Consider the following 53,788-nt stretch of genomic DNA (forward strand, 5'->3'; position numbering starts at 1 on the left):
ACAAGACGCACACGGCCGAGGGTCGTCGGCGGCAGCGTGATCGCTCCCGGCGCGCCGAGCGGAGCCACTGTGCGCAGCGAGGCGCGCAGATCGGTATAGTGCCACGCCTCGACGCGACGCGTCGGAAGCCCTTTGCGCGTGAAGAACTCCCACGAGGCCTGGCGCAACGACGACGCGCCCTTGCCTTTCATCGCCTCGAAGGCGCCGGCGAAGGCCGTCTCGGCCTCGCTCTTCTTGTCGATCGCCTGCACGGTCATGATCTTATCCTCACGCCGCTTCGCCGACATAATCGCGATAGCCGCTCTTCTCGAGCTCGAGCGCGAGCTCCGGCCCGCCGGTCTTCTGAATCTTGCCCTTGGCCATCACATGCACAGTGTCCGGCTTGATGTAATCGAGCAGGCGCTGATAATGGGTGATGACGAGGAAGCTGCGGTTCGGCGAGCGCAGCGCGTTCACGCCTTCGGAGACGATGCGCAGCGCGTCGATGTCGAGGCCGGAGTCGGTCTCGTCGAGAATGCCGAATTTCGGCTGCAGCAGGCTCATCTGCAGAATGTCCATGCGCTTCTTCTCGCCGCCGGAGAAGCCGACGTTGAGCGCGCGCTTCAGCATGTCCATATTGATGCCGAGCTTGGTGGAAGCCTCGCGGATCAGCTTCATGAAGTCCGGAGTCTGCAGCTCTTCCTCGCCGCGTGAGCGGCGCTGCGCGTTCACGGCGGCCTTGAGGAAGGTCATCGTCGCGACGCCCGGAATCTCGACCGGATATTGGAAGGCGAGGAACACGCCCTTGGCGGCGCGCTCATGCGGCTCGAGGCCCAGAATATTCTCGCCGTCGAGCAGCACCTCGCCCTCGGTGACGTCATAGCCGTCGCGGCCGGAGATGACATAGGAGAGCGTGGATTTGCCGGTGCCGTTCGGCCCCATGATGGCCGCCACTTCGCCGTCCTTCACCGTGAGGTTCAGCCCGTCGAGAATTTTACGCTCGCCGATGGAGACGTGGAGATTCTTGATTTCGATCATGGTGTCGTCCTGTTGGCTGTTCGCTGTCGTGCGAGGGACGTTGCAATTCGGGGGCCGCTCTATTGGGGCCGTTTCGTCGCTCGCCTGCCTCGTAAAGAGGCGCTCAATAAACGCAGAGCGCCTCTTTGCTCATCGATACGTCAACCGACGCTGCCTTCGAGGCTCACTGCGATCAGTTTCTGCGCTTCCACTGCGAATTCCATGGGCAGCTTCTGCAGAACGTCGCGCACGAAACCATTGACGATGAGCGCCGTCGCCTCTTCTTCGGAGAGGCCGCGCTGCATGCAGTAGAACAGCTGGTCCTCGGAGATTTTCGACGTCGTCGCCTCATGCTCGAACACGGCGGAGGCGTTCTTCGACTCGAGGTAGGGCACCGTATGCGCGCCGCATTTGTCGCCGATGAGCAAGCTGTCGCAATTTGTGAAATTGCGCGCGCCTTCCGCCTTGCGATGCGCCGACACCTGTCCACGATAGGTGTTCTGCGAATGGCCTGCGGAGATGCCCTTGGAGATGATGCGGCTCTTGGTGTTCTTGCCGAGATGGATCATCTTCGTGCCGCTGTCGACCTGCTGATAGCCGTTCGACACTGCGATCGAATAGAACTCGCCTTGCGAATTATCGCCGCGCAGAATGCAGGACGGATATTTCCACGTCACCGCGGAGCCCGTCTCCACCTGCGTCCAGGAGATGTGCGAGTTCTTGCCGCGGCAATCGCCGCGCTTCGTCACGAAGTTGTAGATGCCGCCCTTACCCTCGCTGTCGCCGGGATACCAGTTCTGCACCGTCGAATATTTGATCTCGGCGTCGTCGAGAGCGACAAGCTCGACCACGGCGGCGTGCAGCTGGTTCTCGTCGCGCTTGGGCGCCGTGCAGCCTTCGAGATAGCTGACGTAAGAGCCGGCGTCGGCGATGATCAGCGTGCGCTCGAACTGTCCCGTGTTCTTCTCATTGATGCGGAAATAGGTCGACAGCTCCATCGGGCAGCGTACGCCCGGCGGGATGTAGACGAAGGACCCGTCCGAGAAGACGGCGGAATTCAGCGTGGCGTAGAAATTATCCGTCACCGGCACGACAGAACCGAGATATTTGCGGACGAGCTCGGGATGCTCGCGCACCGCTTCCGAGATCGGGCAGAAGATCACGCCGACCTTGGACAGCTCCTCGCGGAAGGTCGTCGCCACCGAGACCGAGTCGAACACCGCGTCCACAGCGACCTTGCGCTGCTCGACGCCGGCCAGCGCTTCCTGCTCGCGCAGCGGAATGCCGAGCTTCTCATAGGTGCGCAGCAGCTCCGGATCGACCTCGTCCAGCGACTTGGGGCCGGGCGTCGATTTCGGCGCGGAATAGTAATAGAGGTCCTGATAGTCGATCGCGGGATAGTCGACGCGAGCCCATTTGGGCTCCTCCATCGTCAGCCAGCGCCGATAGGCCTCGAGCCGCCACTCGGTCAGCCATTCGGGCTCGTTCTTCTTTGCCGAAATGAAGCGGACGATATCCTCGCTGAGACCCTTTGGGGCCTTTTCGGATTCGATATCGGTGGTGAAGCCGTATTTATATGCGTCGACGTCGATCTCTTCGACGCGCGCCACCGTCTCCTGGCGAGCCGCCATGTGTCCTCTCCTCGTCTCGACGGGTTCAAGGCCCGCCGGCCGAAATTAGAGCCGCCGGAGCCGCCCTTCAGGCGGCCGTCCGCCGCGCCCTGATCCTCTTTGCGACCCCTGCAAAAGCGATACCAAACAAATCTACATGCTCCTCGGTCGAACTCCAACCCAAGCTCGCCCTGAGCGCGGCCTTTTCCTCGAGGCCCATTGCGGCGAGCACATGGGACGCTTTCACCTTGCCCGAGGAGCAGGCCGATCCCGACGAGAGAGCCACGCCTTCGACATCGAGCGCCATCAGCAGAGTCTGCGTCTTCTGCCCCGGCGTCAGAAACGCCGAGGTATTGGCGAGCCTTGGGCCTTTCGCGCCGAGAAACATGGCTTCCGGCCAGATTTCTGCGACTTTCGCCTCCAGCCGATCGCGCAGCGCGCCGAGCCTCTCGGCCTCCGCAGCCATGCTTTTTTTTGCGACTGCGAAAGCCGCGGCGAAACCGGCGATGGCGGCCACATTCTCGGTGCCGGCGCGGCGTCCGCTCTCCTGTCCTCCGCCGCGCAAAAGCGCCTCTCTGATATGGAGCCGGTCCTCGGCGAACGCCAGTGCTCCGGCGCCCATAGGGCCTCCGATCTTATGTGAGGAAAAGAACAAAGCATCGACCCGCAGGGCCGCGAATGTGGTCTCCAGTCGGCCGACCGTCTGGGTGGCGTCGCAGATGAGGAGCCCCCCTGCCGCATGGACGAGATCGGCCGCGGCGGCGACCGGCTGTATGGCGCCGGTCTCATTGTTGGCGGCCTGCAGGGCGAGCAGAATTCGTTTACCTTTGTTGCGCTGCAGCGTATCGGCCAGCGCATCGAGCGACAGGCCGCCCTCCGGGTCGAGCCCGATGGTCTCGGCGCGCTCGGCGGGGAAGCGATGGCCGGCGAGAACGGCCGGATGCTCGCCGGCGCCGAGGAGCAGCAGATCGATCTCCGCCGTAGTTTGGTCTCGTTGTAAGAAAGGCGTCAAAATCAGATTGGCGGCCTCGGTCGAGCCGGACGTGAAGACGACATTGCGTGATTTCGTCCCAAGTCCCGCGCCGATTTCACAGCGCGCCGCCTCGATCAGCGCGCGGGCGGCGCGGCCTTCGGCATGGATGGATGAGGGATTGCCGAGCGTCTCCAGCGCCGCGAGCATGGCGTCGCGCGCCTGCGGCCGCAGCGGCGTGGTGGCGTTATGGTCGAGATAGGCGCGGGGAGCGGACATATCGAGAAGCTAATCGTTCCGCGCGCGGAATGGGAGGGCCGGCAGCCGGCCCCAGAGCAATCCCCCGCCGGGCAGACGGCGGGAGAGGGCGACGAGCGCCGTCGTCCCCGCGACGATCGCCGCGGTCGCCGTCGCCGCATCGAGATAGCCGGCGGCGAATTCCGGCAGCAGCGAGGTCGCACGAAACGCCACTGTTTGCGTCAGATAGATTTCCAGCGTCATTCCGCCGAGGGAGACCATTGTCCACGCCGCCGCCGAATGCGCGATCCTGTCGTGTAGAGCGACCGCCGCTCGCAGAAAGGCCAGCGTCGCCGCGACGGAGACCGGCAGCATCAGCGCCAGTTGGCTGGCGACGCCCGGCCGCCAATAGGCGAAGCCATTGTTGTAGATATAAGTGTCCTGCCTCCAGAATAGCCATCCGACCGCAGCCGCCGCCCCGGCGGCGACGGCGATGCGGGGCGGGATGGAGCGGATCGTCACGCCGGCGCGCCCGGCGAGAAAGGCGATGAGATAGAAGGCGGCCGTGTAGCGAATGACCGAGCGTGGAAAATCGGGCAGCGGCGCCAGCAGCAGCGCGGCCGCGATCAGCAGCAGCGCCGCTCGCTCATAGGCGCCGAAGCGCGTCGCGGCGAAGGCTCCGGCGGAGCCGACGACGACAGTCCATAAGAACCAAAAGGAGCCGAGAAAGTCCCTCCACACGTCCGAAAGGACATGAGTCTCGAGACCGACGTAGGCGCGCGCGAGATTCGGCCAAGCCAAAACGCCCGCCCAGACCGCCATTGCGAGGAGCAGAGGCAGCGTGCGGCGAAAGAGGAATTGGCGAAGGCTCGTCGCGGCGTCGATCCGGCTCGCCGCGAGATAGCCGGAGACGGCGATGAAGGCCGGCATATGAAAGAGATAGATGGCCCTGAACAGCCCATCCGCCCAATAGTCTTCCGTTCCCGCATGGACGATCCATTGAATCGAATGGCCGAAAACGACGAGGAGGATCAAAACTCCCTTGATGAAGTCGAGACCGAGATCGCGGCCGCCTTTGGTCGCCGCCTGCGATGTCTCCAGCGGAGCCGTTGCCTCGAGCGGAGCAGGACGCCGGACGATATCGACCAAGAAATCTCGTCCCTTCGCGAAACGTCTGCCGCCGCCGAGCTGAAGATCGGCGGCCGAGAATGCGCCACGACCCTTCAAAACTCTTGCATCTAGCGCCGTCACACATGCTAGAAGGCCCGCTCGGCCGAAAACGAGCCGCGGGTTCGGTGCGCGCCGGACGCGCGGACGCCCGGCAAAGGGCGCTCCGGCTGGAGCATAACGCATTTTCGGCGCTGGCGAAAACCGCCCGCCGAAAAAAGCGCGTTTTTCGCGCGGGGGAGACGAGGAACTTCATGCCCGAGGTCATTTTCACCGGCCCCGCCGGCCGGCTCGAAGGCCGCTTTCATCAATCGGCGCAGCGCGGCGCGCCGATCGCCATCGTGCTGCATCCGCATCCGCAGTTCGGCGGCACGATGAACAATCAGATCGTCTACAACCTCTATTATGCTTTCGCCGAGCGCGGCTTTTCCGTCCTGCGCTTCAATTTTCGCGGCGTCGGCCGCAGCCAGGGCTCTTTCGATCATGGCGCGGGCGAGCTCTCCGACGCGGCCGCGGCGCTCGATTGGGCGCAGGCCGTCAATCCCGAGGCGCGCGCCTGCTGGATCGCCGGCGTCTCATTCGGCTCCTGGATCGGCATGCAATTGCTGATGCGCCGGCCGGAGATCGAGGGCTTCGTCTCGGTCGCGCCGCCGGCCAATCGCTTCGATTTCTCGTTTCTGGCGCCGTGCCCGTCCTCGGGCCTCTTCATTCATGGCGACATCGATCGCGTCGCGCCGCTGAAGGAAGTGACCGGCCTCATCGAGAAGCTGAAGACGCAGAAGGGCATCGTCATCGAGCATGCGGTTGTGCAGGGCGCCAACCACTTCTTCGAGAACCGCATCGAGCCGCTGATCGCTCATGTCGACGCCTATCTCGACAAGCGTCTCGGCAATCCGCCGCGCATCGCCATTCCTGCGCGGGGCGATTGAGCTCGAGCAGAATTCAGGCGCGGGGAGCGCGGCGCCGGGCGCCGCGCTTTTTTTATGCTCAGAATTTGGCGGCGATCGGCGCCGGTTTGAACCAGTCGAAATGATAGTTCAGCCCGGCGCGGGCGATATGGCCGTCGAAGCGCGTCGAGGATTGTGCGCCCGAGATTTGCGAGCCGAGCGCCGATGTGTAGGCGTAGACGGCGCCGGGCGTCGAGGCGGTTCCGAGGTCGTAATAGAGATATTCGACCTTGGCGCTCCATCGCGGCGCGAACAGCCATTCGAGGCCGCCGCCGACCGCATAGCCGATTCGAAGATCGGAATAGGAGTCGGATGCGACGATCGTCGGCGCGCCGAGATAGCTCGCGGAGAGATTGGTCTGGCCATAGGCGAGACCGCCCGTCGCATAGGCGAGAAGTGTCGGCGTGATGAGATAGCCGAGCCGCCCGCGCGCCGTGCCGATATAATCGATCCCGCGCGAGAGCGTGGTGTAGGCGGAGGCGCCGGTGAGCGTGGCGGCGGAGCCACTCGAGGCGAGGCCCTGAATATCGGCCTCCACGCCCCAGAGGAATTTGTCCGAGACCTGGGAATTATAGCCGATCTGGCCGCCGCCGATGAAGCCGGAGACATTGGCGTTGATCGAGGCGGGAAAATTGCCGATGAGCGCGCTGGCGCCGAGGCCGGCGGCGTCTGTATCCCAATAGGTTTGGGCGACAGTGTCGCTATTGGACCATGTATAGCCGGCGTTGAGACCGGCGTAGAGGCCGGTCCAGATCGGTGGCGGCGCGACCGGCGGGATGAAGGCGGGCGCGGATTTGGTGGAGGGAAGGTCGGCGGCCAGCGCCGGACCAAGAGTGCAGGCGAGCGCGAGCGCGCTCGCCACGACGATGGATTTCGTCATGGGGACAGGACCTCGGTTTCGATAGCGCTCCCGCCGTCCCCACGATCCGCTGAGACGGGGCCGGGGCGGGCCGGATGGCGGGGGCGGTCTCGAAAACGCGAGCCGCAAACCGGCGGGAGCGAGCTGAGGCTCTGCTCTATGCGGTCCGATCTCAAGTTAATTTTTCGCAATATTTGGGGCGAGGCGGGAATCTACTTGTTAACAAAATTTAATATTACAAATTTTTGGTAATGTGCTCAGAGCCTTCGCTCGACTCGCGCAGGCCCGGTTCCGAGTCAGGCGCTTTTCGCCAGCGCCGGCAAAATTCGAGTCGCGATCGCGGTCTCGTCTATGGGGCCGAGGATCGAGACATCGATCTTGGGGCCGGGCGCGACGACGAAGCTCGCCGGAACCCCGCGCGCGCCCAGCGCCCGCTGCAGAAAGGCGCGCTGGTCCTGCCCGACGGCGACGAAAGGATTGCCATGCTCGGCCAGAAAGCTGCGGGCATGGGCCGGATCGTCCTTCACATCGGCGCCGTAGATGGCGACGCCCTTTTGCGCCAGCGCCATCAAGAGGTGATGCTCGGCGCGGCAGCTGGGGCAATAGGAGGCCCAGAGATAGAGGAGCGAGCGCTTGCCTGCGAGATCGCCGGCGCCGAAGCCCGGCATGGGACGTCCGTCCGCGAAGGTCAGCCCCGGCGTCGGCGGCAGATCGAAGGCCTCGATCGACATTGTGTTGAAGAAGCGGGCGGAGAGGTCCTTGCGCTTCCAGACCTGCTCGACGACCGCCGCTCCGACGCCGGCCGAGACCGCCCCGAGCGCGCCGAGCAGAAGATTGCGCCGGCTCGGCCAAGCGTGGGCGTCCTCGTCACGCTGAATCGTCTCGGTCACGCTTCCTCCTTCTCGCGTCGCGCATTTGAAGACGAAACCCTCAATGCGGAATGAAAGAGGCGGCGAAAGCTAGAGCGATCTCTTCGCTCAGCCGATGGCGCGGCGGCCGCGCTGCGCGGCGGTGATCTCGCCGCCCTTGGTCGGCGCGCTCACCCCGGTGGTTCCGGGGAAGGTCAGCGGCAGGCCTTTCAGCACACGCACAGCGAGAAAGGCGAAAGCCTGCGCCTCTATGGCGTCGCCCATCCAGCCGACCTCCGCCGCCGTGGCGACCGGGCAGGGGAGGCGGTCGGCGAGCGCGCGCATCAGCGTCGGATTATGCGCGCCGCCGCCGCAGACGATCGCGCGGCGCGGCGCCGAGGGCGTCTGCGAAAAGGCGAGGGCGAGGGAGGCCGCGGTGAAGGCGGTGAGCGTCGCGGCCGCGTCCTCCAGCGAAAGCTCATCTGTCGCACGAAATGAAAAATCATTTCGGTCTAAAGACTTCGGCGGCAGTTTCTGAAAATATGGATGACTCAGCATGGATTGCAGAATCGCCTCGTCGACGCGGCCCTCGGCGGCGGTCGCGCCGTCGCGGTCGACCGGCGAGCCGGTGCGGGCGAGCATCAGATCGTCGATCAGCGCATTGCCGGGACCTGTGTCGAAGGCGAGGGGCTCGGCGTCGCCATCGACGAAAGTGACATTACCGACGCCGCCTATATTGATGACGGCGACCGGCCCCTCGATCCCGCTGGATGCAACCAGAGCGCGATGATAGGCCGGCACGAGCGGCGCGCCCTCGCCGCCGGCGGCGACATCGGCGCCGCGAAAATCATAGGCGACATCGACGCCGAGCCGCTCGGCCAGCGCCGGCGCGTCGCCGATCTGGACGGTGAGCCGGCTCTGTGGCCGATGCAGCACGGTCTGCCCGTGAAACCCCAAAATGTCGACGCTCGCCGGATCGAGCCTCTCGGCGCGCAAAAAGGCTTCGACCGCCTGAGCGTGGCGCTCGGTGATGAGGCGCTCGGCCGCCCCGACCGCCCCGGGCCGAGCGGCGCGGTCCGCGAGGCGCGTCGCCTCGGCGAGGGCCGAGCGAAGCAGCTCGCGATCTGCATCCGAATAAGGGAAGAAGCCGGTCGGGCCGAAGGCGAGCCGTGCTTCGCCGTCGGTATCGAGCAGCGCGACGTCCACGCCGTCCATGGAAGTGCCGGACATGAGGCCGATGGCGCGAAAGAGGGTCATGTTGCGTCTCCTGCCTGCGCATATTCGGGCGACTCGTGCGCCGAGCCGGATTTTCTTGCCAGAGCGATGCAAATCGCTCAAGTGTGGCGCGTCTTTCTCACCTTGGGCGGCGCCCGCCATGAAACAACGCCTGCATCACGCCGCGCCGTCGACTCTCCGTCGCTTCCTTGCGAGCGAGGCGGCGGGCGGCGTCGTGCTGATGGCGAGCGCTGCAGTGGCGCTCGCGCTCGCCAACTCGCCTTTTGCCGAATCCTATCACAGCCTGCTGGAGACTCCGATCTCCGGCCATTCGCTGCTGCATTGGATCAATGACGGGCTGATGGCGGTGTTTTTCCTGCTGGTCGGCCTCGAGATCAAGCGCGAGCTGCTCGACGGCCATTTGCGCCATTGGTCCGCCCGCGTGCTGCCCGGCGTGGGGGCGCTCGGAGGCATGGCCGCGCCGGCGCTGATCTACGCCTATTTCAACGCCGACTCCCCGGCGGCGCGCGGCTGGGCGATTCCTTCGGCGACCGACATCGCCTTCGCGCTCGGCGTGCTGGCGCTGCTGGGGGACCGCGTGCCCGGCGCGTTGAAAGTCTTTCTCACTGCGCTCGCCATTCTCGACGATCTCGGCGCCATCGTCATCATAGCGGTGTTCTACGCCGGCGATCCGTCGGCTCCTGCCATGCTGGGCGCGGGCGTGACCTTGTTCCTGCTGCTCGGCCTCAATCTCTTCGAGGTCACGATTCTCGCGCCTTATCTCCTGCTCGGCGTGGCGCTCTGGCATTTCGTGCAGCTCAGCGGCGTCCATGCGACGCTCGCCGGCGTGCTGCTGGCGGCCATGATTCCGCTGCGCCTCTCCGGGCCGGACCCGGAGGAGCATACGCCGCTGCACCGGCTCGAGAATGCGCTCGGGCCGTTCGTCGCCTTTATCGTGCTGCCGCTGTTCGGCTTCGCCAATGCGGGGGTGGCGCTCGGCGGCGGCGATCTCGGGGCGGCCGGCGCGCCCATTCTTCTGGGCGTCGCGCTCGGCCTTTTTCTCGGCAAGCAGCTCGGAGTCTTCGTGGCCGTCGCCCTGGCGCTGGCGACGCGAATCGCCTCGCGGCCGCCCAAGACCGGCTGGGTCCAGCTCTATGGCGTGTCCGTGCTCTGCGGGGTCGGCTTCACCATGAGCCTCTTCATCGGCCAGATCGCCTTCGAGGCGGACGAGGCGGCGATGCGCGCCACCAAGATCGGCGTGTTGGCGGGCTCGGCCGCCTCTATTCTGCTGGGCTCGCTGGTTCTGTGGATCGCGTCGCGTCGGCGCGCCGAGCCGCTCGCGCATCCGCTGGCCGATTCGTGAAAAAGGGTTAAGCTCGGCCTTCGTTTCCTTTTCACGAGGCGCCGTTCTCATGGCCAATTTCAAGCTTCCGCTTTCGGGCGATGTCGCCCAGACCATCAACCCCTGGACCGCCGTTTTCAGCCCTTATGGCGGGCAATTCGGCCTCATCAACATAAATCTCGGGCGCTCGAGCGCGCCGCAGGTGGAAGAGGACGTGCTCGCCGACGTCGGCAGCTATGGCAAGCAGCTCGGCCGCATCGGCGACGCAATGGCCGTGCTGCTCGCGCATTTTCATCCGCAATGCGAGCTCACCGCGCAGGAGCGCGAGGCGATCGACGCGCTGAAGGCGATGCTGGAGGAGATCGATGCGATCAAGCGTCGGCATCATCGGACGGTAACGGCGCCGTGATGCGCGTGCGCCGGCCCAAACGCAACCTTGACAAGCGTTCCGAACCGGGTTGAACTCGAAATTATTGAATTCGAGAGAGTAGGATTTCCTATGGATCAACTTTTCCGAACATCCAACAGCCCCGAGGTCATCGAGCTCTATCGACTGATGCGCGAGCTGCTCGCGTTGCGCGATATGTTCGACGGCGCTTATGAGCGGGCCGTCTTATCCATGCTGCCGGAGACGACGCGCGCGCGTTTCGATCGCCTCGCGCAATCGGTCGACGATCACGCCAGCATCGCGCTGGTGCGGCCGATTCAGGACGATTCCTATGACGCGCTGGAATTGGTGTTCGACGAATATAAGCATGAGGTGGCGGAGAGCCTGCTGGCCGCCGCTCTCGCCGACACGGTCGCCGATCTGCCGGAGAAGCTCGGCGCTCTCGAGAAATCGCTGATGGTCGAGCGTCTCTAGGGCCTATCCGATCCAACGGCATTCTAACGTCGGAGCGATTCCGATCGATCGATACCGTTCGATCGGAAAATGCTCTAGCGGCCGAAAAGAGCGAGGGGAAGGGGGCTGGAGGCCTCGGAGGGGCTTCGCCAAGCTCTATTTTTCAATCACCTAGGGTTCGTAAGCGGGATTTTTTCTCGCCGCGATAGGTCCAGAAATAGGCGCTCGGCTCCCTCACTTTTCCAGCGATGCGAAGGCCCATTCGTGGGCCAATTCGGGGCCATTGGATTAGCGATTCTGCGCGCGAGGCCGCAGCGCAGGATAGTGAGCGCCACAGGGATGGCTCATATCTGTAGCGCGGTCGCAGGCGGCGAGGCGGCGGAGTAGGTCGGGTAGGGCAATGTCGGCGCCGAATCGCTCGACAAGCCCAGCGCGGCCGTAGCGGCCGGCTCGACCGCAGCGCTCGCATGCGATCTCCAGAGGGTCGAGCGGACATGTCCGCAGAGTGAGTGCGCCAGCCATGGCGCAATCTCGTCCAGCGGGCCCAAAAACGCAAAAAGCCCCGCCGGCGGACCGGCGGGGCTCATGCTTTTGTTGACCTGAGCGGCGCTAGACGACGCGGCCGAGGTCTCGCACATCGCCATCGGTCGAGATTGCCGTCGCGCCGCCAGTGAGCCCGGCTCGGCGGCGCGCATCCTCCGCCTCGGCGCGGGTCCGGCTGTCGAGCGCCTGGCGCAAGGCCTTGACCTCGTCCCGCAGGCCATGGACCTCGGCCGTGAGGTCGGCGATGCGCTTTTCATAGCCGTCGATCAACGCCTTGAACCGCTCGTTCAAAATGCCCGCATAGACCGCGTCGGCCTCGGCCTCCGCCTTGGAGGCTTCCGCCGTCGCCTTCGTCGCATCGGCGGCGACCTTGGCCGTTTCCGCCTCGGCCTTTTTGCGTCCCGCCAGCCATCCGAAGATCGCCGCCGGCGTCGCTCCGCTCGCCAGCGGCAATAGCCAATCTTTCGCGCGATCGAGCATCCCGATCATATCCCCCTCGCCTTGCGCCACCGTTCAGCCCTCACTTCGCTTCGCCTGCCAGCCCCAAGTCCCGACGCTCACGCCACTGAACATTCGCCCCATGGCGATCACCGCAGCTCACCAGAGCCACCCGGTCGCGCCCCCAGAGCCGCTCGACCTCGCCGGCGGCGAGCGCGCGTGGCGGCAGCCTGGTCGGACGCTCGCAAGGCTTGTCGAGATCGCCGGGCGCTGTAGCGTGCGCCAGCTCGCGCACCGGCTCGGTCCGGCTGCTATCGGGCGAGTCTTTCGAGGCGCATGACGCTGTCGCGAGTAAGGCAAGGGCTGCGATCGAGAGCGGCGGACGCATCGGCGGCTTCCTTCAGTCGGATTTCGAGATCGAGGTTTTTGCGGGCGAGGGCGTCGGCTTCGGCGCGGCCGACGGCCTCGGCCGCGCCGATCGCCGATTCGCGCCGCGCATGCTCGGCGTCGGCCGCGCGTTGGAGCTCGAGGCGTAGCGCCTCAGCGCGCGCCGAGCAGGCGGCGCGCTCATTGTGGCTGACGACGAGCCAGGTGAGGCCCGCGGCGACGGCCGCCGCGCCGATCGGCGTGCGGACGGCGGCGGAGAGCGCGTCGAGCGCGCCCTTCACCAGCATCGGGAGGAGGGCGAGGATCGGCATTGCGCGCCCTCAGCCGATCAACTTGCGGCGAATGGCGAGCCAGCCGACATAGAGCAGCGGCGCGCCTATGCCGATGGCGAGGCCGATGGCGACAGAGCCGCCGACGACTTCCACGGCCGTTTTGATGATCTCGAGCATGGCGCTCATCTCCCGATATTGAGGCCAGAGGCGGCATCATCGACGCGGGCCGCCTTGACGAGCGATGCACCGCGCCAGGCGCGCCAGACGAAATAGGCGGCGGCGGCAGAGAGGCCGACGACGCCGAGCAGCGGCCAATAATCGCGCAGCGCCTCGAGCGCGGAGACGCCGCTCTGCACGGCCGTCGCCGCCTCTTGCGCCTGGTCGGCGACGTCTTTGATTTGCGACAGTGCGGCCGAGGCGCCGGCGACGGAAACCATCGCGCCGGCGACGCCCTGTTGCGCCTGGTCCGCGCCCTTGATCGTCCGTGATCCGGCGGCGCGCAGCTCGCCCACAGACGGCGGCGTCTCCGTCGGCTCGGCGTCATCCTGTGGCGCCTCGACGCGCGCCTTCGCCGTTTCCAGAGACAGCGCGCGCATCGCCCGCGCATAGGCCGCCTGACGCTCCGCGAGGCCGTTCCTGCCGCCGTTGATGCGCTTCGTCTGTGCGACGACGTCGCCGCTGTCCGCCGCCGGCAGGGCGCCGAGCAAGACGAATAGCGTGCATGCGCATTCGAGCGCATGGTCGGGATGGATCAGCCATGCGCTTGCGACTTCGGGCGAGACGCCGAGCTTCTTTCCCAGCTCGCCGGCATTGTCGTGACCCGTCGACTGCAACAGGCCCTTTCCGCGGTTGAGCCATCCATCATCCGTGCCGGCACGATTGCCCATCCTGCCGCCATAGACCTTGTTCGCAAGCGCTCTCGGATTGTGCGCGAAAGGGGTCGCGCTTTCGACGGTCGGAAAGCGCTTCCGCCAGACCTCATGCAGCCGCTCGGCCGAGTAATTCAGATTTTCCTCGAGCGCCGTGAAATTCGCGGTCTCGACGCAAATATGCGCGAGCAGCGCCGCTTTTCGACGGATCGTCGTGAAGCCCCACGTCGGGAATTGATCGTCCGCATGATCCGCGATCATGCCAATGATTGCGGCGTCGGGCTTCTTCTTCGCGCGCGGGTCTGCGGTCGCGCGAATTACCGCGTTCCAATCGGTCATATTTCACCTTTTGGGGAAGCGCGCATAGGCGCGCGAAAGCGCTCGCGCGGCGCGCGAGCGGAGCGAAGAATTTGGCGATGCGATTTGAAGGATGCTATGGCGATCGTGCTATTCCGCCGGCGCGGCCTCGCATGCGCCGCTCCTCTCGGCACGCGAGCCGCCTGTATCGGCGCGGCTCCGAAAGCAACAGGGCTTGCGCAGATAGCGGCAATACACTCGCGAGGAGCGTTGAGGCGAAGGTCGGCGGACTCTGGCGGTGGTGGCGAGATTTTCGGGCGCAACACTTGTCGCTATCCCAAAAATAGGCGACCCTGTATTTTCCAAACTTCGCAAATCGTCAAGGCTCGCTTGACGGCCGACTCACTCACTCGACATGAGCCATTTTATGGGCACCGCAATCCATATCCCCGCCTATTGCCAAACTTGCCATTCGATTTTCCCTTCGGGCGTCTGCGTAGGAGCCGGCACAAAAATAACAATGAAGGATAACAGAGCTGGGCCATGTCCAAATGGCCATATGGGCATGATAATGGACGGAACATTCGACATCGCCGATGGCGCGATGCGTATTTTAAGTTCTGGCCGAGTCACTCAAGAGGTTTTGGCTCGGCTACGCAAGCTTGCCGAGAATACGAAGTCAGGCATTATAACTCCGGAAAAGGCGCTTATTGAAGCCGTAGATATTCTACCATCAGAGGCCGCCGCAATCGTAAAGAAGCTTGGCGCGAATAACCCGCTGGCCGCTCTTCTGATACTTATTTTTATCCTCACTTCGCTCAGCACGGTCGGGAACAACGTGACCTCCGCCTTTAAGGCGGCTCGTCCAAGCGAGCCAGCTCCCCCGGCCATCGTCAACAATAACATCACCGTCCAGAACCACATTGCATCCGGAGATCGTAGCGGTGATGCTGTTGATAAACCGGTCAGCCGGCAGCAACTCAGACGGCTGGAACAGATGCGCAAGAAGCACGAAAATAGAACTAAACCCAGCAAGACAAAATCCCGCGAAAAACGCAGCCCAATGAGTTAAGCGGATCATCGTTCGTCACTCCTATCTTGATCTGGCTTCGACAGGGACCGTCCTAGCCACTATCTTCCCCGCCGGCTTTTGCTGCGCGATTTTCTTTAGCGCTTAGTTGAAGCGTATGGCCTTTACGTCGTAGGTTGGCGTGCGGGGTCAGTTCGCCCAACGCCGTGGGCAGTCGTCGGGAAGCGGCGTCGTCAGCGTAATGCCCGGAGGCGTTGGAGGCGGCCCCTCGCCATCGGCCGGGAGCCAGCGCAACAGCGCATAGACGCCCGGCTTGGCGGCCAGGACGGGCGCAAGCTCTCCGCCCGGCCCCAGCGTCGTCTCTCCGGTCGGCGCGAGCCAGTCGCGGAAATAGTCGATCGCCCATGTCGCGCCCGTGGCGGAGCGTCCCGTCGTCACCAGCGCACCATCTCGCCACACGCCGAGCAGCTCGAAAGCGGCGATCATCGTGGCCTCGTCGGCTCCCCATGCGAGATAATCTGTCACCATGCGCCTCCCGCGACGATCGCGTTGAGCACGCTCGTCGGCGTGCCGATCCTGTAGACCGCCGCCTTGCGTAGCCAGACGTCGGCAAGCGCGGAAATTCCCGAGCCAGGGTTGTGGAGCGTGCGAGAGATCGCGCCCGTCGCCTCGCTCTGCGTCTCGACGATGATTGGATTGCCGGAGTAGCCGGCGGCGAGAGACAGCGCATCGGCGGCGCGCGTGGCGGCGGCGGATGTGGTGGGGATGTAGGAGGTCGGATAGCCGCCGGCCTCGGCTTGCAGCGCGAATGCGTAGAGGCCGGAGCTGCCGTTTCCGGCGTAGCCCTGCGTGCCAGAGACCGCCGCCGCGCCGACGCTCGCGGACGCCGCCGCGGTCGGGGCCACGATCGCCGAAATTTCGAAAAAGCCTTGCGCCATCGGCGTGATTTTGGGACTCGTCGCATTGCTCGTCGCGGCGATGAGTCCAGTCGCCAAGTCGAAATAGGCGATGCGCGTCAGTGTGCCGTCATAGGCGGACACGTAGGCGATGGTGCGCTCGGCCGCCTTGACGATCGCCTTGAGCGCGCAAGTCCCCGCCGCGAGCACAGAGAGCTGGTAGAATTGATGGTTGCCCGTCGTCGCGTCTTCGATCAGCTTGACCGCCGACCCCGCCACGCCATCCGGGCCAGTGAGGCCGACACCGATCGACGAGTGATCCTTCGTCCAGGCGCCGTTCAGAAACGTCTGCGAATATTTCGCGGAATTCGCGCGGCTCGACTCGACGAGCAGCCCGCGCGCCGCGCCCGTGAGCGGATCGTGGTCGAAACGCGCGGCATTGATCGCGGCGCTCTGCATCACGGCGCTCGCATCGAAATAGCTCCCCGTCGTCGCACGCGTGAGCGTGAGCCATAGGGGAAGCGTCGGCGCCGTGAGAGCGTCCCAAAAAGCGAGGCGCGCGCCCGGAGAAAGAGCGACCGCCGCCGAGGTGAGTGAAAGATCGATCCCGAGCACGATCAGTCCCACCCGATAAGCACGGCCGTTGTCCCGAGCGCGAGCAGGCGCACGCCGCGAAAAGGCAGCACCTGGCCCTGAGACATATTGTAGGAGATATCCGTTCCGGCGGCGTCTCGGATCACCGCGACGCCGCCAACATTGACGTAGACGGCGCGCGGGATCACCGCGAGGTCGGCGTTATCCGATGCGACGAGCTGGAAATGCTTCGTCCCGGGGCTCGAAAGGCCTTTGGCATGTGAGTTGAAATTGTCGATGCTCATGCTCTTCCTCTTGCGTTACATTGGGGACTACCGCCTCACATTGTCGGCCAGCACGACCCATGTCCCATCCGCGAACGTGATTGATCCGCCGGTCGCATTCGTGATGACGATTTTCACGACGGCCGGAGTCTGGCCGGTAATGAAATTCGAGCCGTCGAGCGTGTCACTCGCGGCCGACTTGACATAGGCGGTCGCTGTGCAGCCCTGCAGGTCGTAAGGCGCCATCACCTTCACCGGGTCGCCGATCTGGAAACGGTGGTCCAGGATATTGATGTCCGCCGAGATCGCCGATGCGCCATTGGCGATTGCGCCGGGGTTCCATGCCGCGACGGCGCCGACGTCGCGGCCGCCAGAGGCGTTGTGAAATCCGACCAATACGTCATGCGCCAGGCCGCCGTATTTATTTCCAGACACTTCAAATACGGACCCAGTATACAGATTATTTATCACGCGATCTGGGCAAAGAGACCCATACATTATCTCATTGCCGGAATATTGCGCTTTTGTCGCGTATGGATTTGAAATCACTTCAAACCTATGATGCGTCATATCTCCAGTTCTTGCGTAGCGCTCGTATATTTTGTTTCCTCTCCAATCGAAGAACGCGGTTCCCTCGACCCATCCAGAGAGGCTGATCGTATCGTCATATTTATTCTTGGTGATCTCCGACCCGATGTAATAGGTATAAGCGCTTATATGTATTGCAGCATGCGCGGCCAAAAGCCATGTGTTTTTTGCTGTATATATTTCGTTGTCGTCGATAAACGACGCTTGCACGAACGACGATATTCCGCGCCCCGCGTGACGGATATTGTTTTTCGAGGCCTCCATCGTCCCGATTCCGGCCGTGGCGTTGACGCCGATCGGTGCGAAAATCGTGTTGCGCCTGACGCGAACGTCGAAATTCTGACTTCCGGCCGATAGCGCCACGCCGGCGCCGAACTGGCATAGGTCATTCCAGAGCACTGTATTATCTTCGATCACGCTTCGGACGCCTTGCGCGGCGCCGATCGCGGCCTCGATTCCCATGATGGCCGAGCCGCTGACTTTCACGGTATTCGACTTGATAATATTGGGGAATTGCGCCGTCCAGCCGCCGGAGACGCCAGATATGCCGCAATATTCCGCCTCGATCGTATTCCCGACGACATCATGCCTATAGGCGTCATTGTAGTGCAGTATTTCGATGCCCCAAGATGCGCCATTGATCGTATTACGTGACGCCTCGACATCCGAGCTGCCGGACGCCTGGACGCCATGCGTCCTCAAAAATCTCTGTCCGAGGCTTCCGCCGCCAACGACGCCGAATCGCAAATCGATCTTGTTTCCGACGATCTTCGTCTTGCCCGTCGAGGTCGTCGCCGAAATGCCGCCGAAGCACCGCGTCACTGTATTGCCAGAGGCTTCCACATCCACGCAGCCGACAAATATGGCCGCCGCGGCCGGAATGAGGTCGAATTGGCAGTCCCGAATGATCGGCCGCTTAGAGTTGGAGATGAGGATCGGAGAGCTATCCTCCGTAGGCGTCGCGAGTGAGAACGCCGCGAGGTCGTTCTCTATTTTATAGATAACGATCTTGCTGAGATCATAGACGCAGGAAAGGTCGAGCGCGGTGTTATACCACGACGTGACGCCCACGCGCACCTTCATGCCGCTGGCGCCGCTTATGACCGAGTAATACGACGACGAATCTGCTGGCGCATATTCGCCGATCTCCGCTCCGCCCGCGTCATATGTCGTGAATTGCACGCCATTGCCGCCATCACCACTGTAAAATCCCGCCTTGATATCGATCACATAGCGCTTCGTCGGGTCGAGGGAGATCATGCTCGACACGACGTTTCTGGTCGTCAGCGCATTCCAAAACGCGGCGCCGAGACTGAGCGTGAGCATGGAGCCGACCAGCGAATGGCTAAAATCGGAGCCATCGACGGCGCTCGCGCCATTGTTGTAAGACGGTGATGCAAAATCCCCATGCACCCCTGTTTTAAAGACAGAATATTGGTCGGTTTGGGCTATCCATCCGCCGAATTTGACGCCATCGACGCTGAGATCGTCACAGCTCGCGAATGTGATGCTGCCCGCGGAGGTGAATTGGAGCTTGCCTCCGCCATAGATCCACAGCCTCGCGACGCCCGACACAGCGAGAGGCTCATCGATCGTGACCGTCCCGGCAATCAAAATATCGCCAGACGAGGGCAAGGCGGCTTGAAGCTGCGCCTTGGTCTTGACGACTCTGATCGCCGATGTGGAGCCCGCTACGAGCACAGCCCATGACTCGGCCTCTGCGGCGCTGGCCGCCGCCTCCGCCGCCTTGCTGATCGCCGTGGCCGCCGCCGCCGCGATGCCCGTGGATGCTCCCCAGACGCCGCCGCTCTTCGGTCCCCAGATCGCGAAGGCGCTCGTATCGATGGCGTAATCGCCATCGAGTCCGACGCTATTCGACGGAGCCCCGACGGCGGGCCAGATTTTCGAGCCGCGGAAAAGCGTGAGGTTGAGCAGAGGGGCCGTCACCGGGCCGGTAATCGATATCGCCGCCGCGCCAGGATCATTTACGAGAGCAAAGGACCCGATCGCCAGCGGCGAAACATAGCCGAGCACGAAGCTCGAAATCTGCGACCAGCTGCCGGAACCGGACGCTCCGATTTTTTTATAAACGCCGTTGTTGGCGCTGGTCGCATCCGCGAAGACAACCGCATAGACGCCGGCGGCATGCGCGAGATCGGCGTTCAGCGCCGCGACTGTCTCGCGCGGCAGAAATGCCGTGACCTGGCCCGCGAGCGCCATATCGATCGCAGCGTTGAGGAGGTTCTCATATGCACGGATCTCGGATTTCGATGGCATATTGACCCCACTCGACAGGACGCCATCGATGAGGGAATCGCGGTAGGTCAAATTGGCCAATTGCTGTCGCGTCGACATGCGAGCCTCAGAAGGTCGAGATGGTGATGAAGGAAGAGGGCGAGGGATTGCCCGGATTGCCGGCGGTGGAGACGAGCCAGCACTGGACCTCGAAACGCTGCGGCGTTCCGGTGACGCCGGTTATGGTGGGCGAGGTCGCGGAATAGAGCGAGAGAGACGAGTAGTTCGACCAGATCGTCCAGGAACCATCGCCGAGCGGCGCGCTCGTCGAAACGTCGACGGGCCGCGAGCGAAAGCGCGTGTAGCTCGACGTGTCGCCATTGGTCGGCGCCGAAGAGCCGCCGTCGAAATGCGCGACCGCGAGAATTTCCGCCGTCGTCGAGGTGAGCACGGTCGACGACAAAGCCGGCGCGTCGGGAGTCGGCGGGGCGTAAGGATTGACCAGCGTGATTCCGGGGAGGCTCGGATTGATCGCGTCGCGCGGCGAGATCACATCCGCATACATGTCCGCGGTGACGAGGTGGAAGACGCCCTGGACGCTGGAGCCATTCGCGAGCGTGAGCTGCATGACGCGGAACACCGCGTCTATTCCATAGCGCGCGGAGGTGATGCGCACGACGCGCTCGCCATCGGCCTCGAGCATACGCAGCGGACCCGTCGCCGTCAGCTTCATCGGCGTGTTCTGGCGCTTTTGCGCACGGTAGCCGAGGGCGTAGGCCTGCTCGTCACTCTCGACGCCACGCAGCTCGAGCGGCGCGATGCGCTCGCCGACGCGGGCGATCGACGTCTCATCGCGGATCTGCGGCGTCGTGTTGCGCGTGAAGCCGAGGCGCGGCTCTATGTAAGAGGGGATGATGACATTCGACGCCGCATAGACGCCGCTGAGACGTTCGATCTTGATCGAGGAGAGATGCTCGTCCTTCAGCGTGACGGTCGGCTCTTCCCATTGGCCGATGCGAATCCGCACCTTGCCATATTCATCTTCCCAGATCGCGCCGTCGCAGGCGGCGAGGAGATGCTTCAGGACGTCGCGGCGCTCATCCTGCGACGTCCAGCCGAGATGCGCCGTCGCAAAGGGCCGCACGCCGCCGTCACGCGTCGCAACGAGCCGATCGCAATCATTGGCGGCCTGTATGAAGCTCGGCCAATGAATATCGTCATAGGCGAGGCCGAATGCCTCCGGGAAGGTGAGGTAATCGGCGATCTGCAAAACTGCATTGACCGAATAGGTCCATGTGGGATTGTCGACTGAATAGAGGCCGGAGGAGGGGTCGAGGAAGCTCTGCGCAACGTCGCGCGGATCATAGATCTTGGCGCCGCGAAGGACCTGCGAATGATTTGGCAGATAACGCGGGTAGTGCACCATATGGAAGGTGGGCGTCATCGTCGCCCATTTGGTGTAGACGATCGCCAGGCCGCGGCCGAGATGTGTGTCCGCAGACCATACGCCGCCAAAATAGGTCGTGAGCAGGGTCGAGGCGTGACCCGCCTCTGTGGCGTTGCGAAATTCGAGAAATCCGAAGGGGCCGTTGGCGGTGACGATCGGCGAGGGGCCATGGCCCGGCACGTCGATATAGGCGATATATTGGCCGAACTTCATGCCGCTCGACGGCCAGACGATCGCGCTATCGCCGAAGTCGCGCGTGTTCGGATAATAGCCGAAGGCGCCCAGCGTCGGCTCTGTCGTCGCGCCGGTCGACGTGGTGAGCGTCTCGCTGTCGACGATATAGGCCTCGACGCCATCGATCGGTCGGCAGGCGACGCACATGGCGTAGCCGACATATTGGCCGGCGGATTCGCGGAACAGGAGATAGCCGCCGGATTTGTAGCGGCCGTAGCCATAGAGGCGCGGCGGCGTCTCTTGCCCTTCCTGCTCTTGCGGAATCGGCGCTTGCGGAATGGTGAATTTCTGCGCAGCACGATGCGAGCCGGCGAGCAGAGCCTCGGCGCCGAATGTCGCCGCAGTCGTGCCGATCGTGAGGACCGTCGTTCCCACGATCGCGCCGAGCGTGGTGCCGAGCACAGCCGTCCCGGCGATAGCCTCGCCGAGCAGCAGACCGCCGATCGCGACCGCCATTATCCGAACTCCGCCACGCGCAGCACGTCCGGCGCGCTCCATCCAACCAGCGCGTCGCCGGCAAGGGCCAACGCGCAGCCGTCGCGGCCGATGAGGCCGCAAATCGCGCCGCCGCGAACCTGTGGCGCGCGCAACAGCACGGCGTCGCCTTCCGCCAGGCGCAACGGCCGCACGAGTCGGAAGCCGAGCGCGCGGCCGCAAATGGCGAGCGCGCGCACGACGCCATAACGCTCGAAAATCGCGCGCTGGCGCTCGGGCGCGATATCGCCGGCGACGCGCCCGCTGGCGCGCAGATAGGCGAGCACGGGCTCGCTGCACAGCATGCCGGGCATGGCGTCGTAATCGCGCAGGAAGGAAGCGACGGGGATCATCCCGAGAAGACGATGCTCTGCTTTTGGATGAGTTCCTGGACGCGTTCGCAGACACGATCGCCCGCATATCGGGCCTGCTGATCGGCGTCGGTCAAAAAGGCCCAAGGCGCTCTGTTCTTGCCGGCGAGCAAGGGCTGGCAGACGACGGAAATCGCGACTTGATGACCGCCTTCGGTCGGGCCGGCCTCGAGCGGCATGCGATCCATCACCAGCGTGCGGCGACGCGCGCAGGAAATCAGCACGCGCTCGGTCTCGCGCGCGCCGGCGGGCGCGGCGAAGGTGAGGAAATAGATTTCCGCGCGGCGGCCTTGGACCTCGGTCTCTTGATCCTGCATTTTCGCGATGATCGAGGAATCGAGGCCGGAGAGCGTCAGCGTCAGCTCTTGCGTCGCCGCCTGCGTGCCGATCTCGAGCGAGCCGGACATGGAGCCGAGCGCGCCGACGCCTTTGAAGATCGGGCCGCCGAACGCCGTCGCGTCGAGCGGGCCGATTCCGTTCCAATAGGCGTCGGGGCCGGAGAGATAATTCAGCTTGGCGCCGAGCATTATGGAGACCGTATCGCCGCGGATGGCGGCGGCGATGGCGCCGGTGAAAATGCTGCTCATTTCCGACAGATCATCCCCAATAGGCCTCGATAAATTCCAGCGAGGCGCCGCCGATGCGGCCGAGCGAGAGCGGAAAGCTCTGCCCGCGCGATTTCGGCTGGAGAACCATGCGGCAGAACGGATCGGCGAATTCGACGACGTCCCCGATCGCCGCGGCCTCGCGCAGCCAGCGATCGAGCGCGACCTCGTAGCGCTTTGCGACCGTGTCGCTCGGCCAGACGCCCTCGAGCAGATAGGCGCGATCGCCGAGCGACATCCAATCGCCGGCCTCGGGAACGATGGTCGAGGCGACGTCGATCGTGACGCGCCAGCTCTGCGCCGCGGCGGCGAGGGCGATGGTCGCGTCGCCGGCGCCCTGTGAATAGGAGGAGCCGTCCGAGTATGTGGAGCCGTCCGAATGCGTCGAAAGCGGTCCGAAGAGCGGCAGGCCGGCGCGGGCGCGCGGGCCGCGGCTCCAATCCATGACCGGCATATAGACGGCGCCTCCCTTGTCGAGACGCGAATAGAGCGCGCGAAAGAGATGCACGCGGCCGGACCGCGGCGCGGCTGTCGCCAGCGTCGGACCGCGCGGCGAATCGAAGAGGCGGATATCGTCGAGCCGGAAGGAGAGGGCGCCGGAGGGGGACACATTGCTCTGTGGCGGCCCGACGAAAGGGAGCGGGCCGAGCAGCTGGCCATTGACCGCGGCGCCGCCCCAGCTCTGCGGGAGCAGCTTGCGCGGCCAATGGGGGATGGACGGATCATAGGCCATCGCCAATCCGCCTTTTCACCATGCCTGCAAAGGCGCCAGAGACTGGCGCTCATTATTGACGGCTAGCTCGCTCTGGATCATGTAGCGGACCTCGCCATGGGTGGGGTAGACGCGCTGGATCGTGGTTCCTGGAGCATGATTTTCGAAGACGATCTTCGACCCTTGGCCGCCGATCGCGCCGGCGACATTACGCTGTTGCGCGGCGTTGAGGACGACCTCGCCGGGATGCGCGAGGATCGGGAAGCCGCCGTCCGGCGCGACAGGGCCGCCGCCGGCGTAGCGGGGCAGGTGCGCCATGGTGATGAGGCCGCCATCCGCGAATTTGAAGAGGCCGCCGAGAAGCCCGAGCAGGCCGCCGCCGAAGCCGCCGCCGCTCGACCCTCCCGAGCCGCCGCCGCTGGCGAGCAGCCCGAAGAGCCCGCCGACGCCGCCATTCTGGCCTGCAGTTCCGAACAGGCCGGCGAGCGGGCCTTGGCCCGTGAGCACGGCCTTCAGCGCCATTTTCTCGAGCTCCTTGACGACTTCCTTCAGCACATCGGCGAGCTTTTGATGCTCGACGATGAGGCGCTCGACGGAGGATTCGCCCATGTCCGCGAATTGCTTGCGGGCGGCGTCGGCGGCTTCCTGCGCTTTGCGGGCGTCGTCGACCTTTTTGCGCAGCGTCGCATGCGCCTCGGCGAGGGCGAGCACTTTTGTCCGCTCTTCCTCGGTAAGCGCCGAGCCGCGCTCTTTCGCAGCTTCCTCGGCCTTGGCCAGATCGATGGATTTTTCGCGCTCGACGCTCGACTTGCCGATCGCGTCGGCCTCGCCTTGAAGGGCGGCGTTCTCCTTTTCGAAGGATTGCACCAGGCGCTCGACTTGATCGAGCGATTCCCGTGCGGCCGAGCCTCCCGATGAGCCCGAATGCTCATGCCCGAGCGACGGGGCTTCGAGCTGACGTTGCGACGGGCGCCGGGGCGGCGAAGGCGCGTCGACGGCGAGATATCGCGGCCCAGGCTCGCCCGGCGCATTCTCAGCCGCGAGATTTCTCAGCCCGGCCGTGAGCGGAAATTTCTTCGGATCGCCGAGCGCGTTGAAGGTTTCCTCATTGAACGGCTGGATGACCTTCGCTGTGCCGAGCATGGATTCGATCTTATTGACCCATGCCGCCGCATCGGCGATTTTCTCGACAATCTTCACCCAGATATTCTGGAATCCGATCGCCGCGGCGGCGAGGCCGCGCATCGTCGGCGCCATCTCGTTAGAGAGGCGCTCTTGCGCGATGCGCAGCATCTCATTCGATTCCTTTTGCGCATTGACGATATCTTCGCCCCAGACGTAGCCGGCCTCGCGCGACGTCTGGACATAATGCTCGATATCGGCGCGGCCGCTCTTGATCGCATCGACGATCTTGTATGCACTGTCGCCCCATGCCTGCGCCGCGATATTTCCCGCCTCGATCTCGAGCCGCACGCCTTTCGCTTCCTGCCCCGCGCCGCGCATTGCGTCGGCGGCCTTCAGATAATCCTCGACCAGCACGAGGGCCGCGTGATGTATGTCGTCGGACGTCGTCGCCTCGCGAATAAGGCCATAGGCCGCAGTCGGGCGGTTGAGCCCATTCTGCAATTCATCCGCCGCTCGCATGAGGGGGCCGATTTGCTCGGCTGAAATTTCTTTGCGCGCCACCGTTCCGACATGTTCGAGCGCGGCCGCGGCCTCTTGCGCCGTGAGGCCGAAGCGCGCCGCCTGATCCGTCCATGCCTGAAAGACGGTCGACGAGACACCCGCCTTCATCGAGCCTTCGATGATCTGATTCACGCGGTCGAACTGATCGCCCATGATCTTGAAGGCCTCATGCGCGGTGATGGCGCCCGCGGCGATGAGGCCCAGCTGAATCTTGTAATCGGAGAGCAGCTTCAGCCCGATCGCGAGAACGGGATGATGCAGCGCGAACGCCGTCTTCACGCCTTCGCCGGCGAGATTGGCCGCGAGGCGAAGATGATCCGTGTCGCGGGCGAGGCCGAGCAGCTGCGCCGAGACTGTGCGTGTTCCCTCCGCGCCCGCCGAGATGAGGCTGTTGCGCAATAGCGAGGAATTGACGACGGCGGCTTGACCGATCGCCGTCAAATGGCGCGGCGCCTCCGCCGCGAGGGCGGAGAGCGCGCCGCGCAATGCGCCCGTATCCGCGCCGAAGCGCAGGATGAGCGCGCGGCTCGTATCTGCCATGTCAAAAACCCTCTTCCTCGAGGAGAGCGTCGAACCATTCGCGCTCGCTCGGCGCGTCGACCTGGTCCGCGCCATTGCGCGCGGCGAGGCCGCGCATGGCGGCCCAAAAATCGGGATAGCTCATCTCGCGCGTCTCGCGCGGGGAGAGGCCTAGGACTGCGCCGGCGAGGATATAGGCGGAGAGGTCTCCGGCGCGTCGGGCGCGCTCTCCGCCGTCTCTTTTCCCGGCGCGCGCTTCGCCTCTTCCGTGACGCCTTCAATGAGCGCGCGCATGATGGCGACAGCGAGATCGACGCTCTCCGCCAGAGGCCGCGCGTCGACGAGGCGCGAGACGAGCGCCTCCGCGGCGCCCGGCTGCATCTCGCCGCCGCCAATGAGGCCGAGGCGAATGGTCTCGCGAATGTCCGCGTGGCGGAACTCGAGCAGCGCGAGCCGGCGCCAGATCGCGCCGACGCCGGCGGAGCAAAGGTCCTCCAGCTCGCCAATCTCGCCGATGCGCAGGCAGAAGCGCCGGCGACGGCCACCGAACACCGCATAATGCACGGTGGTCGCGGCGCGGGTCTCGGACGTCTCCACCGTCAAGCCGCCGCGACGAAGGTGGGAATGGCGCCCTGGCCCTTGAGCGTCGCGGAAAAGGCCACCGTGCCGCCGTCGCTGCTGGTGAGGTCCAGCTCTTTCAAGACGACGCCGCCAGTGTAGGTTCCGCCGCCATTCGCGCCCGTGCCGGAGAGGGTCAGCTTCACATTATGCGGCGCGCCGTCGAGCCAGCCTTGCAACACGGCATATCTGACGTAATCCGTGCGGCCAGAAATGGACAGCTCCCAGGCCTGCCCTTTGGCGACGCTGACATTGGCCGGGATATTGTCGGGATTTGTCGCGTCGACCTCCATATGGTCCTCGGTGTCGATCGTGCGCTTGAAGCTCTTCGTCGTCGCGATGCAGAGTAGAGTGAATGCTTCCGTGGGCGTCGCGCCGTCGCCCATGGCGATCTTGAATGCAGTTCCGCGCTGAAGATTGGGAAAGGACATATCTCTCTCCTTTAGCCGGCGACGATCGCCGCTATGTCGACATAGACGAGCTTGGGGCTGATCGGCTCGACGACGTCGCCGCCGAGCAAAGTGTAGAGGGCCTGCGCCTGGACGGCCGGCGCGGCGAGGGCGAAGGTCTCGCCTTCGATCGCCGCCACCATGGCGTTCATCGCTTGCCAGGCCTCTCGGCGACCGAAGGCGGTCGAGGCCACATAGAGCCGCAGGCGGAGCAGCCATCCGGCGCCGCAACCACTCTCGACGCGGCTCGCGGCGATCGGGCCGAGATAGGCGTAGGGGCTCGCGACATCCGACGCATTGCCGCGGCTGTCGCGCGGGACCTCGTCATAGAGTCGCGCGCCGAGAATGGCGGCGACGCCGGAATCGGCCTTCAGCGCCTCGATCAGCGCCGTCTTGAATTCGTCGGCGGGAATTATCATGCGCCGATCTCCCAGCCTTCGGCCGAGGCCTCTTCGTAGGGGAGGGCCTCGGCGACGCTCTCGCGCTTCGCAAGGACCTCATTGGCCGCGGGAAAGAAGAAGGGCTGCGCCGCCGTTCCGCCATGGGTGCGGCGGGAGCGCCGATTGCGGACGATCGCGTTTCCGCGCATGCCGGTTACGCCGGCCTGATCGGAGGCGTAGAAGCCCTCATGCGCGGTGATCGGAGCCGCGACGCTCGCTTCGCCGGAGCGCGTGCCGAATTCCACGAAGCGCGCGTAATCCGCGCCTTCCTTGCCGCTCGCCGTCTCATGAACCGCCGAAGCGCGGAACTCGCAATAGGCGTCGAAAGCCTCGCCGCCTATGCCTGAGAGCAGACGGCCGGAGTCGACGGGGACGAGGCCGCGCGCCGTTTCGATCATTTGCGCGAGCGCTTCGCTGTCGCGGCGATGCTGCTTGACCTCCATCCGCGTGACGATGCGCGCGAGCGAGCCCAGCGCATCGGGCCAGCCGAACAGGCCCGAGCCCGTCTGCGGATCCGCGAAATCGACGGCGCCCGAGCCGAGGGAGAAGGCCGCTTGGCCGACGAGGAGAGAGCCGAGCATTTCAGCCTCCGATCTTGCGAGCGACGACAATCTCTATGAAGCGCCGCGTGCGATCCGGGAGAGAGACGGATTCGACCGCCCATTCGCGCCCTTCGACGCGGATGCGATCGGCGACGTTGATCGTCCGATTTTGGGCGCAGTCATAGATTCTGAGCAGCCCGCGCGACTGGTCTTCGGCGAGCCCGGCCTCGACCGCCTTTGCGCCCGAGGCCTGCTTGAAGGATGCGCGCGTCGCGAAGGCGTCCGAGAAATCGCCGCGTGGCGCGCCGCCGGGGTCTCCCATGATGACGGCGCGACGCAGAATTGTGACCGAATAGCGCATGCGTCCGGCGAGCATCGGGAGCCTTTCAGAAATTCGGCGAGCGGAAGGGCGCGACGAGCGCGGTGACAGCGAGCGGCGTTTCCTGCAATGCGGCGCCGAAGCCGGTCACAGCCTCGCGATTTTGATAGAGATGCGAGATCATGAGCAGCGCGGCATGACGGATCGGCGCCGGGACGTCGGCCGCCGTAGCGCCATAGCCGAGCGTCATGGTGATTTTCCATGCCGCTTCGTCGTCGTCGACGCGCGGCCATGCGACGCCTTTGGCGAGGCGCACGAAGGTCAGCTCCTTCGAAATCTTCCGCTTCACCCATTGCCCGCTCGCCAGCGTCTGATAGACGCCGTCCTGCAGATATTCGACCTTGTCGACGGATTGGAGCGGCGCCCGATCGATGACGAAGCCCGTCGCCGGCGGAAGGCCGCGCAAGCGCGGATCGGAGCGGCCATTGTTCTGCGGCGGAGACGGCGCCGCATATTCCCAGACTTGCGTGAGCAGCGGACGGCCGATGATTCCGCTCTCTAGGTCGAAGTGCTGCGTCGCCACGTCGAGCAGCGCCGTCAGCAATCCGTCGTCGTCGCCGAAGTCGGCCGTGTTCGTTTGCCGCTTGGCCTCGGCGAGCGAGACGATCGGCGTCGTCGACGACGAGACGAGATTATAGACGCCGGTCATATGGCCTCCGATCAACTCGCCGGATCGGTCGACGTCGGCGCGGGCTGCTCGGCCAGCTCGGTGAGCTTGGTCGAGAGCTGCTCGGCCAGCGCTTCCGCCTGGCGCTTGAAGTCGTCGCGCTCATCCTCGGCGGCCTTAAGCCGCATGGACGCCGCGACCTTGTATTTTTCGAACGTCTCGACGACGGCGTCGCGCTGCGTCCGCGCCGCGTCGGCCGCCTTGCGATGGACCTCGGCCTCGGCGATGGCGCCGGCTTTCTCCTTCGCCGCGGAGGCGAGCTTGCCGGCGAGGTCGGCGGCCTGTTTGACGAGCCCCTCGCGCTCGGCGGTCACGGCGTCGAGCGCCTTGGACAGATCGGCGACGCGCGCGGCGGCGATTTCTTGCTCCGGCGCTTCGATCGCGAGGCCCTCTTTGATCCATTCGCGCGCGACGTCGTCGGGCTTGTCGATGATATCGCCGGGCAGGTCCGATTGATGCGCGCCGGCGATCGATGTGAGCAGCTTGATTTTCATCGGTTCTGAGTCCTCGGCTTCGTTTCCGCGAGGGAAGAGACGCCCGGCTGCGCGGCCGGGCGCAGCGCGATCAGGTGGCGGACTGCTGCAAGGTGCGGATCGACTCCCATTGCGACGTCGTCGCATTCTTGGCGTCGATCATGCGGCCGTCGGCGCGCGCCCAGGCCAAGAATCCGACCTGTCCTTTCTTCGCATAGGCGGAGTCGGTGAAGCGCAGGATCAGAACATCCATGACGTCGCGGATCATGTATTTGGAGAAATCGCCGAAGGCGATGGACTTCGAATTGGCCGCGAGGTCGGCCATATGCTGGTTGATGACGATCGGCTTGCCTTCGATCTGATAGCCGGTCGACTCGCCGCCGGCGAAGGCCGCCTCGAGCGAGGGGAGGAAGAGCGGACGATTATTGGCGTCCTTGAGCTTTTTGACGGTTTTCCACGTCTTATCGTTCATCATCCATGCGCAGCTCGCCGAGGAGCGATAGGCCGGATCGACCGAATGATAGAGTTCCATGAAGAAATCATAGGCGAGCGAGGTCGTGTTGCCGGTCGGCGCCGTATAGCCGACCGAGGCTGCTGTGACAGCGCCCTGCGGCTGGCCCGTTCCCGTGCCGGTCGTGAAATAGCGATTCTGTCCGCGGGCGACGCGGGTCGCGAGCGCGCGCAAGACGACGGATTCGACATTGACCGCCGCGTCCTGGAGAATTTCCATAGAGACGGGAATGGTCTTCGACGCGAATTTATAGGCGCCGACCGACACGGAACCGAAGGTGAGATCGTCATCGGAGGCCGTGACGCCCTCGGCGACGAGCTCGCCTTCCGCCGCCGTATCGTCCATCGTGCCCCAGGTGAAGGGCTGGCCGCCGGCCGTGGCCAGAATCCATGCGACGAGGCGCATGCCGCCATAGGCCTTCAGGAATTCGAGCAGCGTCGGCATGATGAGCGTCGGAACAAGCACGCCGCCGGTCGCCGAAGAGCCCTCCGCGACGTTCAGGACGCGATTGCGGTTGCGCGGGTCGGCGGCGGAGACAAGCGCCGCTTCCTCGGCCGTGAGCGCGGCGACGCCCTGCGCCAAGGCTTTGGCGAAGGCGGCGCGCGCCTGCGTGACGCGATGCGCGTTTTCGTCGACGCTCTTGCCGTTCTTGTCGCTCGCGGCGCGGGCGTTGAAATCGGTCGCATCGTCGGCGGAGAGCGTCAAAGAATTCTGAACGCGGCTGATTTGGCCATCGATCAGCTCGATTTCGATCAAGACGGCGTCGGCCTTGGCCTCGATTTCCTTCGTATAGTCCTTGGACTCGACCAGATTCTTATATTCCGTCACCTTGCGGGCGCGCTCTTCGCGCAGATTTTTCAGAGACGACATTGCAGGCTGCTCCTTTGGCGGAGTGTGAGACCCCGTGAAGGGGCGATTTCCCGTGAGGGAAGGCGGGCGAGATCAGGCGGCGCGTTCGAACAGCCGCAGCATGCGCGCGTGACGCTCTTGCGAAGTTTTGAGATAGGCGGCGACGGGATCGGCCTGCGGCGGCGCGAGCAGCGCCTTCGGCGGATGGTCGTAAGCCGAGAGATCGAAGCGGCGCAGATTGCTCGCCGGGGTCGTGCGGGCGGCGACGCGGTCGCAGAATTTCATTTCGACAGCCTGTTCCGCCGAGAGCCAGGTCTCGGCTTTCATCATGGCCGTCAGCTCTTCGACCGAAAGGCTCGCGCGGGTCGCATATTGGCTCGCGATCGAATCGCGGATGGCGTCGAGCATGTCGGCGCAGCTCCGCATTTCGTCCGCGTCGCCCCAGGCCATCGACTCGGGATTGTGGATCATCACGAAGCCGCCGGGCGCGATTTCGATCTCGTCCCCGGCGAGCATGAGCGTCGACGCGGCCGAGGCGGCCATTCCGTCGATATGGGCGATGACGCGCGCCGGATGCTGCTCGAGCGCCGTCTTGATCGCCGTCGCTTCGAAGACGAGGCCGCCGGGGGAATTGATGCGTAGATGAATCGTCTTCGCCGCGAGCCCGCGCACGCCGCGCACGATTTCCTCGGTCGTCGGCTGATCCCAACCGCCGATCACGTCATAGACATAGATCGAGGCTTCATCGCCGTCGCGATCCGGGTCGAAGGCGGGATTGCTATCGTCGTCGCCATCCCAATCGGGATCATAACCTCTGACGATCTTCGGCTTGCGGCCGGGACCGTTCGAGGCCAGCAATTTCAAGAGTCGGCGCATGGGCATGGCGTCACTTCCTCGGCTTTCGCGACGTGCGGGATGAAGATTGCTGCGGCGGCTCGGGCGGCGGCGGCCCTTGCTTCACGCCTTCCTCGAGCGGCGGACCGCCGTTATGGCCGATCTGCGGCGCTTTGCGTTCCCAGGTGACGAGCTTGTCGGCGCTCGGATCTTTCGACGGCCCCATGTTGAGCTTTTGTCGGACCTCATTCGCCGTCATCACGCCGGGGCCGTTATTGCCGCCGAGCGCGATCTGGAAAGCTTCCATGCGCGTCTTCATATCGCCGCGCACGAAGCCTTCGCGGTCGAATTCGGCGACCTTTCCATCGGGAACGAGCTTCTCATTGACCTCGTCTTCGATGGCGCAGAGATGCGGGCCGAGCGTGAAATCGACGAAGGCTTGCGTCTGTTCCTCGAGGCCCTTGCCGAAGGATGTGGCCTTGTCGGTCAGTCCGGCGAGATGCGCCGGCACGCCGAAGATGCGCGTCGCGATATCCTCAACGCTAAAGCGGCGCGTGTCGAGCAATTGCGCGTCCGCGGCATTGATGCGCAGCTCTTTGAACTCGCCGCCACCTGTGAGCACGGCTGGACCCGAGAAGCGATTGTCCGCACCATGCTTGCTCATCCAATGCTTGCGGATTTCGTCGGGCTGATCTTTCGCGACGCTCGAGCCGGCCGGATAGCTGATGTAGCCGTCCGGCGACGAGCTGTTGTCGAAATAGGCCTTTGCGAATTCGTCGGCGGAAATGCCGATCCCGACGCTCATCGCATAGGCCGTGAGCGGCGACATGGCGCGAAAAATCTGCCAGATCGGCGAGCCCGGAATATGCAGCACGTCGTCTTGTGGCGCGACGATCAAACGCCCGTCGTCGAGCGTCATCGTATAGACCTGGACGGGCCGCCCTTCGATGCGGTCGAGACGAATGCCGGTCCGCGACCATGGCACGAAATGCAGCTCATAAGGCTCGGCCGAACGGAAGGATTTGCGCTCTATCCAAGCGATTCCGTTGCCGTTGAGCAGCATGTCGGCGACGACAGAGCGCCAGAACATGGAGGCCGAAAGCCTCGCGTTCGGCCGCTTGTCGAGCATTTTCGCGAGCGGCGATTTGCGCTCGCGGACACGATGGCCATCGTCATGCTCATTGAACAGCGCGAAGGGAAGCATGGACACGCAACCGGCGATCAGCCGGACGCAGCCATAGACAGCGCTATGCGTGAGCGCCTTATCGGCGGAAACATTGTTCGTCTGCGGTCCGAACAGCTTTTCGAAGGCGAGCGGATCGGAGAGCGGATAGGTCGCGGTCGTTCCCGAATTTTCGACGGCGCCGCGTAGGTCGCGCAGCTCTTTTTTGAGCCGCAACATTTCGATTTCGCGGCGTAGGCGTGCGCGCTTGCCCATTCGGAGCCTTCAATAGTCGAGGAAGCCGGAGCCTGCGGCGGGCGCGCCGTTGAGCGCGGCGACATTGGCGGTTATCGCGGCGGCTATGCCGTCGATTTTCTCGCGCGAGGCCGCCTTGTCGGGCGAGAAATTCATGTTGCGATCGAATCGAACGAGCGCGTTTTGCGCCATCCATCGCAAGACGGGATGGCCGCCATGGTCGAGCAGTCCGGCGAAGACGAGGCGCTCGAAATCCTTCGACGCTTCGCCGAGGCTGGGGATTCCTTGGCGGACCTTCAAGAACAGCTCGGCGTCGACGCCTTCGTTTTGAAGATCCGTGTAGAGCTTCGTGGCGTTCCACGGGTCATAGCCGATCCGGCGCACGTCATAGAGCTCGAGGCCCTCGACGATCGCCGCTTGCACATAGGACTGATCGACGTAATCGCCGGGCGTCGCTTCGATGGCGCCCATTTGGAGCCAGCGGTCGTAATTGACGCGGTCGCGTTTCGAGCGGACGTCGATATTGTCCGCCGGAACCCAGAAGCGCGCGACGAGGCGCGCCTTGCCGCCAGGCTCTTCCGGCAGAAACCACCAAATGAGCGCGGTGATATCGGTGGTCGACGATATGTCGAAGCCGCCGACGCAGGCCTTCCCGCGTAGCTCTTTCGAAAAGCGGCGCCAGCCGTCCTTTTCGCCGCAGGCGTCCCATTTCTTGATCGGAAGCCATCGCGAGATCGCCTCGACCCATTGATTGAGATGGTAGCGGCGGAAATGCGACTCGGCGCGGGGATTGCCTTTCGCAATGCGCGCCTCGCCGCGCAGAAAGTCGAGCGTCGGCGAAAGGCCGAGGTTCGGATTGACGCGGCGCCAGACTTCCTCGTCTTGCCAGTCATCATCCTCGCCGGCTGCGAACATGACGACGAGCGTCGACGGCTCGTAAATGCCGGCGCCTTCGTCGGCCTCGGCGGTCGGCGGCGCAATCGGGCCGGCGAGAATTTTTTGACTCTCATCGAATAGTTCCCAGCCCGTGAGCGCGCTCTTCAAGCCCGCTGTCGACGCGAACAGCTCTATCGGCTGCAATCGCGCGCCCATGCCCTGCCGCAGCGTCGTCGCCAGCTCGCGCGAAATCCATTCGTGCATTTCGTCGCCGACCGAGATGGTCGGCGAGCGGCCGTGCTTTCCCTCGACCTTGCCCGGAAGAAGCTGGAAACTCGCGCGACATTCGGGAATCCATAGGGATTTGCGGAAAATGCCGATCGAGGACTTGAGGCTGTCGTTCTGAACGACGATCGCCTTCATCTTGTCGAAGATGATCTTCGCTTGATCCTCGTTTCGCGCGAAGACGAAGCCCTGTCCGCCGACGACGCCCTCTAGCACCCAGAAGAGCAGCGCGAGCGCGGCGAGAAATTCACTCTTGCCGTTCTTGCGCGGAATCCACAGCATGAGACGGCGGAAGAGCCGGACATGCTCGAAACTCTTTTCATGCGTTTGCGGGTCGAGAACTTCGACGGGAACCTTCCAGCCGACGAGCAGGCGGACCGTGATTTCCTGCCAGAAGGCGAGACGGAAGGGAGCGCCGGCGAAGCGATCGTCGGTGAGCCGGAATATTTTCGGCCATAGTTCGACGATCGCATCGGACTTCGCCGCATCGAACCAGGCGCCGGGAACGCGGGCGGCGCGGCGCCATGTGATGCTCGGCCATTCCCAGCCGAGGGCCGACGCCTTGACGATCCAATCCGGCTCGGGCGTGAAGGCGTCGCCGGCGACGCAGGTGAGCGCCGCGGCCGAGGCGTCGCCGGCCGGGAGCGCGATATCCATGCGCGCTTACTGATAGGTGCCGGGCGGCGGCGAATCGAAGCGATTGGCGAGGCCGACGATCCCGTCTTCCGCCTGCGGCGCATCTTTCGACGGCTGCTTGGGGGCGCCGGGCTGATCGAAGAGACCGCCGCCGAGGCCGCCGGCCTGCTTGCCGATGAGGTCGAGGCGGTCGAGCGGCGTGAGGCCGAACCGTTTCGAAAATTCGAGGATGAATTTGACGGCCGTGTCGCGGCGATCGACGGCGGGATTGTTGCGCGGCATGCGATCGCCGGAGACGGTTTTGACGAGCCGAGAGAAGCCGTTTTTGTTTATGTCCGCCTGCGCGGCGACGAAGTCCGCGTAATAGACGCAGAAAATCGCGAAGGAATGGCGGTCGAGCGGCGCGAAGAGGTTCAGCTTCGCGAGGCGGGGCGCGTATTCGCGCCAGATCGTGAGCGCCGGGAGAAGGCGGCCGTCATTGAGCAGCGCCGGCGGCGCGAGCGTGTCATCCGATTCGGCGGGGGCCGCCGCGAGCAGCAACGCGAGCGACTCGGCGTCGGCGATCTGACGATCGGTCTTCGACCGCCGCTTGCCGGGATAGGCCTTTGCCGCTTGCAACTCCGGCGGATCGCGACGACGTCCCATAAGTTCCTCTCGACGCTCCAAAAAAACATTTCCGCGGATTTTGCGGCGATTTGCCGGAGCTTGACCAACCGGTCGCGGGCAGGGGGCTGGGAGGTTTGACCGCCCCCCCACCCTGGGGGCTGTTCGCGATCTGCGGAGGCGGTCGGCGGCGTCAGCCGCGGCGCGTCTCGGCCTCTTCGCGCTGCTTGTCGCGGTTGTGGTGGAACTCGCACAGCGATTGAAAGGGGCCGTTCCAGAACTTGTACGCGTCGCCGCGATGCGGCTCAACGTGGTCGCAGACGCTCGCCGCGGTCACGACGCCATCGGCGAGGCACATGCGGCATATGGGCTCGCTCGCCAATTGCTGCGCACGGATGGCGCGCCATCGTGCGAGCCCATACCATGCGCGCCACGGCGCAGCGTCACGACGTCGGCGCTCATAGTCCGCGTCGCTCACCGGGCGCGCGTCGACGGCGGAAACGGGAAGAGCGCCGCGCCGACCGGCGAGGCGAGGGGCCTTGGCCATTGGCTCTAGCCACCATTCTAAGCCGGATAGATTTGCGCATGCTTCGCACTTGCCCGCTTTGCGGGTCTTGCACGTCTGCCCCTCGGACGCCTTGCGGCATTGCACCAGGGCTCGCGTCTCCGGCTTTCGTGCGCATGGGCGCCGGAGGGCCTAATCGTTCTGGCTGTGTCTCTCGCCGCTATCGGACGCGCCTCACGCGGCGCATTGCTCCAAGCGATCGAGATAGCCGGAGTCGAGAGGTATCTCTATCCAGCGCCCGAATGCGTGAATCTCTATGTGCACCGAGCCGCAAGAGTCAACGCCCATGACGCGCCCGACGCTTCCCATGAACGGCCCAGCGGACACGCGCACGCGCATTCCAGGCGTGAATATGATCCCACGCCGATCCGGCAAAGCTGAAGCGCCGCGCAGGAAATCCATCCATTCCTGCGGCACGATCGCCGGCCTATCGGAGCCGGCGCGCGCGAGAAACCTGTGCACGCCTTCGGTTGTGGATATCGACCAGATCATCGATTCCGAGCCCGCCATTTCGAGGAACAGATAGCGGCCGAAGCGCGGCTTCCATTGCGGCTTGCGCTTGCGCGCTCCCGATTCGCGCACGGTGGACGTCACGCGCACAAGCGGACGCCACACCGCATAGCCCGCCGCCGCGAGCTTGCGCGTCACGTCGAAATCCTTTCCCGCCACGCATTCGAGAACGAACCAATCGCCCATAGCCAGCCTCATCGCCATCCGCCGAATTCTTCCACGCCACGCAACCGCGCTTGCTCACTCGGCCGCTTTCGGCCCCTCTCGCGCCGCCGTGGACGGCGGCCATTCGGTCGGCCGGACATAGGCCTCGCCAGTCGGATAGTTTTTCACCTCGCGCCGCCAATCGACGCCGCGCTCTGCGTCGTATCGCGCCCACGCCGCGTTTTGCTTCGAGCCACGTCGAATGAGCACGCCGCCATATTTCGCCCGCTGCGCCGCATGCAGCGCCTCGAGCTGCGTGCGCATGTCCGATTTCTTCGCGGCCTCGGCGGCCTCATGCTCCAGGAAGCCAGTCCAGTCGCGATCGAGGAGCCAGTTGCCGAGATGCTTGCGCAATTTGCCTTCCGTCTCGGCGAGATATTTCGGCGCGATGCGAATGGCGTTCTCGCGATCCTCGCTGGACAGCCCGAAGAACGCCGTCCGCGCTTTGCCTGGAGACGCGCTCGGCACGAAAGGCCAGATCGCCTTGAGCGCCTCCCAGCGCCGTTCGGCGGCCCTCGCTTCGTCGCGGAGCGAATCCGGCCCCATTTCGCCCCGCGCAGCGGGGGTAGGGGTTCTTACGATTAATTGTCGGTTCATATTGGGGGTAGCAGCAGTGCGACCACCCCCTTGCAGTTTCGGGAGGGGGTGGTCGCAATCTGCTAGGGGGTGGTCGCAATCTGCTAGGGGCTCTATTCCGGGCGTTTGCGCGGTTCCGTCCTCTTCCGCAGCGTCCGCGCGCGCGCGCTCGACGCTCCATCCGAGGCTCTCGGCATAGGCGCGCGTGTCGTCATCCATCAGCAAAATGACCATATCGCTCGAGCGCGAGCCATCGCCGCGCAATCGTGCGATCCGCGCGATCATCGTCGCGTCGGCGAGTTCCGCGAGCCGTCGCCGCACAGAGTCGATCGAGACCTGCATATCTTCGGCGATTTCGGAGAGCGGATACCAGCTGCCGCCCTTCTTGTCCGCGTAATTGGCGAGCATGATGAGCAGATATTTCGCGCCAGCGGATGGCGCGTGGGTTTTCTTCGCCCAGGTGAGCGCTTCGATGCTCATCGCGCTATCCCCTGCGCTCGCAGGATTCGCGCCTCCGCGCGCGCATTGAGCGCGAGCAGATCGAGATGATAGAACAAATCATAGTCTCTCCATTGATCGTGGAGGCTCACTTCGAGCTCCATGCCCGCGCGCTCGAGCGAGCGCAGCCATATCTCTTCGTCGGAGGCCTCTCCTCGCAGCCCCAGCAGCTGCTCCACCTGTTCGCGATAGGTGAGCCCAGCCAAGGCGTCGACGCGCTGTTGCAGGCTCATTGCGTCGCGCTCCCATCGCTCTCGGCGGCGCAGCTCAGCCATGCGGAGAATTCCGCCTCGACGGCGCGCCAGCGCTCGCGCGCCGCCGCGTCGAGATCGAAATTCTTCCGACTGGCGACGTCGCAGCGCTCGCGCAGCGAGATCGCCGCGGCCTCGGCCGTCTCGACGCCCAAAAATTTTTGAAACGCCACTTCCGCGCAGCGCATCGCCGCGCGCCGCGCGAGCGGGTATTCGCAAGGCGTTTTGCTGTTCACGGGCGCTTGCGCCGGCGCATAGCGTGGCGCGGAGGGAGCAGGCTCGCCGATCGCGCCGCGCTCGCGCGCCGCCTTGCGGCAGGCGATGTAGGCGCGCAAATCGGCCTCATTCTCGGAGAACATATGCAACAGCGAGTAGGCGCCGACGAGACATTCGGCGAAATATTCGCGCTCTTTCGGGCGGCTCGGCAGCTTTTCGGCTCCCGTGAAAACCGCATGCGCGCGCTCTACCGCCATCATTCGCTCGGAGATCGAGATTCGCCGCCCGCTCATGACGCCTCATTTCCCCATGCGTCCCAGCCGGGCCGCGGCGGACCGCGGCGGTTCAATTCGATCTTCGGCAAGCTCGGAAAATAGCTCTCGATGATCTCAGCGAACCGGTCCGGCTTGGCGCTATGCGCGCCTTTCATTTCATGCTGCATGGCGTTGTATTTTTGATCGCCATGCGCCGGGCAAGGCACGCAGCCTCGCACGCCGATCAACAGCTCTTCGGCGTCGTCGAGAACCCAATAGCCATTGCCTGCGACGACTTTGTCCCACACGAAGCGAGCTTTGTATTCGAAGCCCCAATGCTCCATCACTGTGAATCCGTGACGCAGAAACGGGCCGGTCACCCACATGAAGATCACGCAATCATCGGCGGCGATGCTCGGCACATCGAGCGCCATGATCGCGTCGAGCGTCATCGTCGGATAATGATTGTCGGCCGCGCGATCGAGGCCCGCCTCGGAATGCGTCTCGAATCTCCAAGCCGGGTCGCAATATATGAGGCCATAGCGCTTCGTCGGCCATGCCGCGATCTTCGCGCCCAGCTCTCTTTCCCGCGCCGCGCGTCGCTGGCGCTTCTCCATTTGCCGCTCGGCGCGCGTCATAGAGCACGCTCGCACGGACTCGCTCACGGCGGCGTCGACAGATGTTTCGAATTGCTCGGGCGGCAGGCGCGCCAGCTCTTGGCAGCGGCTCGAATCGGAGCGGGTGAGATTGAGCGACTCCAAAGAAAATGTCGCAGGCTGCGACATTTTCGGCCGCCCGCGCGTCGCTCTTTCGCCGGCCTCCGCCAGTTCGATGAGCAGCTCGCCGAGCCGCCGCGCAGCGAGCCGCTTATAACGCACGGCCCGCGCCACCAGCTCCTTGTCGCGCGAATGCCGCGCGAACACTTCGAGCGCCGCCGCCTTGTCGCGCTCGCTCTTGGCTTCCGCCGCCGTGGTGATGCGCGCGAGATCGCGAATGATCGCGTCATAGAGGGCGAGATCGGTCATCGCGCCTCGCGCCAGCCGATTAGATTGCGCTTCATCTATCGCCCCGCCGCTGATCGAGCGCGCTGCGGCCAGGCGGCGGCTCGCCGGGCATGACGAGCGCGCGACGTCTCACCAGCGGCGCTGGCGCCGGCGCAGCGCCGACCGCACGCGCTACAGGCGCTGCGACGACGGCGGGCGCGGCCATCGCCACCGCTTCGCCCGCTCCGGGCTTCGCGAAATCCTCCGGCAGAGTGAGGACGAGCCCCCCCTCGGTCACGCGAAAGCGCGCCTCGACTTCGCGCCGCGTCTCATTCGGCCACACATTGACGACGCCGAGCGTGATGACGCGCACACCCTTGATTTCGGCGGCCTCATAAGACCCGCGCGCCGCATCAGCGACGATGCGCAGCAGATTGCAGCCGGCCCCGGCGATCTGCACGCGGAAGCGCGGCTCATGCGCCGAGATCCATTCCGCCGCCTCGCGCCGAAGCACGATGCGCGCACGAACGCGCGGCGGCTCGCTATTCGCCCGCGTGTTTCGCCCGCGCCAAATGGATAGCGTCACGGTCACATCCGGCTTTCGCGCGCCGCCATGGCTCGGCTTCTCGAGGTCGGCCCAATCCTCATCGTCGAAAGGATCGCAAGACATTTCCGCGCCGTCGCTCATTGCAGCTCCCCGTAATGCGCCTTGCACGCGAAGACGATTTTCACGCCCCTATGCAGGCTGCCGAAACCGAGCCCCGTCGACGCGCCGCAGCGAAAGCAGAGATGAGCGCGCGGAGATTTGAGGTCGGAGACGCCGAATTTCTCGACGATCTCCGCGCGCGTCATCGCCGGTGTCGATTTTTCCGCCCGACTGGCAGGCCGCAAAAATCGACTTCGCGCCGGCGCGGCGTCGCCGAAGAGGTCACTCATCGTCGCGGCTCGCGGCTTCGCCGAGCGGCGTGTCCATGAAATCGCCGAGCGCGTTCAGATAGAGGTCGAGAATCTCGGCCTCTTCGTCGCGCTTGTTCTTATCGACGCGGCGGAGCGCGACGATCTTGCGCACGATCTTCGGATCGAAGCCGACCGATTTGACCTCGCCATAAACGTCTTTGATATCGTCGCCGATCGCGGCCTTTTCTTCATTCAGCCGTTCGATCCGCACGATGAAATCGCGCAGTCGCCCGCCATCGACGCTCAGCAGCGCCGACTTCACAGCGACCTCGCATCGATATATTGCGCGGCGACGTCGTCACGCTGCGCGTCGCCGATCGAGCCCGCGCACGCATGTCGCGCCATAGCGTCGTGATAGGCGCGATATTCGTCACGGGAGATCGACCGCACGCCGCCGACGGTCCATATCGCGCCCGCTGTCGGCTGATCGCCGCAGGGCGCCGGCGTCGCACGCGCACGGCAGCCGAGCACGATGCGATCGAGTCGCCGCGATGTCACGCGGAACGGCCATGAAACGGCCCAGGCGCAGCCAGAGCACAGGTCGCGCGAAAGCGACGCGGCCAGAGCCGCGCGCAGCCAGAATTTGCGCATGAGATAATCTCAGCGTTCGAGTGAGCCGAACTCGGATTACCGACTGGACCGGAACTACCGACTGGACGAAGACCCGAACTCTTCCTCGAGCTTACGAACGCTCTCGAGAAAACGCGCACGCCGTTCGGAAATCGCCGCCTCGAGCAGACTCTCGGGCGCGTCGCCGATCACACAGACGAGAAAATCCGCGCCGAACGCGCGGATGAGATGCAGCAAGGCGAGAAAATCTGGCGCGCATTGCAGCTGTAGCCATTTGCGCACGCGGTCGGATTTCACCGCGCCTTCGGTGATCGCCTCGACCGCCTCGGCCGTCTTGCTCGGAAACGCGCGCAGCAAATAGGCGACGAGCCGCTCCAATGCGCCGCGATCCAGCGCGCCGGAAAACTTTCCAGCGTTTGTGGAAAGGTTTCCAAATTTCGACGAATCTTTTCCCACCGAAACCCCCGATGCTGCGTGCATCGAGGGGCTTGGAGCGAGGGAGAATTCGTCGATAAGGCGCATGGCTCGATAGGCCCTAGGCCGCAGCGGCGTTGGCGCGCCGCCCCGGCAATATTGTGAGGCGAGAGACGACAGGCCGGCGCGCGGGGGCGCGCCGGCGAGACACGAAGAACGGAACGACAAACTCGGACAACACAGACGCACGCAAAGCAGACGCAAAAGACCCCGAGGCCGAAGCCTCGGGGGAGTGTGGGAGGAAACGCCCTAGGAGGGCATGGCCGCTTACGGCGGCCAGTCGCGACGCGCGGGAAAGAGCGGGAAACCCGCGCGAAGAGGAGGGCGGGGCGCTTGCGCGCCCCGCCGGTTTCGCCATCATCGGGAGCGCAACCAACCCAGCGAGGACGAAAATCATGTCAGACCCTTTGCAAGCCGCCTTAGACGCTCTGGAATTGAACGAAGACGGCTCAGTAAAGACGCGTCCGGTCCTCGGCTGGACCATAACTCCGGTTGCTGGAATGTCCGTGTTATTGCGCATTCTCTATGCAGAGACGCCAGCGGAACTGAAAACGGGAGGCCAAAACCTTCAGGTGATCTTGACGCCTGCGCAAGCTCTCGATCTCGCGCAGTCACTCGCAAAGCCGGCCATGCATATCCTCTCCGCGAGCGAAGGCCCGGGAAAAGGAAGTTGAGCAGAGATCGGTGGCGGCGACGAAATATGCGGTCGAGCGTCGCCTGCTGTTGAGGAGAGAGAATGGCCTCCCCTTCGGGGGCTCGGCAGGCTTCTGAAGTCAGGGGATAGCCGAAAAGGCTCATCGCGCTTCCCCCTCGCTCTCGCGCTTGACGGACGAGCGCAGGGCGCGGCCGTCGGCGACATGGCCGACGGCCTCGAGCAGGGCGCGCGCATCGACGATCGATAGGCGGAGCGCCAGCTTGTCGCCGCCCTCGACGCGGAAGGCGAGGAGAACGGATTGCAGAGCGCCGCGCTCGACCGCGACCAGCTGGCTACTTAATGGTGCCATTTCCGAGATCATGCGTCGGCCTCGGGCGGAAAAGGGGAGGGGATCGGAGCGACCGATGAAGTCGGACCAACTCGACCAAGCACGCCTAGCGGTGATCCACTCTCCGCTTCCAGCAGCTTGAGCCGCCATGCGGCCGGCACGCCACGGCGACGCCATTTAAAAACGTTCGTCTTCGAAGCGCCCAGCGCGAGGAGCTTCGCTTCGACGTCCTTTGTGAGAGCGTTCTCGACCATGGGTGAATGAATTGGACAAATTGTCCAAAATGTCAAGGCCAATATGTCCAATCAATTCTGTGGACGTTTTGTCCATAATCCCCGCATGACGACGAGCAACGAGGAACTGATCTTCAACGACGCATTCTGCGCGCGGGTGAAGCGGCTGCGCGAGGAAAAAGCGTGGTCGGCCGAGCAAATGGCAATCGCGCTAGGCATCCCGCCAGACCGCTATCGAAAATACGAAGGCCGCTCCCCCATGCCTCAATATTTGATCCCTCGATTCGCTGGCGTGGTGGGGAGAAGCGTCGAATACATATTGACCGGCCGGGAGGAGAAACGGCTTCCGGCGGCTGAGGGGCTGCTTAAAAAAAGAGCTTAAAGCCAAGCGCTAGCTCGCTCGCCACGAGGCAGATTCATGAGCCAAAGTTCATTATTTTTCAGTTTTTTGGCGTCTTTCATTATTCTTCCTAGCGTCGCAATTGCCGCATGCCAAGATATTGCCAACGATGCTGATCGCCTCAAATGCTACGACGCCGCGTTTCGAAATGGCGTCAGCACATTCCCGGACAAGTCAACGATAGCGACGTCTTCAACGGCCGCGAACGATACGGGCGCATGGACGGTCGAAGAGACTACAGACCACCTCTCAAAGCAGCGGAAGGTTATATTCTATCTTCAATCAGACCGAGCGCAGGTATTTAGCGACCCATTTGCGCAATCACACAATGCGCTGTTGATCTTGACGTGTGATTATAAGAAGCCAAATCTCATTTTCGCGTTCACGAAGCTTGTCGCCGGAAGTAGAGGTGTTTCGGCCTCTTATCGAATTGGCGAGCCGCCCGTTAAGTCCTCGAGATGGAAGGCATCACAGGATAACAAGGCTTTTGGACCCTGGGACAGCCCCGAAGCGGCCAAGATGATCGCCGCGATGCTGGGCTCTGAAGACATGGTGGTTCGGTCGGACGCGGAGACTTTCGGCAGCACCGAAGCGACCTATCGACTAGCCGGACTCAAGAACATATCCGCCAAATATCCCGGCGCTTGCGGCCGTCCTTGATCCTCTCAGCCCGGGCAGTTTTTCGCGGCCATTTGTGATTGTAGCGCGAGGTCCCGGCCTTTTACGACGGAGAGTTCGGCCTCTTTATCCGCTCCTGTCATCGATGCGAGCGGCAGCCCGATGAAAATCACGCCGATAGTATCATTCGAGGACGCCCGATCCTGCGCCATGGATAGAGCCGTTAGGGTTTCCATGTTCCGTATGCGCGCCGCGGCAAGCTGCGGGCAGGCCGCGTGCTCGAATTCGGCGGTCGGGACCGGGGACGGCAGAACCTTATCGGCGCCCTTCGCGCATGCAGACAACGCTCCAATCAACAATAAAACTCCACAACGGCGCATCCGAAACCTCTTTGGCGTGTGAACGCGAGCAATCTTTCCAAAAGCTTAAACACGGCCTTTAGCCGAAGCCAACGGGGCGATTCGCAGGAACTGGCCAGATCGGCCAATTCTACGCCAATTGAAATTGGACAATTTGTCCTTGACGAGTTGGACAAATCGTCCAATTATTCCCCATCGCCACGCCCCCGCTCGCGATGGAGCCCCTCATGTCCCGACCGCCCAAATCCAAACCCCAGACAGCCGCGCCCGAAACCGCAGCCGCGTCCGCGCGGCGCGCGACGAAGCGCCGCAAATCCGGCGCATCCTCGCGCAGCCGTCGCGTCGCGAAAACGGCGACGGCTCTCGACACGGCCGAGCGATCGCACGCCGAGACCATCCTGGAAGCGCAGGCCGCTCGCATCGCGGCGCTGGAGGCCTCGCTCGCCGAGGCGATGCGCGAAAATGCCGATCTCGCCCGCCGTCTCGCTCGCGCATATGCGGAGACCTGCAACGCCGAGCAGGAGGCGGAGCTTTTGCGTGCGGTCGTCGTCGAGACGGCAATCTCCGCCCACGCCAATGGCAGCGACCTCCGCGCCGCCGCCAAATCCCGCAACATCGCCAACAGCCTCGAGCGCGCCCACACCTTGCATTCCGGCGGCGCCATGGCCGTGACCGATGGAGTGCTGCGATGAGAGGCGAGAGAACAGCGTATTCGGAAATGTTCGACGCGTTGCATAATGCGCTGCGCCCCGAGCTGCGCGAGAAGCATAGCAATGGGCTCGGCATATGCGCTTTATTCGCCGAAGAGATGGAGACGCGCCGCGTCGAGCGCGAGGCCGAGCGCGCCGCATGGGCGACGGATCAAGCCACATGGCGCGATGAGCTGGAAAGTTTGCGCGCCTCTGCGAAGCAGGCCGACAGGGCCGTCGCGGAAGCACACGCCGAGATCAACGCGGCGCGCGGCAGAATTCAGGATAAGCAGAAAAGCTATGTCGCATTGCGCGAGGCGATCCTCGCGACCTTGCGTGACGATCTGCGCACATGGGCCGGATCGGCAGAGGATCATGATTTGATCCAGGCCTTGCGGATCGAGCTGACGAAGCGCGACGAGACGCTGCTCCAATATCGCGAATATTACGAGTCCGCACAGCGCGACGCCGAGCAGCGCAACGCGCAGCTCGCCGCAGCGGGAGAACGCGAGGCGAAGCTCACGCATGATCTCGCGCTCGCCAACGCCGCGACGGAAGAACTGCAGCGCCTCAACGCGGCGCATCGCGCGACGATCGACAATTACCAGCGTCATTGCGCCGACCTTCAGGCCGCAGGCGTCGAGATGATGCTTCATTTTTCCAAGCTGTCGCAGCGCGATCGCAATCGCGTCGACCATCATCACGTCACTGCGTCGCTTCGCGACCATTTGCCCCTTTAGCCGTCGAGGCTCGCCATGCGCGACATTTCCCCTGATAGCGATTTCATCCTCATCCGCTGCGCCGTCGCTTCCATCCCCGCGACGCTGGACCTCGACGATGAGCCGCAGTTGCTCCGCCATCTCATCGACGATGACACGTTGTCGCTTCGCGAAGCCATTCGCCTCGCGCCACGCATCGGCCACTTGGCGCGCCACGCTCGCACCTTCGGCCTCGCCGATGCGCTCGCGCTCGGCCAGTCGGAGCAGGCCCTCGCGCCGCGGCCGAGCGCCATCGTCGAGCAGAGGAGCGCCGCATGAGCCCAGATGATTTCACCAAGCCGCCGCGCCCGCACGGCCCGCGCGAGCGCCTCGCCGCCGCCAGCCCGGCGCGACGCCGCGACACGATTTCCTGCGCCGCGCGCCCCGTGCCGGAAATCCGCGCGATCTCCAAGGAGCGGCCGGACGCGCTGTGCACGAGCCGTCGATATGACGGCACGCCCACCGTCACGGTCTCTCTGCCCCGCCTGGCCTTTTTGGAAAAGGACGTCCGATGAGCGAGATCATTGACGAAGAGCTGCCGCTTTCCCTCATCACGCGCCTGTCGCCGCTCAATCCGCGCCAGGACATGGACAGCGACGTCTCGACGCTCGCGGCGACGATCCGCGCGCGCGGGCTGTTGCATCCGATCCTGGTGCATGCGCTCGCCGGCGAAGGGCTCGGCGAATTCGCCGTTCTCGCGGGCGGCCGTCGGTGGCGCGCGCTGCGCTCTATCGACCCGGATGCGACCTCCTATCTGAAGGTGCATATCTTCAAGGGCTCGGACGCCGAGGCGCGCGAGGCGGCGCTCGCCGAAGCCGTGACGCAAAAGCCCTTGCATCCCGTCGAGGAGTTCGAGGCCTTCGCCGATCTCGAAAAGGCCGGCTTCGACGTGCCGACGATCGCCCGCGACTTCGCCCTGACGGAGCGCCACGTCAAGCAGCGCCTCGCGCTCGGCCGATTGAGCCCGCGCGTTCGCGCGCTGTGGCGCGATGGCAAGATCAGCCGCGATCTCGCCGAGGTCTTCACGGGCGGAACGATCGAGGCGCAAGACGCCGTTCTCGACGGATGCAATGACGCGCCGCAGCTCTATTTCGTGCGCAAGGCGCTGCGGCGCGAGGGCGTCGGCGCGCATGAGGCGCTCGCGAAATTCATTCTCGCCGAGCCCGCGCGCCGCGCCAGCTATGAGCTTTTGGGCGGGCGCATAGAGGAGAGCTTGTTCTCGGAAGAGACGATCCTGCTCGACCGCACCATCGCGAGGAACTTCGCCGACGGCTATTTGCTCGACGCCGCCGAAGAGATCATGCGGCAAGAGGGTTGGGGCCGCGCCGAGATCGAGGGCGGAATGCTTCCCGGCCCCGATCCGCTGCCCTTCGATTCCGACTACACCGCCAAAGAGCTGCGACGCCTGGAGACGATCAATAAGCAATTGGTCGGGGCGGACGCCGAAGATCGCGCCGCGCTCGAGAAGGAGGTGGAGGAAATCGACCTCCGCGCCTATCTCCGCGCCATCCCCAAAAAAGAGCGAGCCGCGCTCGGCGTGCGCGCCGAGCTGGACAGCAATGGCAATGTCGAAATCATCCGCGCCGTCCCCCAGGCGGAGCCGGAGATGGAGCTCGAGGAGCGGGAGGAGATCGCCGAGCCCGGCGCCGCGCGCAAGGACGCCAAGGCGAAGACGTGCGAGCAGAGCGCGCCCGAGCCGGCGGCGATCCCGCCCGCGCTCGGCGGCAAGGACCAGGAATGGATCATCCGCGATGCGATCGGCGGCGGCCTCGCGCGCGCGACGGCGCGCAATCCCTATCTCGCGCTGGCGCTCGCCACCGCCGCGCTCGGCTGTTCGCATGGTTGCGTCGGAATCGGGCTGCGCACGACATTCGATGATCCGCCGGAGCCGCCGCGCCACGATCTGCTACAGCGCCTCGCGCCCTCGCATTTTTCTACCGCGCTCGCCATTGTCGCGACGACCCCGCTCGCCGATCTCACCGTCGCCTTCGCCGAGGTGGTCGAGCGTGCAATCTGCTTCGACGATGTGAAGCCCGCGCAGTTGCAGAATTTCGTCTCGCTGGCGCAGCGCATGGGCGCCGTGCGAACGGACGTCGCCGAGGCGCTGGACCATAAGGCCCTTTTCCAGGCGCTCTCGCGGGATGAGGCGCTCGACGCCATCCGCGCGATCGACGGCGAGGCCGCCGCGGCCGAGGCCGGCAAGCTGCGCAAGCCCAAGATCGTCGAGCGCGCCGCCATCCTCGCAAAGGACCGCAAATGGCTTCCCGAGGCGGCGGCGACGCTCTTCGCCTCCGGGCCGGAAGACACGCGCTCGACGGCGCAAGCCATGGTCGAGGCGATCGAGGCCGACGAGAAAGGGCTGGACGATGACGCGGCCGGCCAGGTCTTCGACGCGCGCCGCGCCGCGCGGGAGACGGAGGAGAGCGCCGCCGAGATTGAAGCCAACGCAGCCGCCCGCAATTGGGCGCGCGAGGTCGAGATCGCCTGCATCGGCGAGCGCGGGCTGCATATCATGTCGCGCTTTCTGATCGAGCGCTGCTATCCGAACGAAGGCGCCGCAAATTACGCAGTCTCGGATTTTCGATCCGATCTGCAGGCCTTCGGCCAGAGCATCAATCCCGATTTTCACATCGATGCGCATGAGCAAGACGCCGTGCTTTTCGACCTCGGCGTCACTGCGAAGCGCAAGACGAAGAGCGGCTATGTGCTTCTCGGCCTCTCTTGGCGAGAAATCGGCGACAAGGCGAGGGATGCAGCGGAATGACACGCATCCCCGAAACCCCGAAGATGCGGCTGGAGACGCTCGATCACGCTCTCGCCGCGATCACTATGGCGGAGCGCATGCTCGCCGAATACGTGCCTTTGTTCGTGCGCTTTGCGAAGGAGAGCAGGGCGCCGGCCGAGAGCGGGCATATCCTCTCGCCAGAATTTTTCACGCCTGCCCAGCGCCGGGCTTCGATTGCGATTGTTGCGCCGCAATTCGACGCCGCCTCGCGCTTCGTGAGCGAGGCGCGCCACCATCGCGAATTGGCCACGGCCGCCATCAACAAGGTTTCGCGCGCAAAGTCGGAGAATGCGAAGTGACGCACATGGTCGAGGAGCAACTTCACCCCGAGACGCACGCGATGCTAGATCGCTTCGCCGAGGCTCTGAAGGAAAAAGCCCGCGCATCCGAGATCAAGCACGGCTTTACCGACGATTGGCGCCGGAACGATTGGGAAGCGCAATGCAAAGCCGACTTGCTGCGGCACGTCGCGAAGGGCGATCCGAAAGACGTCGCAATCTATGCGGCGTTCTGTTGGGCGCGCGGATGGACGACGATTCCCGCTCATCTCATCGATAGCAGATACGCGCTGATCTATTCCGATGGCTCATTCGGAATCTTGTCCGCTGGCGCGTCGCTCGAGAAAGCGCGCGAAGAAGCGGCCTTCGCCGACCAGAACGAAACCGACCCGCGGCATCTCACCAAAGTCGGCCGCGTTTCGCTCATCATCCTCGAGGACTTCGGAACGATCGCGTCAGCGGCAGAGCAGAAATGCCCGAGCTGCGGACGCGAGCCCAAGGCGGCGGAGTGACGCACATGGTCGAGATTCCACTGATTTCCGAGCCGCCCTTCTTCCGGCCGATCGAGCCGCATGAATTCGCGCTCGTCATGACGCCCGGCGCAACTCCCCCATCTGCGGGCGCGTTCGATATCGGGGAGGGCTGGACGCCATCCTTTTTCTCTTTCTTGGTTCCCGAAGGCCGCGCCGGCGTTTGGGGATGGACGAAAGGAAGCTTCGCGATCGACGAGCGCTATTGCGAGTTCCCCGATTGCGGCAAGACGATCTATTGCGCAGTTCTAACCTATCTGCCGAACGGCTACCGAGTGGCGATATTCCATTCATGCGAAGACGCGACGCTCGCCGCCTCTGTTCTCGCACAGGAACTCGATTGGTCGGACAGCTCGCCCAAAGCGCTTCTAGCGCAAGGCCGACGCGCGCTCGCTGTCCTCATGTCTCGTTTCGACGAGCGGGAAGATATGCAGCCTTATGCCGTTTGGCGCGCGCGCTTCGAGGGCGAGATCGCGAGGGCGCATGGCTGAGAAAAGCGCCATCGAATGGACGGATGCGACCTGGAACATCGTGACAGGTTGCAGCCTCGTCTCTCCGGCTTGCACGAATTGCTATGCGATGCGTCTCGCCGGCACGCGCATGAAAGGTCACGCCTCGCGTCGCGGCCTTACGCGCGAGGTCAACGGCAAGCATGTGTGGACGGGGGAGGTTCGCGTCAATTGGGAATGGATCGAGCTTCCGTTTCAATGGGCGCGAGCGCGCAAGATTTTCGTCGCGGCGCATGGCGATCTTTTTCATGCGGCTTTGTCCATGTCCGAGATCGCGACGATCTTCGCCGTCATGGTCGCGGCGCATCATCTTCGCGGCCACGTCTTTCAGGTTCTGACGAAGCGCGCCGAGCGCATGCGCGAAGTCTTGAGCGACCCGGACTTTTGGGCGCAGGTCAACGCCGAGGCCGGGGCTCACGTCTTAGAGCGCACAGATGCGCTCGCCCGCCGTCGCGATGACGCGCGCGCGACGCTCGGCGAATATGGCGCCGACAATCCGCCGCCGGGAATTTGGCTCGGGGTGACGGTTGAAGATCCGCAACGTGCCGACGAACGCATTCCAGAGTTGCTCGCGACGTCCGCGGCCTTTCGCTTTGTGAGCTGCGAGCCCTTGCTCGGGGCGATCCCGTGGAAACGATGGCTTCCGACGGCGCGCCCCGCCAAGAGGCCGGACGGAACGCCGTTTCTCGCGCCTCTCTTCTACATGACAAAATGCGAACATTGTGGCTGGGTCGGATCGGGCGAGCTTTGCGGAACGGACTCCTGGGGAGACGACAGCGACATCTTTTGCCCGTCTTGCCATCAGAGCATTCGCGGCGACGAGCTTCCCAGCCTCGATCTCGTCATCGCTGGCGGCGAGAGCGGCCCAGGCGCGCGGTCGACGCCGATCGCACTCTTTCGCTCGCTTCGCGATCAATGCGCAGCGGCAGGGGTCGCCTTCGACTTCAAGCAATGGGGCGAATGGATCGACGCGGATCAGTTCCTCGCCTTGGTCGCGCCGGAGCGCGTTGCGGCAGGGCCGCTCACCTTCGTCGGCGCGACGAAGCTCGGCGTCGATTGTCTGGCCGCGTGCGAGCATCATTCCGACGGCTCGTCTTCGCTTCGCGTCGGCAAGCGCCGCGCCGGGCGCTTGCTGGACGGCCGAGAGCACAATGGGCTTCGGGAGGTCGGGAGATGACGACAAAACCCATCCTCGATATGGAGATATGCCGATGAGCCGCGTGCGACACTGCCCTCGCGATCCGATCGGGCTTTCTGTCGAGAGCGCCGCCGCGTTCATCGGCGTAAGTCCCGAGCTTTTTCAACGGGCTGTAGATGACGGGTCTATGCCCGTGCCGCGCAAGCTCGGCGGTCGGCTCATATGGGACGCCGAGGAGATCGCCGAGGCGCTCCGGCGCTTGCCGCGGAAAGCCGTGAAAGAGTCTAGAGAGTCTAATGACAATGGCCGCTGGAAAAAGCTCCAACTCTAGGCAAGGGGACGCCCTGCCGCGCCACGTCTATGAAGAGCCCGACCGCCATGGGAATGTCAGAGTCTATTATCGCAAGGGTCATGGGCCGCGCATTCGGATCACGGCCCGGCCTGGAACCGAGGAGTTTTGGCGACAATACGCGCTCTGCGCGGCGGGCCATGCGCCCAAGGCGCCGCGCCGTGACCGCAAGCCTCAGCCAGGAACGTTCCGAGCCCTCGTGGTCGATTATATGGAGTCCGTCGATTTTGCCCGGCTCAATCATGCGACCACGGCGCAGCGCCGGCGCGTGCTCGAATCGATGCTCGGCGAGCGCCTAAATCGCGAGAGCGAGGATATTTTCGCAGATATTCCCGTGAACGAAATTTGTCCCGCGCACGTCAAATTGCTGCGCGATCGCAAGTCCAGCGCGCCCGAGGCCGCCAATCACCGGCTAAAGACGCTCGGCCCGCTGTTCAAATGGGCGATCTCGGAGCGGCGGATGGAGACCAATCCCGCGCGGGATGTGGCCAAGTTCAGGACTGGCTCTGAGGGCCATCATACCTGGACCGTGGATGAGGTCGCAGATTTCGCGCGCCGTCACCCCCTCGGCTCGAAGGCCTATCTGGCGCTCGCCCTGCTACTGTTTTCCGGGCAACGCATCTCGGATATTGCCCAGTTTGGCCGCCGCAATGTGGGAGAGGACGGAGACGGATTCCCGGTCCTCCGCCTCACGCAGGTAAAAAATCGCGGCCGAGACCCGGTTTCGCTCGAGCTACCTATTCTAGAGCCGCTCTCGGAGGCATTGATGCAGACGCCGGAGATCGGAACGGCGGCATTTCTGGAAACGGAATACAAAAAGCCTTTTTCAATCAAAGGTCTCGGCAACAAGTTCCGCGATTGGTGCGACGAGGCGAAGCTCCCCCACTGCTCCGCGCATGGTCTGCGCAAGGCGGGGGCGACGATCGCCGCCGAGAATGGCGCGACCGAGTATCAGCTCATGGCGATTTTCGGATGGCGGAAGGCAGAGCAGGCCGCCGAATATGTGCGCAAGGCGCGCCAGAAAAAGCTGGCGCGCGCGGCGATGCACCTGATCGTGCCGCCGCCGAAAAATCCCTCACTTTCGGACAACCAAGCCGCTGGTGAGGGAAACGACAGACATAAGCTGCTGAAATTCTTGGAGGCGTGTTGACTGCTGGAGGCCTCGGAGGGAATCGAACCCCCGTACAAGGATTTGCAGTCCTCTGCGTAGCCACTCCGCCACGAGGCCCCGAACGTCGGCGCCGAAAGCTCGACGTCGACGTGAGAAGGCCGCTCATACAGGACTTGCCGGCGGACGGCAAGACTTTGCGCGAGAGACGGGAAGACTTCGCGCGGCGCGCGGCAAGAGCTCGGTGAATTTATCCTCAGCTCCGCGCGCCGCGGCGGATCACCAGCGGTTCGGAACGCAGCGGCCCCATTGATTGGGATGCGCGCCGGGGCCGCATCGGAATCCCGGACGCGGCCCATAGGCCGGGGGATGGTATCCGGGACGCGGACCATAGGCTGGCGGATAGTATCCGGGACGCGGGCCATAGACGGGCGGCGGCGGACGACGATGCGGCACGCAACGGCCCCAAGGATCTATGTGCCAGCCGGGGCCGCAGCGGCCGCCGATTTCATGCGTCAGCGGGGCGACGGCGCCCTCCTGCAGCGGCGCGAGCGGCATGGCCATGGCGGCCGGCGCGGTGAGGCCGGCGAACGCCAGAATGGCGACGAAAGCGAGCTTCAGCTTCATTTGTTTCCTCCTATTGGAATGCGAAGCGGGGACACGAGCATTGGCTAAAGCCAGTGAACCAGTCGTGAACGAATCACAGAATGAGCGCATTAACGCTTCGTTCATCGCGATGCTAAGGCTTTGTTCAACTCCGCGAGGCAAGCTGGAGCCTCGTCATTCCAGCGGAGCTCGCAGATGAGGTCGAATTTCACGCCGTTCACGCGCCTTTCGGCCGGCGGCCTGATGCTGGCGGCCGCAGCCGCCGATATCGGATGCGCCGCCGCCGAGCCGCGCCGCTCGCATGCGCTTCATGTGGCCGGAGCCATGCGAATCGAGGAGCTCGGCTCTCCCAATGGCAAAGGCTATGACGATATTATCGTGAAGCTCGCGCCGCTCGTCGCGGCGAAGCCGGAGAAGGAGGCGCGCCCGGCCGAGCGTCCTCCCGCTCCCGCGCTCGCCGCCGAGGCCCCCAAGGTCGCCGTCGCGGCTCCGCCCCCGGCCGAATCGGTGAAGCCGACGCCTGCCGTGCCGGTCTTCCTGCGCGAGCCGCTTCCGGCCTTCGAGAATGCGCCAGTCGCCGATCTCGCCAAGGCGCCGGAACAGGCTGTCGTCGCAACGTCGGCCGAGCCGGCCCCGATCGCGCCGCCCCAGGCTGAGAGCGCTCCGCAGTCGGCCGCGCCGACTGCCCAAATCGCGTCGCCTGCCGCGCCAGAGGCCGCCGCTGTCGAGGCGAAGGCGGAGGCCCCGGTCGAGCGAACCGCGACGCCCGAGGCCGAAGCCGACTCGCCGAAGGGCGAGGCGCCGGCGGCGGAAGCCGCTCCGGCTCCGAGCGCCGAGGCTATGCCACCGGCACAGGAAGAAAGCGAATCGCCGATGGCTCTCTGGCAGGCGCTGGTCGCCGCTGCCGCGCTCGCCGGCCTGCTCGTGATGAAATATCTGCGGCGCGGTCCCCCCGTCGCCAAGGCGGCCGAGCCGGGCGCGTCGAAAGCCGCCGCCCCGCAGGAGGGCGAAGCGGCGCCGGCGGGCCGTTTGGCCATTGCGCTCGCAGCCGCGCGCGCGAAATTCGAGCCGATCCTCGCCAAATTCGCCGCGCTGCGCGGCAAGAAGGCTGCGGAAACCGCGCCCCAGGCCGAAGCTGCGCCGCAGGAAGCACCCAAGAAGGAAGCGCCCAAAAAGCCGAAGACGATGGATTGGACCGAGGTCGCGGCCGCTCTGCGCGCTCGTTTCGCCGGAGGCGGCAAGACTGCAGGAGGGCCGACTGCGGCGCAGTCCAATCGCGTGATCGCCCTGGTCGATTCGGAGGGCCGGGGGCGGGC

The 53,788-nt window shown here is 64.4% G+C and carries 66 protein-coding genes and 1 tRNA gene (2 of these 67 cut by a window edge); 18 read left to right on the top strand and 49 right to left on the bottom strand.

Going from position 1 to position 53,788, the window contains the following annotated elements; genetic code table 11:
* From sufD to EDE12_RS12525, 5 genes are all read right to left on the bottom strand, one after another.
* On the bottom strand, positions 1-257 hold the 5' portion of the coding sequence (gene sufD / locus EDE12_RS12505) for a Fe-S cluster assembly protein SufD (protein ID WP_024880058.1). The gene continues 1,048 nt to the left of window position 1, outside the view; 257 of the gene's 1,305 nt are visible here — the first part of the coding sequence; the start codon lies at positions 255-257; the stop codon falls past the left edge of the window.
* A gap of 10 nt (positions 258-267) precedes the next feature.
* Entirely contained in the window at positions 268-1,017 is a 750-nt protein-coding gene (gene sufC / locus EDE12_RS12510; protein ID WP_024880057.1) for a Fe-S cluster assembly ATPase SufC, read from the bottom strand.
* Between the two features lie 140 nt (positions 1,018-1,157).
* Entirely contained in the window at positions 1,158-2,627 is a 1,470-nt protein-coding gene (sufB, locus tag EDE12_RS12515; protein ID WP_024880056.1) for a Fe-S cluster assembly protein SufB, read from the bottom strand.
* Positions 2,628-2,694: 67 nt separating this feature from the next.
* Positions 2,695-3,855: a cysteine desulfurase family protein gene (locus EDE12_RS12520; RefSeq protein ID WP_026598749.1), complete on the bottom strand. Its 1,161-nt coding sequence runs from the start codon at positions 3,853-3,855 to the stop codon at positions 2,695-2,697.
* 9 nt (positions 3,856-3,864) lie between these two features.
* The gene (locus tag EDE12_RS12525; RefSeq protein ID WP_166671853.1) at positions 3,865-4,962 is read right to left on the bottom strand and encodes an acyltransferase family protein; all 1,098 of its coding nucleotides are present in this window, start codon (positions 4,960-4,962) and stop codon (positions 3,865-3,867) included.
* Positions 4,963-5,234: 272 nt separating this feature from the next.
* On the opposite strand from EDE12_RS12525, the gene EDE12_RS12530 reads away from it, so the two are divergent.
* Positions 5,235-5,909 carry an alpha/beta hydrolase gene (locus EDE12_RS12530; protein ID WP_024880053.1) on the top strand — a complete coding sequence of 225 codons (675 nt, stop codon included), beginning with the start codon at positions 5,235-5,237 and terminating at the stop codon, positions 5,907-5,909.
* Positions 5,910-5,967: 58 nt separating this feature from the next.
* Here the strand turns inward: EDE12_RS12530 and EDE12_RS12535 are convergent, their stop codons facing one another.
* From EDE12_RS12535 to EDE12_RS12545, 3 genes are all read right to left on the bottom strand, one after another.
* The gene (locus EDE12_RS12535) at positions 5,968-6,807 is read right to left on the bottom strand and encodes an outer membrane beta-barrel protein (RefSeq protein ID WP_026598747.1); all 840 of its coding nucleotides are present in this window, start codon (positions 6,805-6,807) and stop codon (positions 5,968-5,970) included.
* Positions 6,808-7,082: 275 nt separating this feature from the next.
* Positions 7,083-7,676 carry a redoxin family protein gene (locus EDE12_RS12540; protein WP_024880051.1) on the bottom strand — a complete coding sequence of 198 codons (594 nt, stop codon included), beginning with the start codon at positions 7,674-7,676 and terminating at the stop codon, positions 7,083-7,085.
* Between the two features lie 87 nt (positions 7,677-7,763).
* The gene (locus EDE12_RS12545) at positions 7,764-8,891 is read right to left on the bottom strand and encodes an anhydro-N-acetylmuramic acid kinase (RefSeq protein WP_024880050.1); all 1,128 of its coding nucleotides are present in this window, start codon (positions 8,889-8,891) and stop codon (positions 7,764-7,766) included.
* Between the two features lie 118 nt (positions 8,892-9,009).
* Between EDE12_RS12545 and nhaA the strand changes: the two genes are divergently transcribed.
* The 3 genes from nhaA (at position 9,010) to EDE12_RS12560 (ending at position 11,053) form a co-directional block, all read left to right on the top strand.
* The gene (gene nhaA / locus EDE12_RS12550) at positions 9,010-10,212 is read left to right on the top strand and encodes a Na+/H+ antiporter NhaA (protein WP_024880049.1); all 1,203 of its coding nucleotides are present in this window, start codon (positions 9,010-9,012) and stop codon (positions 10,210-10,212) included.
* A gap of 49 nt (positions 10,213-10,261) precedes the next feature.
* Complete coding sequence (locus EDE12_RS12555; protein ID WP_024880048.1) at positions 10,262-10,600, top strand: hypothetical protein; 339 nt, start codon at positions 10,262-10,264, stop codon at positions 10,598-10,600.
* Between the two features lie 90 nt (positions 10,601-10,690).
* Positions 10,691-11,053, top strand: coding sequence for a hypothetical protein (locus EDE12_RS12560; protein ID WP_024880047.1), 363 nt, complete (start codon positions 10,691-10,693; stop codon positions 11,051-11,053).
* Positions 11,054-11,641: 588 nt separating this feature from the next.
* Here EDE12_RS12560 and EDE12_RS12565 read toward each other — a convergent pair.
* The 4 genes from EDE12_RS12565 to EDE12_RS12580 all read right to left on the bottom strand — a co-directional run bounded on the left by EDE12_RS12565 (position 11,642) and on the right by EDE12_RS12580 (position 13,880).
* On the bottom strand, positions 11,642-12,064 hold the full coding sequence (locus EDE12_RS12565) for a hypothetical protein (protein WP_026598745.1): 423 nt from the start codon (positions 12,062-12,064) through the stop codon (positions 11,642-11,644).
* A 260-nt stretch (positions 12,065-12,324) separates the two neighbouring features.
* On the bottom strand, positions 12,325-12,711 hold the full coding sequence (locus EDE12_RS12575; protein WP_026598744.1) for a hypothetical protein: 387 nt from the start codon (positions 12,709-12,711) through the stop codon (positions 12,325-12,327).
* Positions 12,712-12,720: 9 nt separating this feature from the next.
* Positions 12,721-12,849: a hypothetical protein gene (locus EDE12_RS22465; protein ID WP_280949685.1), complete on the bottom strand. Its 129-nt coding sequence runs from the start codon at positions 12,847-12,849 to the stop codon at positions 12,721-12,723.
* A gap of 5 nt (positions 12,850-12,854) precedes the next feature.
* Positions 12,855-13,880 carry a glycoside hydrolase family 19 protein gene (locus tag EDE12_RS12580; protein ID WP_051592481.1) on the bottom strand — a complete coding sequence of 342 codons (1,026 nt, stop codon included), beginning with the start codon at positions 13,878-13,880 and terminating at the stop codon, positions 12,855-12,857.
* A gap of 385 nt (positions 13,881-14,265) precedes the next feature.
* Between EDE12_RS12580 and EDE12_RS12585 the strand changes: the two genes are divergently transcribed.
* Positions 14,266-14,910, top strand: a complete 645-nt coding sequence (locus EDE12_RS12585; protein ID WP_134188099.1) for a hypothetical protein — start codon at positions 14,266-14,268, stop codon at positions 14,908-14,910.
* Between the two features lie 147 nt (positions 14,911-15,057).
* Here the strand turns inward: EDE12_RS12585 and EDE12_RS12590 are convergent, their stop codons facing one another.
* From EDE12_RS12590 to EDE12_RS12740, 33 genes are all read right to left on the bottom strand, one after another.
* A complete protein-coding gene (locus EDE12_RS12590; RefSeq protein ID WP_026598742.1) occupies positions 15,058-15,396 on the bottom strand; it encodes a hypothetical protein in 339 nt (112 codons plus the stop codon).
* Positions 15,390-16,379, bottom strand: a complete 990-nt coding sequence (locus EDE12_RS12595; protein ID WP_134188100.1) for a hypothetical protein — start codon at positions 16,377-16,379, stop codon at positions 15,390-15,392. Before EDE12_RS12595 ends, EDE12_RS12590 begins: the two co-directional genes overlap by 7 nt.
* A 2-nt stretch (positions 16,380-16,381) precedes the next feature.
* Positions 16,382-16,642, bottom strand: coding sequence for a hypothetical protein (locus tag EDE12_RS12600; protein WP_026598740.1), 261 nt, complete (start codon positions 16,640-16,642; stop codon positions 16,382-16,384).
* Between the two features lie 27 nt (positions 16,643-16,669).
* Positions 16,670-18,910: a NosD domain-containing protein gene (locus EDE12_RS12605; protein ID WP_166671854.1), complete on the bottom strand. Its 2,241-nt coding sequence runs from the start codon at positions 18,908-18,910 to the stop codon at positions 16,670-16,672.
* A gap of 661 nt (positions 18,911-19,571) precedes the next feature.
* Positions 19,572-21,581, bottom strand: a complete 2,010-nt coding sequence (locus tag EDE12_RS12610) for a hypothetical protein (RefSeq protein ID WP_026598738.1) — start codon at positions 21,579-21,581, stop codon at positions 19,572-19,574.
* Positions 21,581-21,952, bottom strand: a complete 372-nt coding sequence (locus EDE12_RS12615; protein ID WP_026598737.1) for a hypothetical protein — start codon at positions 21,950-21,952, stop codon at positions 21,581-21,583. The genes EDE12_RS12610 and EDE12_RS12615 overlap by 1 nt, the downstream gene beginning before the upstream one ends.
* Positions 21,949-22,557, bottom strand: a complete 609-nt coding sequence (locus EDE12_RS12620) for a hypothetical protein (RefSeq protein ID WP_026598736.1) — start codon at positions 22,555-22,557, stop codon at positions 21,949-21,951. The genes EDE12_RS12615 and EDE12_RS12620 overlap by 4 nt, the downstream gene beginning before the upstream one ends.
* 10 nt (positions 22,558-22,567) lie before the next feature.
* Entirely contained in the window at positions 22,568-23,308 is a 741-nt protein-coding gene (locus EDE12_RS12625) for a hypothetical protein (RefSeq protein ID WP_026598735.1), read from the bottom strand.
* A gap of 15 nt (positions 23,309-23,323) precedes the next feature.
* A complete protein-coding gene (locus EDE12_RS22110) occupies positions 23,324-25,513 on the bottom strand; it encodes a hypothetical protein (RefSeq protein WP_026598734.1) in 2,190 nt (729 codons plus the stop codon).
* A gap of 1 nt (position 25,514) precedes the next feature.
* Positions 25,515-25,637 (bottom strand): hypothetical protein, encoded by a 123-nt coding sequence (locus EDE12_RS22470; protein WP_280949684.1) that lies wholly within the window; start codon positions 25,635-25,637, stop codon positions 25,515-25,517.
* 26 nt (positions 25,638-25,663) lie between these two features.
* Entirely contained in the window at positions 25,664-26,089 is a 426-nt protein-coding gene (locus EDE12_RS12635) for a gene transfer agent family protein (protein WP_051592480.1), read from the bottom strand.
* Positions 26,090-26,091: 2 nt separating this feature from the next.
* A complete protein-coding gene (locus EDE12_RS12640; protein WP_026598732.1) occupies positions 26,092-26,541 on the bottom strand; it encodes a phage tail tube protein in 450 nt (149 codons plus the stop codon).
* An 11-nt stretch (positions 26,542-26,552) separates the two neighbouring features.
* Entirely contained in the window at positions 26,553-26,978 is a 426-nt protein-coding gene (locus tag EDE12_RS12645) for a DUF3168 domain-containing protein (RefSeq protein WP_026598731.1), read from the bottom strand.
* A complete protein-coding gene (locus EDE12_RS12650) occupies positions 26,975-27,580 on the bottom strand; it encodes an HK97 gp10 family phage protein (protein ID WP_026598730.1) in 606 nt (201 codons plus the stop codon). Before EDE12_RS12650 ends, EDE12_RS12645 begins: the two co-directional genes overlap by 4 nt.
* Before the next feature lies 1 nt (position 27,581).
* Complete coding sequence (locus tag EDE12_RS12655; protein WP_026598729.1) at positions 27,582-27,917, bottom strand: head-tail adaptor protein; 336 nt, start codon at positions 27,915-27,917, stop codon at positions 27,582-27,584.
* Positions 27,918-27,927: 10 nt separating this feature from the next.
* Positions 27,928-28,569 (bottom strand): head-tail connector protein, encoded by a 642-nt coding sequence (locus EDE12_RS12660; RefSeq protein WP_051592479.1) that lies wholly within the window; start codon positions 28,567-28,569, stop codon positions 27,928-27,930.
* An 11-nt stretch (positions 28,570-28,580) separates the two neighbouring features.
* Positions 28,581-29,081 carry a hypothetical protein gene (locus EDE12_RS12665; RefSeq protein WP_026598728.1) on the bottom strand — a complete coding sequence of 167 codons (501 nt, stop codon included), beginning with the start codon at positions 29,079-29,081 and terminating at the stop codon, positions 28,581-28,583.
* A 70-nt stretch (positions 29,082-29,151) separates the two neighbouring features.
* Positions 29,152-30,441: a phage major capsid protein gene (locus EDE12_RS12670; RefSeq protein WP_036290904.1), complete on the bottom strand. Its 1,290-nt coding sequence runs from the start codon at positions 30,439-30,441 to the stop codon at positions 29,152-29,154.
* Between the two features lie 72 nt (positions 30,442-30,513).
* Complete coding sequence (locus tag EDE12_RS12675; RefSeq protein ID WP_051592478.1) at positions 30,514-31,302, bottom strand: head maturation protease, ClpP-related; 789 nt, start codon at positions 31,300-31,302, stop codon at positions 30,514-30,516.
* A 4-nt stretch (positions 31,303-31,306) separates the two neighbouring features.
* Positions 31,307-32,656, bottom strand: coding sequence for a phage portal protein (locus EDE12_RS12680; RefSeq protein WP_166671855.1), 1,350 nt, complete (start codon positions 32,654-32,656; stop codon positions 31,307-31,309).
* A 45-nt stretch (positions 32,657-32,701) separates the two neighbouring features.
* A complete protein-coding gene (locus tag EDE12_RS12685; RefSeq protein ID WP_026598725.1) occupies positions 32,702-34,489 on the bottom strand; it encodes a terminase TerL endonuclease subunit in 1,788 nt (595 codons plus the stop codon).
* A 6-nt stretch (positions 34,490-34,495) separates the two neighbouring features.
* A complete protein-coding gene (locus tag EDE12_RS12690) occupies positions 34,496-35,113 on the bottom strand; it encodes a P27 family phage terminase small subunit (RefSeq protein WP_051592477.1) in 618 nt (205 codons plus the stop codon).
* Between the two features lie 151 nt (positions 35,114-35,264).
* Positions 35,265-35,618, bottom strand: coding sequence for an HNH endonuclease (locus EDE12_RS22240; RefSeq protein WP_245275762.1), 354 nt, complete (start codon positions 35,616-35,618; stop codon positions 35,265-35,267).
* 192 nt (positions 35,619-35,810) lie between these two features.
* Positions 35,811-36,350, bottom strand: coding sequence for a transcription termination/antitermination NusG family protein (locus EDE12_RS12700; RefSeq protein ID WP_084768520.1), 540 nt, complete (start codon positions 36,348-36,350; stop codon positions 35,811-35,813).
* A gap of 36 nt (positions 36,351-36,386) precedes the next feature.
* Complete coding sequence (locus tag EDE12_RS12705; RefSeq protein WP_084768517.1) at positions 36,387-37,406, bottom strand: helix-turn-helix domain-containing protein; 1,020 nt, start codon at positions 37,404-37,406, stop codon at positions 36,387-36,389.
* Positions 37,403-37,657, bottom strand: coding sequence for a hypothetical protein (locus tag EDE12_RS12710; protein WP_026598723.1), 255 nt, complete (start codon positions 37,655-37,657; stop codon positions 37,403-37,405). The genes EDE12_RS12705 and EDE12_RS12710 overlap by 4 nt, the downstream gene beginning before the upstream one ends.
* Positions 37,654-38,184 (bottom strand): hypothetical protein, encoded by a 531-nt coding sequence (locus tag EDE12_RS12715; RefSeq protein WP_026598722.1) that lies wholly within the window; start codon positions 38,182-38,184, stop codon positions 37,654-37,656. The genes EDE12_RS12710 and EDE12_RS12715 overlap by 4 nt, the downstream gene beginning before the upstream one ends.
* Entirely contained in the window at positions 38,181-39,170 is a 990-nt protein-coding gene (locus tag EDE12_RS12720) for an MT-A70 family methyltransferase (RefSeq protein WP_026598721.1), read from the bottom strand. The genes EDE12_RS12715 and EDE12_RS12720 overlap by 4 nt, the downstream gene beginning before the upstream one ends.
* Positions 39,171-39,201: 31 nt before the next feature.
* The gene (locus tag EDE12_RS12725; protein ID WP_026598720.1) at positions 39,202-39,816 is read right to left on the bottom strand and encodes a hypothetical protein; all 615 of its coding nucleotides are present in this window, start codon (positions 39,814-39,816) and stop codon (positions 39,202-39,204) included.
* Entirely contained in the window at positions 39,813-39,980 is a 168-nt protein-coding gene (locus EDE12_RS21875; protein ID WP_157198939.1) for a hypothetical protein, read from the bottom strand. The genes EDE12_RS12725 and EDE12_RS21875 overlap by 4 nt, the downstream gene beginning before the upstream one ends.
* A 76-nt stretch (positions 39,981-40,056) precedes the next feature.
* Complete coding sequence (locus tag EDE12_RS12730; protein ID WP_036291551.1) at positions 40,057-40,335, bottom strand: DUF2312 domain-containing protein; 279 nt, start codon at positions 40,333-40,335, stop codon at positions 40,057-40,059.
* A gap of 8 nt (positions 40,336-40,343) precedes the next feature.
* A complete protein-coding gene (locus EDE12_RS12735; RefSeq protein ID WP_026598718.1) occupies positions 40,344-40,676 on the bottom strand; it encodes a hypothetical protein in 333 nt (110 codons plus the stop codon).
* Positions 40,677-40,730: 54 nt separating this feature from the next.
* Positions 40,731-41,033: a hypothetical protein gene (locus tag EDE12_RS12740; RefSeq protein ID WP_134188102.1), complete on the bottom strand. Its 303-nt coding sequence runs from the start codon at positions 41,031-41,033 to the stop codon at positions 40,731-40,733.
* Positions 41,034-41,524: 491 nt separating this feature from the next.
* Here EDE12_RS12740 and EDE12_RS12745 point away from each other — a divergent pair, with 491 nt between their 5' ends.
* A complete protein-coding gene (locus EDE12_RS12745) occupies positions 41,525-41,803 on the top strand; it encodes a hypothetical protein (RefSeq protein WP_134188103.1) in 279 nt (92 codons plus the stop codon).
* A gap of 120 nt (positions 41,804-41,923) precedes the next feature.
* On the opposite strand, the gene EDE12_RS12750 is transcribed toward EDE12_RS12745, so the two are convergent.
* A complete protein-coding gene (locus tag EDE12_RS12750; RefSeq protein WP_026598716.1) occupies positions 41,924-42,145 on the bottom strand; it encodes a hypothetical protein in 222 nt (73 codons plus the stop codon).
* A gap of 264 nt (positions 42,146-42,409) precedes the next feature.
* On the opposite strand from EDE12_RS12750, the gene EDE12_RS12755 reads away from it, so the two are divergent.
* On the top strand, positions 42,410-42,727 hold the full coding sequence (locus EDE12_RS12755; protein WP_134188104.1) for a helix-turn-helix transcriptional regulator: 318 nt from the start codon (positions 42,410-42,412) through the stop codon (positions 42,725-42,727).
* A gap of 36 nt (positions 42,728-42,763) precedes the next feature.
* Positions 42,764-43,405 (top strand): type VI secretion system-associated protein TagO, encoded by a 642-nt coding sequence (locus EDE12_RS12760; RefSeq protein ID WP_084768515.1) that lies wholly within the window; start codon positions 42,764-42,766, stop codon positions 43,403-43,405.
* A gap of 5 nt (positions 43,406-43,410) precedes the next feature.
* Here the strand turns inward: EDE12_RS12760 and EDE12_RS12765 are convergent, their stop codons facing one another.
* Positions 43,411-43,719, bottom strand: a complete 309-nt coding sequence (locus tag EDE12_RS12765) for a hypothetical protein (protein ID WP_134188105.1) — start codon at positions 43,717-43,719, stop codon at positions 43,411-43,413.
* Between the two features lie 230 nt (positions 43,720-43,949).
* On the opposite strand from EDE12_RS12765, the gene EDE12_RS12770 reads away from it, so the two are divergent.
* The 9 genes from EDE12_RS12770 (at position 43,950) to EDE12_RS12815 (ending at position 51,908) form a co-directional block, all read left to right on the top strand.
* Positions 43,950-44,414, top strand: coding sequence for a hypothetical protein (locus EDE12_RS12770; RefSeq protein ID WP_134188106.1), 465 nt, complete (start codon positions 43,950-43,952; stop codon positions 44,412-44,414).
* Complete coding sequence (locus EDE12_RS12775; protein ID WP_134188107.1) at positions 44,411-45,151, top strand: hypothetical protein; 741 nt, start codon at positions 44,411-44,413, stop codon at positions 45,149-45,151. The genes EDE12_RS12770 and EDE12_RS12775 overlap by 4 nt, the downstream gene beginning before the upstream one ends.
* A gap of 15 nt (positions 45,152-45,166) precedes the next feature.
* On the top strand, positions 45,167-45,448 hold the full coding sequence (locus EDE12_RS12780; RefSeq protein WP_026598713.1) for a hypothetical protein: 282 nt from the start codon (positions 45,167-45,169) through the stop codon (positions 45,446-45,448).
* On the top strand, positions 45,445-45,684 hold the full coding sequence (locus tag EDE12_RS12785; RefSeq protein ID WP_026598712.1) for a hypothetical protein: 240 nt from the start codon (positions 45,445-45,447) through the stop codon (positions 45,682-45,684). The genes EDE12_RS12780 and EDE12_RS12785 overlap by 4 nt, the downstream gene beginning before the upstream one ends.
* Positions 45,681-47,933 (top strand): ParB N-terminal domain-containing protein, encoded by a 2,253-nt coding sequence (locus EDE12_RS12790; protein ID WP_026598711.1) that lies wholly within the window; start codon positions 45,681-45,683, stop codon positions 47,931-47,933. The genes EDE12_RS12785 and EDE12_RS12790 overlap by 4 nt, the downstream gene beginning before the upstream one ends.
* The gene (locus EDE12_RS12795) at positions 47,920-48,744 is read left to right on the top strand and encodes a hypothetical protein (RefSeq protein ID WP_134188108.1); all 825 of its coding nucleotides are present in this window, start codon (positions 47,920-47,922) and stop codon (positions 48,742-48,744) included. Before EDE12_RS12790 ends, EDE12_RS12795 begins: the two co-directional genes overlap by 14 nt.
* Positions 48,745-48,749: 5 nt before the next feature.
* Complete coding sequence (locus tag EDE12_RS12800) at positions 48,750-49,253, top strand: hypothetical protein (RefSeq protein WP_134188109.1); 504 nt, start codon at positions 48,750-48,752, stop codon at positions 49,251-49,253.
* On the top strand, positions 49,246-50,448 hold the full coding sequence (locus EDE12_RS12805; RefSeq protein ID WP_026598708.1) for a DUF5131 family protein: 1,203 nt from the start codon (positions 49,246-49,248) through the stop codon (positions 50,446-50,448). Before EDE12_RS12800 ends, EDE12_RS12805 begins: the two co-directional genes overlap by 8 nt.
* Before the next feature lie 263 nt (positions 50,449-50,711).
* On the top strand, positions 50,712-51,908 hold the full coding sequence (locus EDE12_RS12815) for a tyrosine-type recombinase/integrase (RefSeq protein WP_166671856.1): 1,197 nt from the start codon (positions 50,712-50,714) through the stop codon (positions 51,906-51,908).
* A 4-nt stretch (positions 51,909-51,912) separates the two neighbouring features.
* Here EDE12_RS12815 and EDE12_RS12820 read toward each other — a convergent pair.
* Both EDE12_RS12820 and EDE12_RS12825 read right to left on the bottom strand, forming a co-directional pair.
* Positions 51,913-51,986 (bottom strand) — tRNA-Cys (locus EDE12_RS12820).
* Positions 51,987-52,145: 159 nt separating this feature from the next.
* Positions 52,146-52,493 (bottom strand): hypothetical protein, encoded by a 348-nt coding sequence (locus tag EDE12_RS12825; RefSeq protein WP_024880046.1) that lies wholly within the window; start codon positions 52,491-52,493, stop codon positions 52,146-52,148.
* A 174-nt stretch (positions 52,494-52,667) separates the two neighbouring features.
* On the opposite strand from EDE12_RS12825, the gene EDE12_RS12830 reads away from it, so the two are divergent.
* Positions 52,668-53,788 carry the 5' portion of a hypothetical protein gene (locus EDE12_RS12830; protein ID WP_134188111.1) on the top strand. 118 nt of this gene lie beyond the right edge of the window, so 1,121 of the gene's 1,239 nt are visible here — the first part of the coding sequence; it begins with the start codon at positions 52,668-52,670; the stop codon falls past the right edge of the window.

It is taken from the genome of Methylosinus sp. sav-2 (assembly GCF_004366495.1).
GTDB lineage: Bacteria > Pseudomonadota > Alphaproteobacteria > Rhizobiales > Beijerinckiaceae > Methylosinus.

Bases quoted from the DNA above. Each gene is read 5' to 3' on its own strand.
- sufC (WP_024880057.1), bottom strand. From the start codon at position 1,017: ATGATCGAAATCAAGAATCTCCACGTCTCCATCGGCGAGCGTAAAATT.
- sufB (WP_024880056.1), bottom strand. From the start codon at position 2,627: ATGGCGGCTCGCCAGGAGACGGTGGCGCGCGTCGAAGAGATCGACGTC.
- EDE12_RS12520 (WP_026598749.1), bottom strand. From the start codon at position 3,855: ATGTCCGCTCCCCGCGCCTATCTCGACCATAACGCCACCACGCCGCTG.
- EDE12_RS12530 (WP_024880053.1), top strand. From the start codon at position 5,235: ATGCCCGAGGTCATTTTCACCGGCCCCGCCGGCCGGCTCGAAGGCCGC.
- EDE12_RS12535 (WP_026598747.1), bottom strand. From the start codon at position 6,807: ATGACGAAATCCATCGTCGTGGCGAGCGCGCTCGCGCTCGCCTGCACT.
- EDE12_RS12545 (WP_024880050.1), bottom strand. From the start codon at position 8,891: ATGACCCTCTTTCGCGCCATCGGCCTCATGTCCGGCACTTCCATGGAC.
- nhaA (WP_024880049.1), top strand. From the start codon at position 9,010: ATGAAACAACGCCTGCATCACGCCGCGCCGTCGACTCTCCGTCGCTTC.
- EDE12_RS12555 (WP_024880048.1), top strand. From the start codon at position 10,262: ATGGCCAATTTCAAGCTTCCGCTTTCGGGCGATGTCGCCCAGACCATC.
- EDE12_RS12560 (WP_024880047.1), top strand. From the start codon at position 10,691: ATGGATCAACTTTTCCGAACATCCAACAGCCCCGAGGTCATCGAGCTC.
- EDE12_RS12565 (WP_026598745.1), bottom strand. From the start codon at position 12,064: ATGATCGGGATGCTCGATCGCGCGAAAGATTGGCTATTGCCGCTGGCG.
- EDE12_RS12575 (WP_026598744.1), bottom strand. From the start codon at position 12,711: ATGCCGATCCTCGCCCTCCTCCCGATGCTGGTGAAGGGCGCGCTCGAC.
- EDE12_RS22465 (WP_280949685.1), bottom strand. From the start codon at position 12,849: ATGCTCGAGATCATCAAAACGGCCGTGGAAGTCGTCGGCGGCTCTGTC.
- EDE12_RS12580 (WP_051592481.1), bottom strand. From the start codon at position 13,880: ATGACCGATTGGAACGCGGTAATTCGCGCGACCGCAGACCCGCGCGCG.
- EDE12_RS12585 (WP_134188099.1), top strand. From the start codon at position 14,266: ATGGGCACCGCAATCCATATCCCCGCCTATTGCCAAACTTGCCATTCG.
- EDE12_RS12590 (WP_026598742.1), bottom strand. From the start codon at position 15,396: ATGGTGACAGATTATCTCGCATGGGGAGCCGACGAGGCCACGATGATC.
- EDE12_RS12600 (WP_026598740.1), bottom strand. From the start codon at position 16,642: ATGAGCATCGACAATTTCAACTCACATGCCAAAGGCCTTTCGAGCCCC.
- EDE12_RS12610 (WP_026598738.1), bottom strand. From the start codon at position 21,581: ATGGCGGTCGCGATCGGCGGTCTGCTGCTCGGCGAGGCTATCGCCGGG.
- EDE12_RS12615 (WP_026598737.1), bottom strand. From the start codon at position 21,952: ATGATCCCCGTCGCTTCCTTCCTGCGCGATTACGACGCCATGCCCGGC.
- EDE12_RS12620 (WP_026598736.1), bottom strand. From the start codon at position 22,557: ATGAGCAGCATTTTCACCGGCGCCATCGCCGCCGCCATCCGCGGCGAT.
- EDE12_RS12625 (WP_026598735.1), bottom strand. From the start codon at position 23,308: ATGGCCTATGATCCGTCCATCCCCCATTGGCCGCGCAAGCTGCTCCCG.
- EDE12_RS22110 (WP_026598734.1), bottom strand. From the start codon at position 25,513: ATGGCAGATACGAGCCGCGCGCTCATCCTGCGCTTCGGCGCGGATACG.
- EDE12_RS22470 (WP_280949684.1), bottom strand. From the start codon at position 25,637: ATGAGCTATCCCGATTTTTGGGCCGCCATGCGCGGCCTCGCCGCGCGC.
- EDE12_RS12640 (WP_026598732.1), bottom strand. From the start codon at position 26,541: ATGTCCTTTCCCAATCTTCAGCGCGGAACTGCATTCAAGATCGCCATG.
- EDE12_RS12645 (WP_026598731.1), bottom strand. From the start codon at position 26,978: ATGATAATTCCCGCCGACGAATTCAAGACGGCGCTGATCGAGGCGCTG.
- EDE12_RS12650 (WP_026598730.1), bottom strand. From the start codon at position 27,580: ATGCTCGGCTCTCTCCTCGTCGGCCAAGCGGCCTTCTCCCTCGGCTCG.
- EDE12_RS12655 (WP_026598729.1), bottom strand. From the start codon at position 27,917: ATGCTCGCCGGACGCATGCGCTATTCGGTCACAATTCTGCGTCGCGCC.
- EDE12_RS12660 (WP_051592479.1), bottom strand. From the start codon at position 28,569: ATGACCGGCGTCTATAATCTCGTCTCGTCGTCGACGACGCCGATCGTC.
- EDE12_RS12665 (WP_026598728.1), bottom strand. From the start codon at position 29,081: ATGAAAATCAAGCTGCTCACATCGATCGCCGGCGCGCATCAATCGGAC.
- EDE12_RS12670 (WP_036290904.1), bottom strand. From the start codon at position 30,441: ATGTCGTCTCTGAAAAATCTGCGCGAAGAGCGCGCCCGCAAGGTGACG.
- EDE12_RS12675 (WP_051592478.1), bottom strand. From the start codon at position 31,302: ATGCCCATGCGCCGACTCTTGAAATTGCTGGCCTCGAACGGTCCCGGC.
- EDE12_RS12680 (WP_166671855.1), bottom strand. From the start codon at position 32,656: ATGTTGCGGCTCAAAAAAGAGCTGCGCGACCTACGCGGCGCCGTCGAA.
- EDE12_RS12685 (WP_026598725.1), bottom strand. From the start codon at position 34,489: ATGGATATCGCGCTCCCGGCCGGCGACGCCTCGGCCGCGGCGCTCACC.
- EDE12_RS12690 (WP_051592477.1), bottom strand. From the start codon at position 35,113: ATGGGACGTCGTCGCGATCCGCCGGAGTTGCAAGCGGCAAAGGCCTAT.
- EDE12_RS22240 (WP_245275762.1), bottom strand. From the start codon at position 35,618: ATGGCCAAGGCCCCTCGCCTCGCCGGTCGGCGCGGCGCTCTTCCCGTT.
- EDE12_RS12700 (WP_084768520.1), bottom strand. From the start codon at position 36,350: ATGGCGATGAGGCTGGCTATGGGCGATTGGTTCGTTCTCGAATGCGTG.
- EDE12_RS12705 (WP_084768517.1), bottom strand. From the start codon at position 37,406: ATGAGCATCGAAGCGCTCACCTGGGCGAAGAAAACCCACGCGCCATCC.
- EDE12_RS12710 (WP_026598723.1), bottom strand. From the start codon at position 37,657: ATGAGCCTGCAACAGCGCGTCGACGCCTTGGCTGGGCTCACCTATCGC.
- EDE12_RS12715 (WP_026598722.1), bottom strand. From the start codon at position 38,184: ATGAGCGGGCGGCGAATCTCGATCTCCGAGCGAATGATGGCGGTAGAG.
- EDE12_RS12720 (WP_026598721.1), bottom strand. From the start codon at position 39,170: ATGACCGATCTCGCCCTCTATGACGCGATCATTCGCGATCTCGCGCGC.
- EDE12_RS12725 (WP_026598720.1), bottom strand. From the start codon at position 39,816: ATGAGCGACGGCGCGGAAATGTCTTGCGATCCTTTCGACGATGAGGAT.
- EDE12_RS21875 (WP_157198939.1), bottom strand. From the start codon at position 39,980: ATGACGCGCGCGGAGATCGTCGAGAAATTCGGCGTCTCCGACCTCAAA.
- EDE12_RS12735 (WP_026598718.1), bottom strand. From the start codon at position 40,676: ATGCGCAAATTCTGGCTGCGCGCGGCTCTGGCCGCGTCGCTTTCGCGC.
- EDE12_RS12745 (WP_134188103.1), top strand. From the start codon at position 41,525: ATGTCAGACCCTTTGCAAGCCGCCTTAGACGCTCTGGAATTGAACGAA.
- EDE12_RS12750 (WP_026598716.1), bottom strand. From the start codon at position 42,145: ATGATCTCGGAAATGGCACCATTAAGTAGCCAGCTGGTCGCGGTCGAG.
- EDE12_RS12755 (WP_134188104.1), top strand. From the start codon at position 42,410: ATGTCCAATCAATTCTGTGGACGTTTTGTCCATAATCCCCGCATGACG.
- EDE12_RS12760 (WP_084768515.1), top strand. From the start codon at position 42,764: ATGAGCCAAAGTTCATTATTTTTCAGTTTTTTGGCGTCTTTCATTATT.
- EDE12_RS12770 (WP_134188106.1), top strand. From the start codon at position 43,950: ATGTCCCGACCGCCCAAATCCAAACCCCAGACAGCCGCGCCCGAAACC.
- EDE12_RS12775 (WP_134188107.1), top strand. From the start codon at position 44,411: ATGAGAGGCGAGAGAACAGCGTATTCGGAAATGTTCGACGCGTTGCAT.
- EDE12_RS12780 (WP_026598713.1), top strand. From the start codon at position 45,167: ATGCGCGACATTTCCCCTGATAGCGATTTCATCCTCATCCGCTGCGCC.
- EDE12_RS12785 (WP_026598712.1), top strand. From the start codon at position 45,445: ATGAGCCCAGATGATTTCACCAAGCCGCCGCGCCCGCACGGCCCGCGC.
- EDE12_RS12790 (WP_026598711.1), top strand. From the start codon at position 45,681: ATGAGCGAGATCATTGACGAAGAGCTGCCGCTTTCCCTCATCACGCGC.
- EDE12_RS12795 (WP_134188108.1), top strand. From the start codon at position 47,920: ATGCAGCGGAATGACACGCATCCCCGAAACCCCGAAGATGCGGCTGGA.
- EDE12_RS12800 (WP_134188109.1), top strand. From the start codon at position 48,750: ATGGTCGAGATTCCACTGATTTCCGAGCCGCCCTTCTTCCGGCCGATC.
- EDE12_RS12805 (WP_026598708.1), top strand. From the start codon at position 49,246: ATGGCTGAGAAAAGCGCCATCGAATGGACGGATGCGACCTGGAACATC.
- EDE12_RS12815 (WP_166671856.1), top strand. From the start codon at position 50,712: ATGGCCGCTGGAAAAAGCTCCAACTCTAGGCAAGGGGACGCCCTGCCG.
- EDE12_RS12825 (WP_024880046.1), bottom strand. From the start codon at position 52,493: ATGAAGCTGAAGCTCGCTTTCGTCGCCATTCTGGCGTTCGCCGGCCTC.